The following is a 57,671-nucleotide window of genomic DNA, read 5'->3' as shown; positions in this document are numbered from 1 at the left end:
CATTAGGATTTGCAAAAGCATTTCCTATTCAGCATTTAGCTAATGTGGTTTCTGCTGTATTACTCGGTCCTGCTTATGCCGTATTACAAGCGTTCTTGACATCAACTATGCGAAATCTATTAGGAACAGGTAGTTTATTTGCTTATCCAGGAAGTATGATAGGGGCACTACTGGCAAGCATCCTTTATGCAAAAACGAAAAATCTGGAGCTGACGGCAACCGGAGAAGTGATCGGGACTGGGATTCTAGGAGCCATGGCAACTTATCCTATTGGTGTGTTATTTTTAGGGCAAGAGGCGAGTCTTTTCGGCTTAATTCCGGCCTTTGTCGCAAGTTCCTTTGTCGGTGCAATCCTTGCCTATGTCGTACTTAAAGTATTAGTTCGCAATAAAGCGATTGATCAAGTTTTAAACTAACAAAAATCCCACAGCTCTTTGTCTGGAGTTGTGGGATTAGAGTTTTATTCTTCTTCTTGGAAATAGATTTTGTAAAACTTACGATTGGTTGCTTCATCAAAACCAACTTCTATCAGTTCATCAACTTGCTCAATATCACGCACGTTAACTTGAATTTCGATATTGGAATCGAGTTTAATTTTACGTTTGTACGTTTTTTCCACTTTCTCAATAGCACTTTCTGAAATAACCGTTTCATAAGGCTTTACCGTGTTCACGATAATATCCTTTTGCACGGAATCGGCCTGATTAAATACAGAATCAATGTATTCATTTACTTGGAATTCTTCTTCCGTTCGAAAATAATCAAGGGTTTTGTTTAAATATCCTAGCTTCTCCGTATTTGAAAAGGTCTCTTCTTTTAAAATATATTTTTTTACCTCAGTTAACGCGAGATTCGTTTTATGATAATGTTCATCGGCAACACGGATTTTTAAGAAACGCTCTTGCCAGTAAATCACATCTTCTTTTCGCTTCGTTTTAATAAAGACTGCAGGGGGCTCATCTTGTCCCATATCCACAATGACGGCCATGTTATTAAGTTTTTTCACATTAATACCGTCGATGCCATTAACAATCATTTTATTTTGATCGTTTTTTACATCTAAAAATATTTCTTTCTCATCAATTTTGACGATGGCTAGCACTTTTTTAGGCGCATTATTAAGTAGGCAATTTTCAAATAACCCAATAAATAGTTCTCCAGCTTTAATGTTTGGATGCTGGGAGGCACTGTGTAAGTGAGTAGCGATATGTTTCGATTGCTCTAGGAAGTTACTTTCAGAGTCAAAGATTGATTTTACATATGTATAGATTTCATTTAAGCCAAGATTGGATTCGTGGAAAAATTCGTATTGTTGGTCCCACTCAATTTTGTGAAAGGCTAATTGAGTAAAGGCCGCTTCGAGCATCACTTCTGGTTGAGTAAATGCTTCTTCTCCTAGCACTAACTGATCACTAACATGATGAACGACATACTGAGCTAATTTACTATCGGTTACTTCTAGCATAATCTTCTCCTTTGAATCATTCGTTATAGATAATCTACCTTATCATAACCTTTATCTATTTTCATATAGTAATTATTGTATGACCATGAAATTTAAGAAGGAAATTTGATATTTTTGTAGAATTTTATTTGGGCATAACACAATTTAATGACAGAAAGAGGAAACTTCATGTCGGTTAGTTTTTCAGAAATTATTATGCTTCTAATCTTTGTTGGTGGACCAATTTTATATCCGCTGCTAAAGAAAAAATGGGCGTGGTGTCTTACAGTACTATTAGGATATGTCCTTTATGGGTTATGGGGGTTTTATCTTCACGCCACGTCAGATATTACGGAATATGGAACCGGATATGGGATGTTTATTATTCCATATATCATCGTCATTACGATAATCGGCAAGTTTTTACAAAGGGCAAGCGAAAAAACAGAAAAAAGCGAGAAGCAATAGTTTGCTTACTCGCTTTAAATTATTGTATAGGACCTTTTGTAATTTCGGATAGTTTCTCATTTATGGCAAACACTTTTCCGTTAACACCCGTAATACCAAAGCCAGCTAAACGTTCTGTATGCATTTTAATATAGTTTTCAGCAGCTTCCTTTGTTTGAAACAGATAAATTCCGCCTGCTTCCTTTGTTTCCACGTTCTCTGTACAAATTTTCCAAATGAACCCTTCTTCTTCATTAATGCTTTGCGCTAAATCTGAGAAAGCCTCGGTCATTTCATCTCCAAAAGGGCCATCCATTTTAAAATCAACTTGTAATAAGTATGCCATTGTTGTTCTCCCTCAATTTAGATTTTTGTAATATAAGATTCCCCGAGGAGTTCTTTTATATCATAGCTATTTTGTAAAAGTTCCTTTTCAATAAATGTGTTGATGCTAGATTGTTCAGTATCGTACATGACTTCAATTTCTTTTGAAAATAAAAATTTCTCTTGATCGAACAATTGGGAAAGGGCAGGTAGTTGTGTTGGTTGTAGTTCTTCCGTATTCAGAACTTGTTTAAGAGCATCGATATACGATTCTAACGGACGGCTTCCTACGATTTTAACGCCTTTATTTTCTTCATTAATCATGACAATGGAAGGAAAACCTCTAACACCAAGCTTTCTCATAAGACTAAAATCTTCTTCTAATAATTGTTGACTACTTTGTGTATCTGCTTCATTAACAATTGTACCACCATCAAGACCTAGTTTAGTAACGATATCGGTTAAAACAGCTTTGTCCGAAATGTTTTTATTAAATGCAAAAAGAGCTTCGCGTGCGCGGCGTAAAAATTCATACGCTAACTCTTCGTTATGATTTTTTTGAATCACTTTAAATACACGAGAAGGAGGGTAAGATGATTGAACAGGATTGTTAATCATAAGTGATCCATCAATTGGCATGCGAGAATATTCGCCAACTTCTCTCCAGTGCCCCGCAACATCAGCAGGACCAAAAATGCCGTTTGCAGGATCTACTGGCCCGTCACCCCATTTTTCTAATAAACCACCCATTACAACATGAACGTTAAAATAATGACCATACTGCACTTTGAATCGACGAAGTACAGGTTCAAGTGCCCAACAATGCGAGCAGATAGGATCCGTTACATAATAAAGTTCAATTGTTTTCTTTGGCTGATTAAAATCGATAATCTCCATTTCTTCTTCACCCGCAACACCACAAATACCCGTTTCTAAATCACACATCATATTATTTTTGTTTGTCATTGTTTTCCCTCCAATTGATATGTCTAAAAACCATCTATTTGCTTTACAATTAAATTTTAGAACATAATGAAAATTAGCAACACCAATAGATTTTTAGATTTGTTGTTTATCCAACACATGTGTGAAATTGTTGAAAAAGTAGGAGGGCCTTGTCATGACACAATCAAAAACGGATCCCCGAATTCTTCGTACGCGTAAATTAATTATGGATGCTTTTATTGAGCTTTCAGGTAAAAAGGAATTTAAAGAAATTACGGTAAAGGATATTACAACAGAAGCAACAGTTAATCGCGCGACATTCTATTATCATTTTGAAGATATATATGATCTATTAGAAAAGGTACTATCTGAAGTATTGATGATTAATTTGTCAGGAGATAATTTTGAAGATACTGATTTAAATGAAGAAACGCTGATTCGTATTTTTACGGCCATTACGAACTTTCAAATCTCTTTATCCAACCGATGCCATAGAGGGTACGAGGATACCATTGCGCGTATCATTCGCGAACAGCTTGAGGTGATCTTTTACAAATTATTAGTAAAACAAAAGGGAACGAAAGAGACGCAGGCATTAAAAATGACTGCCATCATTTTAAGTTGGGGCATGTATGGTGCCTCTGTAGAATGGCGTAGAAATGGGAAAGAAGTATCTCCAGAAGAATATATTAAATCTGCTATACCTTACTTATTGTCTGGGGTTATTTAAGAGCTGGGTATTTTAATAGTAAATAGGCTAAAGAAGGGGTGTATTCGTATGAGAATCGTAATAGCAGGGGGTACTGGTTTTATTGGTGAGAGGTTAACGGATGTACTTATTGAGAAGGGGCATGAGGTAATTATTTTAACGCGAAAGGAAAAGCAACCATCAGCAAACAAATCCTATGTTGTTTGGCTTCGAGAGGGGGCAACACCAGAAAAAGAATTGGGAAAGGTTGATCTCATCATTAATCTTGCAGGTGTATCCATAAATGATGGTAGATGGACCCCAAAACACCAGAAACAGATTTATGAAAGTCGAATGATTGCGACAGATGAGTTAGTAAGAATCGTTAAATCGCTAACTAATAAACCATCAGTGCTTATAAATGCAAGTGCAATTGGCATCTATCCAGCCTCTTTAACTGTGACCTATACGGAAAATTCACATGAAGTTGCAACGGATTTTTTAGCACGAACGGTTAAAAATTGGGAGGCAAAAGCACAACAAGTAGAACAATATGGTATTCGTACAGCGTTTATGAGGTTTGGTGTTGTCCTTGGAAATGAAGGTGGGGCATTACCTCTTATGGTGTTACCGTATAAACTTTTTGTAGGTGGAACGGTGGGCGCAGGAAATCAGTGGGTGTCGTGGGTTCACGTAACGGATGTCGTAAGGGCAATTGTTTTTGCGATTGAAAATCCTCATCTGAACGGTCCAGTGAATGTAACAGCACCTCATCCAGTAACGATGAAGGAATTTGGAAAAACAATTGGAACGGTATTAAAACGTCCACATTGGTTACCTGTCCCGTCTTTTGCGATGAAATTAGCATTAGGAGAAAAAAGCCAGCTTGTGTTAGAAGGGCAACAAGTTTTACCTAACAAATTACTAAGTGAAGGATTTGAATTTGCATATCCTGAACTTCGATTAGCGCTAGAAGATCTGTTAAAATAATTCAATTGTGGCTTTAAAATAAAGTTGCATCGTTTTGAAAAAGAGGAACTGTTGATTGATAATTTGCTGCTTTTTAAGACTTTTGAATATCCCCATATGAAAAAGACCTTCCTTGAACAGAATAGAATTTAGATTAATAGATTTAATTAGCAGGAGCGTGAAAGGTGTATGTCATTCTACTTTGATACCTGCTACTCCATTTGCTTTAAAGTATAAAATAGGACATCTTACAGAATGGTGATGCAAAAAATAAAAAAGGACGAGGAGGATTTAAATATGATAAGTAATACAGATTTGAAGCACTTGCGACGTTGTGTTGAATTAGCAAAAATTGCTCTAGAGAAAGGTGACGAGCCATTTGGTTCAGTACTTGTTTCAGCCGATGGAGAGGTGCTTTTTGAAGATCATAATCACGTGGCAGGCGGTGACCATACTCAACACCCGGAATTTGCTATAGCGCGATGGGCAGCTAATAACATGGTACCTGAAGAAAGAAGCAAGGCGACAGTATATACCTCTGGGGAACATTGCCCTATGTGTGCTGCGGCTCACGGTTGGGTTGGTTTAGGTCGGATCGTTTATGCAAGTTCATCTGAACAGTTGGTACAATGGTTAGTTGAATTGGGTGTTGCTCCGTCGCGTGTTCGGAATCTGTCTATTCAAGATGTTATTAGTGATACCACAGTAGATGGCCCTGTTCCTAAACTAGCGGAGGAAGTTGGTCAACTCCACCGTCAGTTTTACGCAAGATGACAAGACCATTTTGTATCAAAGATTTATAGTCGTTCCCATTCTGGGGTTGTTGGACTGATTTGCTGCATAAGGGGGAGAATAATATGGAAATAGTATATTTTGCTGGTGGATGTTTATGGGGAGTACAAGCTTTTATAAAAACTTTACCTGGAGTTACGTTTACAGAAGCAGGAAGAGCTAATGGAACAAGTCACACACTGGAGGGTGATTATGATGGTTACGCCGAATGTGTAAAAACAGGATTTGATCCAACGGTGGTAACGATCAGAGAATTAATGGGGTATTTTTTTGAAATAATTGATCCATACAGTTTGAATAAACAAGGACAGGATGTTGGTGAGAAATATAGAACAGGAGTATATAGTGAAAAGCAAGAACACTTAAAAGAAGCGAAGGCATTTATTAGTGAGAGAAATGATTATGACCTTATAGTTGTTGAAGTATTACCTCTTACAAACTATGTAAGAAGTGCAGAAGAGCATCAAGATAGGTTAGCTAGATGTCCAAATGATTATTGTCATATCCCAGAAGCAATATTAAATAGATATAAGTAATATTAAGCAAACAGACGCGTTTTCAGAAATTAAATATAGTTCAAACAAAAAAGGTGGTAATCGATAAAGATTATCACTTTTTTTGCCATATGGTTTTTCAAATAAGAAATATAGGAATATAATTAAAAATAGCTATAAAAATAGATGTAAAAAAATTACATAATGCTGTTGAAACTAGATTGAAACGGGGAAAGAAAAATGAGTCCAGTCACAAAGCAAAAAACGAGTATAGCTAAAATCACTTCCAAAGCTATTTTAATTATTCTTGGGGGATTAATCGCAGCCTATGGATTAGAAGCGGTCTTAATTCCAAACCAAGTATCGGATGGTGGGGTTACCGGTCTAAGTATCGTAGGTTCAAAATTATTTAGTTTACCACTAGGTGTTCTAATCGCCATCTTAAACATCCCTTTCATTTGGCTAGGTTATAAACAAATTGGTAAAAGCTTTGCAATTTTTTCAGTTCTAGGGATTGCTTCATTAGCAGTTGGAACTGTTATCATGCACCATATTCCAATTATTGTTGAAGGGGACACGTTATTAGTAACCGTTGTTGGTGGGATTATCCTAGGTTTTGGTATGGGGTTAGCTTTACGTAACGGTGGAGCATTAGACGGAATTGATATGTTAGCCGTCTTACTTTCGAAAAAACTACCATTTGGAACAAGTGATTTAATTTTATTTTTAAATTTATTTGTCTTCATCATTGTTTCTACTGTATTTGGTCTTCAAGGTGCCTTTCTTTCAGGAATTGCCTACTTCATTGCCTCTAAAGTAATTCATATCGTAGAAGAAGGTTTAAGTGGATCTAAAACCTTTAAAATTATCACAAAAGAATCTGATGTTATGATGGAAACAATTCGCGATCGCCTAGGTCGTACTTCTACATATAAAAATGCATATGGTGGTTACTCCAATGAAGAGTTTAAAGAAGTGACTTGTGTCATTAATCGTTTAGAAGAAAGTAAAATGAAAGAAATTATTTCTGAAATTGATCCACATGCCTTTATTACAGTTTATGATGTTGCAGAAGTGAAGGGTGGAAGTTTCAGAAAGAAAGATATTCACTAAGTTATACACATCTCTTGTTTATTTAAGCAAGAGATGTTTTTTATTTGAAAACACTCGAATAGAATTGAATTATTTCTAAGAAGCTAATACTGGAAAATTGTGTAACGTAAATGCTCCCGCTAAAAATACAGTGGGAGTTTATTGATGTTCATTCTAAGAAACTCTATTCCATGCATGAATCCTCGAACAGAAAGATATCATGAAGTATCGTGAGGTAAACATGTAGGATTGGAGTGGATGGCGTGCGAGTATTATGTGTACTGCTTATTCTGTTCATGCCCCTTCTCTTGGCTTCCTGTAATTCAAAAGAGAATAATACCGCAAATTTTAAAGAAGAAGATATAAAAATTCAATTAAAGCAGCAATTTAACAATGAGTATTTCGTAGGTTATGTAATCGAAGTGAAAAATAAATCTGAACGGACTATTTCTTATTTAAATATGTATGTTAATCTACCTATTTTGACGAAGGAAGGTTCAAAAGAAAATAGTTTTGTTCTCGTTGGCACGCCTCACAAGGAAGGGAATCATTTAGAAAGTGGCGGAAAACTTGAATATACCTTTGAAGGATTTGTTGAAGTATTGGATCTAAACAAAATTGATGTGAAATCCCCTATTGTGAAATTTACGGGCTATGTTGAAGGAGAAGTTCCATTTACACTATCACATAGGCTTGAAACAACTAAGGTAAAAAAGAAGTGAATATATAAATAGCTGTTTTAACTTTTAAATGATGGAAAGTTACAAAATATCACAAAAATAGATAAATGAAACACTTATATATTCCTAAATGATGAATAGGTAATATGCTCTACAATTCAATATCCTTTGTTTGTTCACAACTATTTACCTAATATTGAAGGAAATTTGGTAAAATTAATAATATCAAATAAAATGACATGATTATGAATGTACGTTAAGGAGTTAACGGTCATGAAAACGATGAAAAAAATGATTGATGAACTAAATATTGAAGAAATTAAAGACCAGTTAAAAGAACTTTTGGATATAGAATACGCATTAGATAAATCCTCTATTATCGGTATTACAGATCAAAGAGGGGTCATTACCTATGTAAATGATTTATTTTGTGAATTGTCTCAGTACTCACGAGAAGAGTTAATTGGTCAAAATCATAATCTTCTAAACTCCGGTTACCATTCAAAACAGTTTTTTAAAGACATGTGGAAGACAATCGGGAACGGGAGAATATGGAAAGGTGAAATTAAAAACAAACGAAAAGATGGCGTTGATTATTGGGTTCACGCCACGATCGTCCCTTTTTTGAATGAAAAGGGAAAACCTTACCAGTATATTTCGATTCGAACAGATATTACAAAAGAAAAAGAATTAGAGGAACAGGTCATTCGGAGCAATGAAAAATACCGTCTAATTGCTGAAAATACGGTTAATCTCATTGCCTTAATGAAGGAAGGTGGCTCCCTTGAGTACGCTTCGCCATCATTTGAAACTGTATTGAGCCATAATTTAATAGAATTAGAAAAAGGCAATTTATTTGATCTGATTCACCATGACGATATTCTTTTTTTAAAACATGACTTGGAATACTTTTTAGAACAAGGTGAACAAAGTTTTGATAGCGAATATCGTTTGCGTAACTCTAAAGGGGATTACATTTATGTTGAAGCAGTCTTTAGTAAGACAAAAAATCATATAGAAAATTCATCAAAAGAACTTATTTTAGTAGTAATGAAGGATATAACAGGTAAAAGAGAAATCGAGAAAAAAATCTTTCATTTAGCATATCATGATAGCTTAACAGGCTTCCCAAATCGTCGTTCATTTATGAGTCATCTTCGAAATGAAATGTTAGACCGGAAAAAATCAAAATATAACATGTCTATACTTTTTATGGACTTAGATAACTTTAAAAATGTGAATGATCAATTAGGACATGATGTAGGAGATATGGTTCTAAAAAAAGCGGCAGAAAATATTCAAAAAATCATTCGTCCAACAGACATTGCGGGTCGTATGGGTGGCGATGAATTTATTGTGATGTTACGTGACGTGAAATATGACAATGAGACAGAATATATCGTTAAACAAATATTGCAAAGCTTCCAATCACCGATTCAAGTGGAGGGCCAAGACTATTTTGTAACGTGTAGTATTGGTGTTGCGAATTTTCCTGAACATGGTGATTCACCTGAGGAGCTTATTAAAAATGCAGATAATGCACTAGCTCATGTGAAAAGTGGCATGAAAAACGATTATCTAATTTTTAATAAAACAATTGAAACGCAATCAATCGAGCGTCGACTTTTAGAAAGTGCGATGAGAACAGCGATTAAAGAGGATCAATTTTATATAGAATACCAACCTAAAATTAATATTGAAACGAAGCGGGTAATTGGAATGGAAGCTCTAGTCAGATGGAATCATCCAGATCTGGGGACAATTTCGCCTGGTAAGTTTATTCCACTAGCAGAAGAAACTGGTTTAATTATCCCATTAGGTGAGTGGATTCTAAAAGAAAGTTGTACTCAAACAAAAAAATGGCATGATGCTGGCTACAATCCTTTAACTGTATCGGTCAATGTATCTGTCCGTCAGTTAGAAGATCCATTTTTTATCGATAAAGTAAGAACAATTGTCCAGGAATCAGGCCTTGATCCTACATGGTTAGAAGTTGAAGTAACCGAAAGTATTTTTGCCGACGTAAAAAATACAGTAGCCATTTTAAATGAAATCCGCAATCTAGGTATTCAAATTTCTGTGGATGATTTTGGTACCGGCTATAGTTCGCTTAGTTATATTAAAAACTTGCCAATTGATATTTTAAAAGTAGACCAATCTTTTATAAAAGATATTCACCAAAATGAAGAAAGTAATGCAATTGTGCAGGCGATCTTAAAAATTGCTGATTCAATTGGTTTACAAGTAATTGCTGAAGGAATCGAACTACAAGAACATGTGGAGAAATTATCTATTAATGGTTGTAAATTTGGACAAGGGTATTTCTTTAGCCGTCCATTAAAGGTAAATGCATTTGAAGAATTCATGGAAAGCATGCTTGTCATTTCTTAATAATATTTGCTTATATTAAATTATTGTTTAATGATTATGGACAATTGGCAAAATAAATACGATGAAAAAGAAACGTTGGAGGTTCTATATGAAAAGTGCAGCTCCTTATATCTTTGTAGACAATTGTCTTGAAGTGATGTCCTTTTATCGTAATTTATTTGGCGGAGAAATGATGAATATACAAGAAAGTGAAGATGGCAAGTGTTTGCATGCTGAATTAACGGTTGGACAAAGTGTTATCCATTTTTCAGATACTTTTGGAGAAACGAAACTAGGTGACAATATACGAATTGCTTTAGAATGTGAAAGTGAAGAAGAAATTCAAAGAGTGTATACTTCGTTGATTGTGGATGGCAATATTATCTATGAATTGCACGATACATCATGGGGTGCTTTACATGCCAATGTGATTGATCAATTTGGAATTGGATGGCTACTTAGTTATCAAAGGTAAGCTGGGTGCTAAAAATCACAAGAAGAATTAAAAAAATATTAAAAGAAAAAGTATAATTGCACCTATATTGTACAAATTAATAATAGACAGAAAAACGCAACACTAATCCTCACAACCCTCTTTCAAAAACCGATTTCCTCGCCATAGGGAAGTCGGTTTTTACTATTTCTCCTTTCTTTTTGAAGCAATACTAAAAAATTATGATAACCTAGTAAAAAATGTATCTGTTAGAAAGGAGGGTTTCGTGTTGAAATTTAAATCGATGGGATTGGTTGCGCTTATTAGTTTTATAGGTGCATATATTTTTGAATTGTCCGGCATGCCAGTTCCATGGATGCTTGGCTCATTGTTTGCCGTCCTCATAAGTCAATTTTTTATCCACTATGAATTATATTGGTCCATGAAATTACGCAACTTTGGACTTGTTGTTGTTGGAATATCAATCGGGCTTTCATTTCAGTTTGATCTATTAGCAAAAATGGGATGGTTACTAGTTTTTATGTTTTTACTTAATGTTGTACTTGTCATCATTAGTATAGTGATGGCTTTCGGGGTTCAACGGATTGGAAATTTACCATTAAAAACAGCATTAACCTGTACAATTCCGGGTGGATTAGCTCAAATTGTTGTATTTGCAGAGGAAGAGAAAGATATTAATCTTGCCATTGTGACCTATTTTCATGTAGTTCGTGTCATTAGCATTGTCTTCCTTGTCCCATTTTTTCTTTCGGGTCATGTAATTCAAACACAAGGGGGCACCGCCTTTACGATTGAGGGGATACTGCCGCTTGCCTTGTTGATTACTGCCGCATTAGGTTCGGCTAAAATTGGAAAGATAATTAAGCTACCGGTTCCATTCTTTTTATCACCGGTCCTGTTTGTCATTATCCTTAAGCTATTTTCTATTGAAGTACCTGAATTACCAACGCCCCTACTTCATGCCGCGCAATTATGTATGGGTGCATATATTGGTCTTCTATTAAAACCAGATATGATTAAACTAGGAAAACGGGTATTGTTTTTAGGAATTGGGAGTGCATTATTATTACTTACCATCACGTTTGGGCAAGGGGTAGTGCTTACACAGTTTTTACATTATTCTTTATCAACAAGCTTTTTAAGCACAGCAGCGGGTGGTCTGGATCAAATGAGTCTACTTGCTACGGCGATTGGAGCAGATGTGTCGGTAGTTACGGTATTTCAAATATTCCGTTTGCTCTTTGTGTTTTTAATCATCCTACCATTGTTAAAAGTAGCGTGTTCCTATATTGATAGAAAGGGTACAGCAGTCAATGAAAATTCACATTAACTTTTTAGAGAAGTCAATTGTTGAGAAATCCTTTCAATGGTATGATAGTGTATAGTGTGTACCTTTTGGGTAGCCTAACAATGAGGAGAATAAGACATACTATGCAAAACTACATGGATTTATGGGCAAAAACGATCAAGACGGGAATCATTAAATCAAATTTGATACCAATGATTGCCGCACTGATGCTTGCTCTATATACGTATGAACTAAGCTTTGTTGAACATATACCACATATTCTATTTGCCTTTATTGGATCTGCTCTTATAATCGGAGCAGCAGGAACGTTCAATAACCTATACGATCGCGATATTGACGCAATAATGGCACGTACAAAGTCAAGACCAACAGTAACTGGCGAGTTAAATCCGCGTATGGTTTTCGGTGTAGGGATTGTAATGCTAGTTGTAGGGCTTGCGTTCTTATACTTAACTACAGGACTTGCAGCATTTCTAGGATTTCTAGGTGTTTTCTTCTATGTTGTTCCTTATACAATATGGACAAAGCGTAAAACAATTTGGAATACAGAAGTCGGGAGTATTTCGGGTGCGATGCCTCCATTAATTGGATGGGCTGCTGTTGCGCCTGATATTTGGTACCCGGCTGCTTGGGCGCTATTTATTATCATGGTCATTTGGCAAATGCCTCATTTTTATGCCATTGCTATTCGTAAACAAGATGATTATAGCGCAGCAAATATTCCGATGTTACCAGTTGTCAAAGGAATGCGTAGAACATATCTCCAAACGAATATTTACTTAATATTATTAATGTTTACTAGCTTTTTATTTGTCCCTCTAAGCTGGGGATTAACGTGTGCTTCCCTTATTTTGGGTGGCATTTGGTTATGGATAAGCTTTGTCGGGTATCGTCAAATGGATGAGAAAAAGTGGGCAAATAAAATGTTTGTATACTCCTTAATTTATATGACCGCGGTGTTCGCAACGGTAATTATTTATGCATCTGTTGGTATATTGTTTCAATAATGATTAGAAAACTAGTCCGTCTCCTAAGTGGGATGGGCTTTTTCTTATATTTAGAGTACATTTAAGAAAAATGACCTAAAATTTTTCGAAAATGTGAACGTGTTTGTGATAATAATGTGACATCTATCGTTAGGGGATACGCGACTATTTCAGTAGATGCTATACTTAAAATATCATAAAGGGGCGAATCTTTTATGCTCCTTTATGAATGATTATTTAAATTAATAAAGTGAAAGCTTATAGAACCTTTAAAAGCTTGTTCGACAAGATATATAACCTCCCCTATGTTTATATACAAAACGCTTGAAAAGGTCATATAGAAGGAGCCGTCCAAAAAGTGATTTTGGACGGCTCCTTTGCGACGAGGATAGTGACAATTTATTGTTACTACCGCAGGAGCACAGCTTTTTAGCGATATTTTATTATTAGAAGCGTAGATGTCCAGAAAGTGTAGTGCTTTCTGGACATCCCCTTTTTCAATGGGTTTCTTATAATCTAGTAGATAGCGGGGCACTTTCGCTTTTCTAGTAACAATTATCGTTTGATAAGAAGACAATCTGATTGCGCCCTTGCTTTTTGGCTATATAAAGCGCCTGGTCCGCTACTTTAAATAGTTGAGTAAATTTTTTAACGGATGGGACACTCTCGGTACTCACTACGCCCATACTTACTGTAACTTGGATAACATCTTGTAAATGGGGGACTTTTAAGTTTGACAGTGCTATAAACAATTCTCGTGCTTTTTGTAATACGCGAGGGGGAGAGATGTTTTTTAATATTGCGACAAATTCGTCTCCACCATAACGCCCAATTAAACTATTTTGCTTATTTTCACAGATTACATTTAAACAGGTTTCCCCAACTGCCTTTATTACTTCATCCCCAACTAAGTGACCATATGAATCATTTATTACTTTAAAATGGTCGATATCTAAAACGATACAACATACTTGTGAATCAGTATGGTTTCTATCTTTTAGCCACGTATTACAAGTAGTTTCTAAATAATAGCGGTTATATACACCTGTTAATGTATCGATATTTGCACGTTTCTCGATGGCAGCCACGCTATGTTTTATGTCCAGTTCCTTAATTTTTGAGGATAAACGTAAAGCAAATAGTTTCTCTGAATAGTCTATATACCGTTTCCACATATTACATGCATTTTCAAAATCAAATATTAATTCATAAATGGAGGCGCTTTCTTTAGAGATCGACTTTAGCATCACTTGATCATTATACGATTCAAAAATGAGATAGGCTTCGTTCAATTTTAGAAGAGCAGTGCTATACTTTCTGCTTTTTTTATACAATTTTCCTAGTGCATAGTAGTAATTGCCTGTTTCATGTATGTTGCTATTTATGTAAGGGTTCGATTGAAGTGAATCAAGAATCTCTTTTGCAACTTCGATCTGCTCAAGTCCGATATAGGCGGAGGCAATGTTTATATAGATTTGACATTGTAACAATACATTACTTGGATAATGGGACTTTGCAAAGTTCATCGCAATTTGTGCGTATTTCAAGGCCGCTTCAAAATTGTTTTCAATTATTAAATAGGAACTATACGTGTTATAGCTTTCACATAAAGAATGGTACATTTCAAATTCTAATGCCAAATCGATGCATTCAAGAATTGCAGCTTTTGCTTCTTCGTAATTTTCTTCAAATTCATAAATAATGGCACTTAAATTATATAAGTAGTATTTATCACGGTCATCGCCAAATTCATCACATAGTTGTTTATATTCCAGAACATTTTCGAAAGCACTTTCTATTTGGCCTAAAGAATAATAACAACCAGCTAAATTCATATAAGCATTCATCATTGATTTTTTATCTTCAGCTTTTCCCGCACTTTCTAATAATTTATTTGCAAGTTCAATGGCCTCATTATATTTGCCATCTGAATAAAGATTAACGATGCGTGTTTCAAGATTATTTAATCGGTGCAGTTTAACATTCAATGTTGTCACCTCTATTGTCTAATGAGTATAAAATACTTTCTAATATTATGTCGTATAGGTATTATTTCTTACCTATATTATACTATGTACTAGATATGGACCTATAGGTAGAAATTTACAATTATATGGCAATTTTACTTTACCTTTTAAATAGAAGTAAACAGTTATAAATCCCTAATTTTCCCATTGAAAAAACCGATGAAAACAACTATTGTATTCATCGGTTTAATAAAAATTTTGCTTTCTTATTAAATTAAACTGAACTTAGAATGCGAAAAAAGAATAGAACCCAAATAGAAAGGATATTACCGCCAATACATGGTAGAGAAGACTAGCATTTTTATTATTTCGATTGGACTCATAAAGACCCATAGCAATAAACAAAGGACCTGTCAACATAAATGCCCAAGGAAGTAGATTAGGACTTCCTGCTACAAATGTGTAAAGAGCTATTAAAACTAGTAATAAACCTACAATCGGTTGAATTAAAAATACGATACTCCATTTAGATTCCATTTAATCACTCTCCTAAATAAATCTAGATTAGTAGTTAATAAGTGTATCAATTTCAATTCTACAAATATTTAGAAAACTCCTCTTTATTCCTAAAAAGAAATAATCTTAATATAAAAATCCCCTTCAAAATAGAAGGGGATCGAATAGGTTAAATTTTTAATTCGGATACTTCATGTAAGTAATCACTAAGTACGCGAAGTCCTTTGTCAAAGTTTTCTAAATGGAAGTGCTCGTTTGGTGCATGGAAGTTTTCGCTATTTAATCCAAAGCCCATAAGCACAACAGGTAAAGATAGAATTTCATCAAATGAAGCAACAATTGGAATGGAACCGCCGCCTCGGATAAAAGCAGTAGGAACTTGGTAGATCTTTTCGTAGGAGCGACCTGCTGCTTGAATTAAAGGGTGATCAAAAGGTGTTAAGTAAGGTGCACCTTTATCGAATTCCGAAACAGTGATGGATACCCCTTTTGGTTTGTGCTTTTCAATATGTGCTTTCAGTAATTGAACAATTTCATCTGGATCTTGATCTGGTACTAATCGACATGTAATTTTTGCACCCGCTTCAGCAGGGAGTACCGTTTTTATACCTTCTCCTGAAAACCCTCCAAATACACCATTCACTTCTAATGTAGGACGAGCCCATGTTTGTTCAAGGTAAGAGTAACCTTGCTCACCGAATAACTCATTAACCCCAACTTCTTCTTTTAATGCCTCTTCATCGAAATTTAGGTCACGATAGGCTTGGCGTTCTTCTTCAGATAATGGGCGAACTTTATCATAAAAGCCATCCACTTGAATTGTGCCATGTTCATCTCGGAAAGAAGCTAAAATTTCAGCAAGGGCATGAATCGCATTTTGCACACCACCACCATAAAGGCCGGAATGTAGATCACCTTTTGCCCCGCGCACATCAATTTGCACACCAGTTAATCCACGTAAGCCATAGCATACTGCAGGTTTTCCTGGAGCATATAAGCCTGTATCAGAAATCAGGATCAGGTCAGCAGCTAATTTCTCTTTATTGGCTTCTACATAAGCAGGGAGGTTCGGACTGCCGATTTCTTCCTCTCCTTCATAAATGAATTTTACGTTTACAGGAAGAGTACCTTCCGTCGCAAATAGTGCTTCAATCATTTTTAGGTGCATATAGACTTGTCCTTTATCATCAGAAGCCCCACGAGCAAATAGCTTATTGTCGCGGATTACAGGGTTGAAAGGTTCAGATTCCCAAAGGTGAAGGGGATCTACAGGCTGTACATCATAGTGACCATAGAACAGAATGGTTGGTTTTCCAGGTGCATGAAGCCATTCGCCGTAAACAACCGGATGTCCTTCAGTTGGATCAACCGACACGTTGTCAATGTTTAGTTTTTTAAGTTTTTCAGCAAGCCAGTTCGCTGCAGTGAGCATATCTGGTTTGTGTTCAGAAAGAGAGCTAATGCTTGGAATGCGCAAAAATTCAAATAACTCCTGTAAATGCTCATCTCGATGTTCAGAGAAATACTGATCTAACTTTTGTAAATGACTCATGTCCATCCCTCTTTTCAAAATTTTGAAGTAGCAGAAATAGTATAGCACATAGCAGCATATCGTATTGATGGTGAGCTTTTGGAGGGTGCCTGGCACGGAAACAATTCAGAATAGTGTGGGTGCCAGGTACGCAAACAATTCTGAAAATTCCCGGTACGAGGGCGCAGTAAAATTACAAGTTAGGACACTTAGTCTTACATGAATGTAATGAAATTGAAAGCAAATACGATAGAGTGTAATGAGATTTTTTGGGAAAATGAAATCAGAAGTTAGATATTGGAGGAAAATTAAAATGACTAACTGTTTAGCTGAAATTTACGAAGAATATAATCGTTATATATATCACTTATGTTTAAAACTAACACGCAACATTGCAGAAGCAGAAGACCTAATGCAAGAAGTATGGGTAAAGGTCGTACGCAATGAAGAACAAGTCGCTCAAGTTGATCACGTAAAGGCTTGGCTCACAACAATTACGATGAATACATTCCGCGACCGCTATCGCAAAAATGTAAGAAGAAGCAAATATATGATGAGTCAACCTGAAACATTAGACGTACCGATTTTAGATTTGGTTCCCAATAATGAAATATCAACGGAAGAGCAAGTTGAAAAAGTTGCTGTTACAAAGATTGTGCAAGAGAAGATGCAACAACTGGATGGCATTTACCAAAAAACGTTATGGTATTTCTATGTCGATCAATATTCATTAGCTGAAATCTCTGGATTAATGAAAGTATCGATAGGAACAGTAAAATCACGTCTATTCCGTGCCAAAGCCCGTTTAAAAGAAATTTTATTAGCCGATTCATCATTACAAGATGTTGTAGCAACGGCATAAAGCAAGGACTTCCTACCAAAAAGGGAGTCCTTTTTTCATGTATAAAAAGAAGAACGCTTGAAGATAAAAGACATCTCCAAGCGATAGTAAACAACTTAACTAAAAATAAACATAAGAATAAAGGCAAACAGGTTAGCAATAAAATGTGAAAATGCGCTGAGCCAGACATTGTTTGTTTTGTAAAATACGATACCGTACAAAATGCTGTTAATAAAAATAAAGAAAATATCGTAAGTCACTATTACCGTGTTACCGAATGCAAAATGACCAATTGAAAACAAGATAGATGTCACAATGAGAGCAGGAACGATTGGTATCATCTTACTTAAATTGCGTTGAAAAAAACCTCGCCATGCAATTTCTTCACCAAATGCTAATAGGGCAAGTTGGAGAACGAGTAACAATACCTTATCTGCTGATAGTACAAACTGAGTTCTTTCAAAAGTGTGTTCTATAAATTCGGGCAAGAACAATGTTGCTAAAATAAAACAGACTAGATTCATCAATAAGGGGAAACCAATCCACAAACAAATTGATTTATCTTTAAGATTATTTCTAATATCCCTTAAATTAAGTACTTTAGAGGAAGGATCTTGTTTGTTCAAAGTTCGGTCGATAAAGAAAAATAAAATACCGATCAAAACAGACAATCCAGCAATTCCTAATCCAAAAAAATTTGAAAAGGAAATAATGGTCATTGCAATCATTGCAATGAAAGAAATACTTTTAATCGAAGACAAAATTATCCCTCTATCCTTAAAATTCTATTAATACGCTGTACCATTATATGAGTATACAATAATTCACATTTATGGATAGACTTTATTACTAAATAAAATCTTTATTTTTAATAATTGTAATGTCTTTCTACTGAAGTTTTCATTGAACTGGCGAATTACATAAAGCTTGAAAAATTATGAAATGCTACTAGCTTAGTGACATTTAGATACAACTTTTTTGGATATGCTTTTAATGAGCTTATTTGGAAAGAGTGGGGAGTATGTGTGGAAAATGCATTGTCCGATTTTCAAATTTCATTAAAAAATATCCAATTTATATCTCCAAAAATAAATAAGGGACTGCTTCTCGTTTTTGTTGTTAATGGTGAAATCACGATTGAAATTGATAGTCGATTTTACAAATTAAATGAACAGGATTTATTGGTTATTAATCGGAATCAACTATATCAAGTACAAGGCAATGAACATAATTACGTACTATTATTAAATATTTCGGATGCCTTTATGGATCACTATTATTCAGAATATCGAAACATTCGATTTGAATGCTTTTCTCAAGAAGTTGATATGGGAAGAGAAAAGATGCTGAACAATATAAAAAAAATGCTCATTGAATTAATGCTATCCAATAGTCGAAAAGGCGAAAGCTATCAAATTGAAATGCACAGTCACATATGCAAAATATTACTAATCTTAATTCGTAGCTTTAAACAAAAAGGTGGCGCTATTGAAAAATTAGATACAGATGATTTGCGATTGAAAAAAATAGTGGATTTTATGGAAAGGAATTATCAGCATGTCATTACTTTAGAGGATATGGCGAGTCTATCGTATCTTTCTACAGGTTATCTATCTCGTTATTTTAAACAAAAGATGGGAATGGGTTTTAGTCGATTTTTAAATAATATTCGATTAAAGCATAGTGTGAAGGATTTATTGTACACAAATGATACCATTTCACAAATCTCGATGAAAAATGGTTTTGCTAATTCGAAGTCCTTTACAAATTTATTTAAAGAAATGTATGGCGTTACACCCCAAATTTACCGTGAAAATAATTCAAAAGAGCAAATCGATTCATTTAAAAATTATCAGATAGAAGATGTTGAAACATTGATCAACTCACCTGAAATATTAACGAAATTAGGTGACTTGCTAAATCAGCATGATCAATCCTATAGAAATGCAGAGTCTCAATTTGAAGAATTGCGATTAGACCTTTCCCACTCATTGAATGCCAGTTTATTACGTCCACGGAATATATTAATTATTCGTGAATTAAAAGAATTGCTAAAGGAAGATGTAAGATCTCAATTGCTCATGGTGAAAGATGAAATGCGTCTTGATTATGTTGGGATCAGTAATTTATTAAAAGGGGAAACAATTACAGCGGATGTTGAAACAGATGAGATAATAGCGACGAGCTCTCCGTATTTTAAATCAGATATAGCTTTAAATTTTTTACAAAGAAATAGTCTTGCCCTATTTATAAAAATTGAATATCAAGAAATTACTGCTGATGAAGATAAAAACTTTCAAAAGCTTTATCAGTTTTTAAGACATTGTTTACAATTATATGGGGCATCCTATTTAACTTCGTGGCGTTTTCTGTTCTATGAGCCCTATCATACTGCTGTCGAAGCAAAAGAAATAAAACGTGTTTATCTAAAAATGCGTGAGTTACTAAAAAAACTTATCCCAAATAGTCAAGTGGGAGTATTTTTACCATTTTCCTATAAAGATGAAAAACTAAATAAACCTCATGATTGGATGTTAGTAGATGAGGAGATGATCGACTTTTTTGGATATGATTCCAATCAAAATGATATGGTGGATTTTCAAGAATTAAATGAAGATCAGTTTTACAGTGTAAAAGATTACTTAAAAGAAAGAACGATGAAAATTAAAGCCTTTTTAAAAAATCACGCAATCGAAAAACCACTCCATTTAATTACTTGGAATACACTTTCGGGAAATACACGTTTTACAAATGGTACATTCTTTCGAGCTGCTCTAGTATTAAAAAGTGTGCTAGATATTGTAGATGAAGTAGAGTCGATTGGCTTTTGGATTAACACTGCACTACATGAAGGTGAAAGTAACGGGCAGAGATTTCAAATTGAAGGGTTGGAATTATTTCACTACTTCAGTGGAAAACGTCCGGCTTATTTTGCTATGGTATTTGCCAAAAAGCTAAACGGAATAGTGATTGCAAAAGGGTCGGACTATGTCATGACAAAAAACGATCGAGGATATCAACTTGTACTAATGAATTGCAATACAATCAACCCTTACTTTTCAATCGAGGAAACGTTTCTACAGAAGTTAAATAAGGAAATATTAGTGAAAATAAAGGGATTAGAAGAAGGTGAATACCAAATACGTAAATATGTTTTTGATCGGGAACATGGAGCATTGTATACGAAATGGCTGAGTTTAAATAGCAAACATGGCTTAGATTTAGAAATTATTGATTATATTAATCGAACAAGTCATCCCAAATTAGAATTGTTTGATGAAACAATAACGGACACTTGGTCTTTTTATTCCTATTTGACGGTCAATGCCATCCATTTTTTCGATATGAGAAAAGCGATTCTTTAAATAGTAGCGAGCAGAACGCAAGAATGTTAATTTACGTTAGCATTCTTGCGCTTTTTATATTTGGATACGGTTCGAAGTAAAAAATTCACCGCTATTTTTTGATGTCCAAAATGATAAAGTCAAAAAAGTCATTCAGGGATAATTGTTTTCAGTAAAATAATGACTCTATTTTATGTAGTAATTTTTTTATAATTTACTTGTAAATAAGAACGAGGAGAGGTGAAGGAAAAAGAAAAGAATATGGAGATTAAAGTAATGAGAATAGCCATTATTTAACGATTTGATATTAGAATCATCCAGTAAAAATCGGGGATATTATTTGAAAGTATTTACATAAAAACATCAGGAGGTTTCATCATGGATACTGGTTATAAAGGTACAAATAAAATGATTATTGGAATTGTGTTTGGTGTTATTACATTCTGGTTATTTGCACAAGCAATGGTCAATGTAGTACCGGAAGTACAAAAAGATCTAGGTGTATCACTTGGAACATTAAACATTGCTATTAGTTTAGCTGCTTTATTCTCAGGGTTGTTTATTGTTGCTGCAGGTGGGCTAGCAGATAAAGTTGGGCGTAAAAAAATTGCTGTCATCGGTTTTATATTGAGTATTATCGGTTCCCTTTGTCTTGTATTCGCTCAAGGTGCAATATTGCTAATTATCGGTCGTATTATACAAGGGATTTCAGCTGCATTTATTATGCCATCAACAATTGCGTTAATTAAAGCTTATTTTGAAGGCGCAGATCGTCAACGTGCATTAAGTTTTTGGTCAATCGGTTCTTGGGGTGGTTCAGGTTTCGCTTCGTTCGCAGGTGGTGCAATTGCAACATCATTAGGCTGGAGATGGATCTTCATTTTCTCCATCATCTTTGCAGTAGTCGGTTTATTCTTACTAAAAGATACGCCAGAAAGTAAACAACAATCAACGGGTAAATTTAAATTTGACTATGCTGGTTTAGGTATCTTTATTGTAACAATGATCGCACTGAACTTATTTATTACTTACGGTGCGGATTGGGGATGGACAGGTGTTCCTACACTTATCGCATTAGCTGTTACAATCATCGGATTAATTGTGTTTGTTAAAGTTGAAAAAAGCAAAGAAGTTGTTTTGGTCGATTTTGCAGTATTTAAAAACAAAGCTTATTCTGGTGCAACAGTTTCAAACTTCTTACTGAATGCCATTGCGGGTGCACTTATCGTAACAAACACTTACGTACAAGTAGGTCGAGGTTTCAATTCTTTACAATCAGGTATGTTATCTCTAGGTTATTTAGTTGTAGTGTTAGCGATGATTCGTGTTGGTGAGAAAATCCTCCAAAGAGTTGGTGCGAAATCACCGATGATTTGGGGTGGTATCATTACAACAATTGGTGTAGCAATGATGGGCTTAACATTCTTACCAGGCTTAACATATACAGTTGTCGTATTTATTGGTTTTGCCTTATTTGGACTAGGTTTAGGTCTTTACGCAACACCTTCTACAGATACATCTGTTTCAAATGCACCTTCTGATAAAGTGGGAGAAGCTGCTGGAGTTTATAAAATGGCGAGCTCTTTAGGTGGGGCATTTGGTGTAGCGATATCAGCAACAGCTTATAGTGCGGTTGCAGCGGGCGGTAATTTAGAAGCAGCAGCTATGGTTGGAATTATTGTGAACGTTATATTCGGTGTACTTTCAATTGTATCTGTCATCTTCTTAGTACCAAAAAACGCAGGTAAAACTTCTACGACTAAGCCAGTAAAAAAAGTAACACGTAAGCCAGCTGGAAGTAACGCTTAAATACTCGCTGAAGAAATGCAGTAACAAATCTAATAAGGAAGTGGCAAAAATGAGAGCAAAATTAATGGAGATGTTAGAATCCCGTAAAGATGAAATGATTGAAATCCGTAGATACCTGCACCAAAATCCTGAAATTTCTTTTAAGGAAGAAAAAACGGCCCAATACATTATCGACTTTTATAAAGGAAAAGATGTAGAAGTTCAAACAAACGTAGGCAATGGATATGGGATTATTGTCACAATTAAAGGAGGAAAACCCGGAAAGAATATTGGATTACGTGCGGATTTTGATGCACTACCAATTGTAGAAGAAGCAGATGTGCCATTTAAATCAAAAAATGAAGGCGTGATGCATGCTTGTGGGCACGATGGACATACAGCGTACTTATTAGTGTTAGCTGACTGCTTAATTCAATTGAAAGATGAACTGCCAGGAACAATAAAAATCATTCATCAGCACGCAGAAGAAGTTCCACCAGGTGGGGCAAAAAGTATTGTAGAATCAGGAGTTCTTGACGATCTGGACAATGTATTCGGCATTCATCTTTTACCAATGGGGCCATCGGGAGTAGTTGGGTATCATGCGGGATACTCCTTTAATGGTAGAGCGTATTTAAAATTAAAAATTCAAGGAAGAGGGGGGCATGGGTCTTCACCTCATCTAGCAAATGATGCAATTGTTGCGGGTGCGCATTTTGTCACAGCTGCTCAAACAATCATTAGTCGTCGCTTAAGTCCCTTTGATATTGGAGTCATCACGATCGGTTCATTTGATGGGAAAGGTACATTTAATGTCATTAAAGATAGTGTGGAACTTGAAGGGGACATCCGTTATATGACGGTTGAAACAAAAGAAACAATCGAAAAAGAAGTAAGACGACTTGTAAAAGGTCTTGAAGAAGAATTTGGTGTTACATGCGAGCTCACTTATGAAAATGATTATCCACCATTGTACAATGACCCTGAATTAACAGAGAAAGTGGCGACGATCCTTAAAAATGCAAATGACCAAGACATTAAGGAAGTGAAGGAATTCCCAGCAATGTCACCATCAGAAGACTTTGCGTACTATGCTGAAAAGTTCCCATCTTGTTTCTTCTATATTGCCTGTACGCCAAAAGGAGTGGAAGAGCCATACTTCAACCATCATCCAAAATTCGAAATTGATGAAGATGCACTCCTTGTAGCAGCTAAGGCTGTTGGGCACGTAGTTTGTGGGTATTATGATATGAAGTAGGAGGGTTATAATGAATAAACGCAAGTTGCTCAATGTAGCAGCTTGCGTTTTATTTTGGAATTAAGTTAGTCATTCTGATTTTGTTGCCCATTTGCACTAACTAAGCATTTCTCAAATATCGTATGTAGCGTTTTAATTTCATCCGTTGTGAGCATGCCAAACATGGAGTTAACCATAGCTGTCACTTGGGCTTGAGATTGTGCTAACATTTTTTCGCCTTCAGAAGTTATGGCAATTTGAGCAGCACGACGATCCGCACTATTTTGGGTTTTCTCAATAAAGCCACATTTAATCAATTTTGTTGTTAAAACAGTCACGCCGCCAGTTGTTACTTTTAAGCGCTCTGCAATAGCAGAAGGACGTTTTGGCCCTTCTTTCGCCAACAAATCTAAAAGTAATATATGAGACTTTGAAAATCCTAAATGATTTTGTTGATTCCATTCATTTGCCCATTTTCGCTCTAATGAAGAAACCACTTCAAAAAGCGAAGATAGAGTATTATATCGTTGGTTGTCCATAATGTTTTCGCTCCACTTACAAAGTCTTTCGCATGTTCAGGAAGTAACGATTAACCTTGTGTTGCTAGCTGTTGCATTGCATTTAGTTCATAAGCACGTACTTTACGCGGAATAAAACGACGGATGTCCATTTCGTTATAGCCTACTTGAATACGTTTTTCATCAAGTAAAATAGGGCTACGTAACATACGTGGGTATTGCTGAATGATGTTGTACAAATCTTGAATAGATAATTGGTCAATGTCTAAATCAAGATTTTTAAAGTCATTTGAATTTGTTGCAATAATTTCATCTGTTCCGTCTTCTGTCATTCTTAATATATTTTTAAATTCTGCTAATGTTAAAGGTTGAGATGTTATACGTTTTTCTATAAAACTAATATTATTTTCTTTTAACCATTTGATGGCTTTTCGTGAAGAGGAACAGCTTGATTGTGTATAAATTGTAACTGTCATGAGAACTCCTCGCTTTCGTTTTTTAGAAGTAACTTATTTGTAAGATAATTTGTTGTTATAAATATCTTATCAGTAAGATATTTATAAGTCAATGAATTTGATAAGTGGGCTCACATACATTTATAACCGTTTTTCTATAAATATATACGTTTTTGGCTAGAAAAAGTTTCAAAATTTTGAGGGTTTGTGAGAATTAATGTGTATTGGAAAATTAATTTTGGTTTTCATATTTGGGGTGAATTTAGATTTTGAGAGTTTGGGTGATTTAGAGAGTTCCAATTAAAATACGGTGGAGGAGGTGAGCTCATGATAATGTTGGAACGCAAGGAACCCAGTACAATTGCGGTGCTTGAAGCTATTTTGAGAAGGTTGCCAAAGGAGGATGTGAATTACGGATACTACGAGGACAAATTGGCCCGCGAAAGATCCGGTTACTATGGGGAATTGCGTGTTGACCGAGAGTGGGAGGATTTTACGTTAGGGATTCCCTATATTTTATTAAATGGGTTGCATTTAGAAAATGACGCTGGTTTTTCCCATCAAATCGATTCTTTTTTTCTGTGTCCCTATTTTGTTTTCGTAATTGAAGCGAAAAATATTGCAGGCCGCATTGAGATAGATGAGGAAACGAACCAATGTATCAGAACACGCAATGATGGGATTGTAGAAGGGTTTACAAATCCTGTTGATCAAGTTAGAAGGCATGGGCGGTTTGTGAAGGGGATGTTGCAGAAGTTTGACATGCGGTTGCCGATCGAATGTGCCGTAATCTTTGCGAATTCAAATTCTGTCATTGGTAAAATTAATGCAAGAGATGTGTTAGTCTTCCAGGTGACTGGGCTGCGATATAAGTTGGACAATCTACTAAGGAAGCATCGCCAGCCACTGATTGTAGAGGATCAGATATATCAGCTGGGGAAAGATTTGAAATCTTTGCAAACAGTGCGAAAATGGGAGCCGAAAATCAATAGGGCAAAATTGAGGAAAGGGGTACTCTGTAAGGCTTGCATGTACCGTATGCCAATGCAATTTAAACATGGGAAATGGGTTTGTTTTCGGTGTGGAAATATCGATAATCTAGCATTTTTAGAGGCATTGAATGATTATCGGTTGCTTTGGAATGAGTGGATTAGTAATTGCGAGTTTCGGGAGTTTATGGGGATTTCATCTAAAGATACCGCAAGTCGAATTCTCCGATCATTGGGTATAGAGAGTGTAGGTACTTATAAGGATAGAAAGTATTTAATACCGGAGAAAATCAAAGTGCGAGTATTTACTAATAAACCGCGAGTATTTAGTTGAAAAGTGCGAGTATTTTTAATAAAACCGCGAGTATTTCAGTTAAAAACGCGAGTATTACAATAAATTTCCAGGTAAAAAGAAAAAATCTCTAAAACTGCCAAAATAGTTTTTTCGATATCCCCATAAAATATCAAAATTTTATCAAAAAACGGTTTGAACTCCTCATAAGGTGTTCAAACCGCTCTCACTTTTTATAAATCCGTCTTACCAGTAGTAAACCAATCCTGTACATTCCACACTTTTGTCGCTAGTCCTTCATAAAATTCCGGTTCGTGGGAAACTAAGACGATTGTACCTTTATATTGTTGCATGGCGCGTTTTAATTCTGCTTTTGCATCTACATCTAAGTGGTTTGTCGGTTCGTCAAATACTAACCAATTCGATTCTTCCATCATTAGTTTACATAAACGAACTTTCGCTTGCTCGCCACCTGATAATGAATTTAATGGGCGAGAAATATGTTCATTTTTTAAACCTGCACGAGCTAACGCAGCACGAACTTGATGTTGATCCATGCTCGGGAAAGCATTCCATACATCGTCAATCGGTGTAATATGGCCAGCTTTTACTTCTTGCTCGAAATAAGAAGGAATCAGGAAGTCGCCACGGCTCACTTTACCGTCAAGAGATGGAATTTTTCCAAGCATCGTTTTTAATAACGTTGATTTTCCGACACCGTTCATTCCGATTAAAGCGATTTTTTCCCCACGCTCAATTGTGAAAGAAAGCGGTGGAAGTAAAGGTTTTGCTGAATCATACCCAATTGATAAATTTTCTGCCTCTACAACAAAGCGACTAGATGCGCGGGCTTCTTTAAAGCCAAACTCTGGCTTTACTGCAGTTTCCGGGCGGTCAATTCGCTCTAATCGATCAAGTTGCTTTGCGCGGGATTTGGCACGACCCGTTGTAGAGTAGCGCGCTTTGTTTTTCGCAATAAATTCTTCTTGTTTTTTAATAAACTCTTGTTGTTTTTCATAAGCATCAATATGTTGGCGCTTATTGATTTCAGCTAACTCTAAAAATTTATCATAAGTTGCTGTATAGCGAGTCATCTTAGAGAACTCTAAATGGAAAATAACATCGACTACACCATTCATAAATTCCGTATCATGGGAAATTAGTAAGAAAGCATAAGGGTAATCTTTCAAATAATGTGAAAGCCATGTAATATGTTCTTCATCTAAATAGTTCGTCGGCTCATCTAGTAATAATACTTTTGGTTTTTCAAGTAAAAGTTTTGCTAGTAAAACTTTTGTACGTTGACCACCAGATAGGGCAGCTACATCGCGATCTAATCCAATGGCATCTAAACCAAGACCACGAGCAATTTCTTCAATTTTCATATCTAATGTATAAAAATCACCCGCATCTAGAGCATCTTGAACGTCGGCCATTTGTTCTAGTAGTGTTTCTAACTCTTCAGGTGTCGCATCAGCCATTTTCCCAGTAATTTCGTTTAACTCTTCTTCTTTTTTATAAAGAGGGAGGAAAGCGTCACGTAATACATCACGCATTGAGCGACCTGCATTTAAAACAGTATGCTGGTCTAAGTATCCATAGTGCGTACCAGGTAGCCATTCCACTTTACCAGTATCGTGAATTGTTTGACCTGTAATGATGCCCATTAATGTAGATTTCCCCACACCGTTCGCACCAACAAGACCGATATGATCGCCCTCTACTAGACGAAATGAAACGTCTTTAAAAAGGGTACGATCGCCAAAGGAATGCCCTAAGTTTTCAACAGTTAATATTGCCATAAAAATATGTTCCTCCGATAATAAAAATGATTTCAATGTTTCTTTTTGTAATTCAAAAGTGTAAACCGATGTCGGACTCCCGCACCAATCCACTTAGTTTTTAATCCAAAAAAAACGCGACAAATTATAATGCCGCGAGCTGCTTATTCAATTCAGCAAGTTGCTTTTCCATATTGGCAAGGCGTTCTTCTGCTTTCGTAACGGATTCGATATGCCCCGTATTTTCAAGCTTTTCAATATCACCTTGTAAATTAATGTAATCCATCTTAAGTTCTGCAATTTTCTGTTGAAGTTCTGATTTGGTTAACATGCAAGCTACTCCTTTATTTAATTGTTCGTCGTATATCAGGAACAAATGAGATCATCATTTGTGTGTTTCTCAAAATTACATCTAATGAACATTGTATCATAGGAGACTACGCTTTTTCATTAATAATAAGTTGCCTTTGGAAGGGGGGAGAGGGGGGATTAGAAAATTGTAGTTAATTTTCGGAATTGTTTGAGTGCCAGGCACCATAGTAAACCCCCTGCATCGAATACACTTCATACAGGGGGGGGAGATTATACTGTTTGAGTTCCAGTTGCAGATTCTACTGCAATATTAGATGGGTTGTCAGAAAGTACTACTTGGAATGCGCCTTTTGAAGTGTTTACTGTCACTTGGAAAAGATCACCTGAAACAGTAGCGCTTTCAAATACTTGTTGAGGTTTCATATCTAATTCTGTACCCCAGTTCGACATATTCACAAGGTAGATGCCGTTATGTAAGTTTAAGAATTCGCTAACAGCATCTTTTGCTAGAGCGTCAATTTCTGTTAATTCTTCTTCTGCATAAATAGAAGCTACATATAATAATGTTTCATCATTGATACTGATGCCTGTAAATAAAGGGGAAGTACCAACAACGTCTTGTTTAATTAACCAATTTCCTGGTGTAACATTATTAGTCTCTGAAACTTCTAGATATACTTGGTCATCGATGAAGCGGATCATGTTTTTCGCAAATAGAGATAAGTATTTTCCGTATTTAGCTGCTTTTTCTTCGTCATAGGCAACAAGGATTTTTTCAACTAATGTATCGACATTACCGTTCCGGATTGCTTCAAATTGTTCATCGGATAAACTGTTATCTTTTTTGTACTCATTAAGAGCAGCACCAAATTCGTCAATTGTCATATATCCGCGGTCTACAAGTGCTTGAGCTAAGTAAAGGTGGCTTTGCTTTTGGTGAGAGATTAGGGATTCAACTTGTTCTTCTGTTAAATAACCAAGCTCTACTGCAATTTCACCAAAACGTTTGTCCATTTGACGTTGTTTTTCATGTACTTCTTCTACTTGAGCAGTTGTCATAAAACCTTCATCTACTGCAATAACGCCAAATTTAACATGAACTGTTTTTTGAAACTCTAAAGAATCCGCTAACTGTTCGCGCGTAATTAAGCCGCGATTTAATAGATAATGACCGAAGTATTGACTAAACATTGGCACTTTCCTCCTTCAGAATTTTTTCGATTAGTAGAGTAACAGATTCGAATGAAACTGGTTTTTGGATAAAGTCATACGCACCGTTTGAAAGTGCTTCTTTTAAATGGTCGCTAGTCCCCGCAGAAGAAGCCATAACAATTTTTACATCTGTGTTAAATGTTTTAATTTCTTTTAGCGCCTCGATCCCATCTTTATCAGGCATAACGATATCCATAAAGATTAAGTCAGGATTAAGTTCTTTTGCTTGTTCAACAGCGATAGCACCGTTTTCTGCCTCGAAAATTTCTTCAATTTTACATTTCTCTAAAACAGATCTTAATTTTTTACGGATGAGGATTGAATCGTCACAAATTAATACTTTTAAATTCTTTTTCATATTTACAACTCCTTTTGCCTTAATCAGTAATACCTAAAGTAATCTAGTTCGACATTCCCAAGAATATTTCCTTTTAATTGTAATAGAAAAAATAAAATAGTTCTTATTATACACGTAAAGTGTAACAAAAAGTTTGAAAATTTACATTAAATTAAGTACTTTTTAATAATTTACTTGAAATATAAAACCAGCCCATTTAAGGACTGGCTAAACATCAACATAGAAGGTGAGTACCTTTGGACAGTGTCTCGCTTTCCGCATTTCTAATTAAAATGTCGCAATATTATGACGCTCGTACACGAAATCTAAAAGGAGGGACTTTAGTACTTCGTTGTTGTCAGAAATCTCTAGTTCAAATTGTTTGCGTACAGCCCGTTCTCGTCTAGCTTCATGTAGTAACAATTCCATCACGGCATTTTGAATATTGGATTGCTTCATTTTCCGACCTAAGCCGATATGAATAAAACCATGGTGTTCGCGTGGGAAAGCATTATTAAGCTCTCGTTCATTCTGTGCAGCAGTAATACAAGGTATTCCGACCGTCGCTACTTTATATGGCGTATAATTTGCATTACAAATGACGATATCTGCTTCAGGTAATAATTTTTCTAATGCTTGTTCCTCTTTTAATAGTTTAGTATTTCGACGGCTAAGAACCATCATTTGCAAATCTTCAACCGAGTGCTTATATTCTTTATCAATCGCAATGGTCACCTTTAATGGTATTTGTAGCTGTGTTAAATGACGTAATGTGCGGTATGTTAAATTATTTTCGTCCCCATCTTCATAGGCAACAACAATATGTGGTGGATTGGATAGTTCATTTGAAACGCGGGACTCTGCAACCGTTTTTAGTGAATCTTTAACTGCGAATGCATAAGTACCACCTAAAATATTTCGTGCAGTATTTTCTCGCACTTCTTCAAAAAGTGCATGGATATTGCAATCCGCTAACAGTCCACCTTCTCCAAAATCATCGAAATGAACTAGAGTTTTACAATGTGGTCTTAGTTGTTCAACGTGCTCAACTAAAGTATCTCGACCATCCTGTACAATTAAGTCGGGTTCAAGACTACGAATCTGCGTTTTTAATTCTGCATAACTATCAAATAGAATTGGAGAAAGTTGTAAATCAGTAAATATCTCAATTGACTCTTGTCCAGATTGCTTTAAAAAAATATATATATTTTCTTCTTCCTTTAATAGTTTTGCTAAAATAGCCGCTCTTTCAAGGGGATAAAACCCTTTTACTACACTATGTTCAACAATAAAGGCAATTTTCTTTTTTGAATTGTTCGTCACTAATTCATTTTGCATAATATCCCATCCTTTCCCAACTATTAATTAAATTATGGTGAAAAATTAGAAAGTATGTGTGAAAATTATCAATATGATAATTTCGATAAATAGTTATAGATTTTCAAGTGTATGCAATTGTTAACAAAAACATGAAAGGTTGTTGTATAAAAGTGGAAATGCGATCTGCAATTGTTGTAGGAGCTACAGGTCTTGTTGGTTCAGCTCTTATAAAACTACTCTGTGAAAGTGAAGAATATGTATCCATTACCGCTATTGCTCGTAGAAAACTAGATTATGAGCATCCGAAACTTACGGTAAAAATTCGTTCATTTGATGAATTAGGTGAACAAGATATCGATTATGCACAGGAACTTTATTGTTGCTTAGGAACAACGATGAAAAAAGCTGGTTCGAAAAGTGAATTTGAAAAAGTAGATTTTGAGTATCCTTTACATATTGCTTCATTGGCCAAAAAACGTGGAATTATGCACTTGATTGTCATTTCTGCCATGAGTGCAAATGACAACTCATCCATCTACTACAATCGAGTAAAAGGGAAGTTAGAGAAAGAATTAATCACATTGGATTTGCCGCAGCTGTCCATTGTTAGACCGTCATTATTAGTAGGAGATCGAAGCGAATTTCGATTAGGAGAAAAAATGGGGGAGTTGGTACTAAACGTTGTAAATCCTCTTCTTATTGGACCGGCGAAAAAATTACGTTCCATAGAAGCAAATCAAGTAGCGCTAGCAATGAAAGTAATTGCTTTGCATGGGAAAAAGGAACCAGTTTCCATTTATGAATCACAAGAACTTGCAAACATGGCAATGCCACAACCAGAAGAAGAAGAGGAAATTTCACGCGAGCAGCTTTTTAACTGGAGTAAATTAGAGCAAGAACAATTGCCACCTCTAGATGATGAAGTGATGTTTGACCATGCAAAATTACGGGAAAAAGAAGTGAAAAGAAATAATCGCAACATCGAGGATTAATTGAATGAAAGACCGCCCTCCGCAAATACTACAACAAGGTGGAGGGCTTTTCTCACCTTAAAAGAACTTCGCAGGCAACACGTTATATACAAGTATCTTCATAATTCCAAATCCGAAAAGGCAAATACACCAATTGATTCACAAATTACTTACAACTTTTCTATATTAATTACACGCTTATTTTTAAGAAAGGAGATGGCACAATGTTTGAAACAACTCTTTTCCAATTAACCGCCGTTATTGTACTCGGTATTTTGTCGCAATGGATTGCATGGCGTTTTCGATTACCCGCAATTGTTGTGATGTCACTAGCTGGTTTAATTGTGGGGCCATTTTTAAACCTTTTTAACCCGCAAGAAAGTTTTGGGGAAGTATTTAGCCCAATTATTTCCCTTGCTGTTGCCATAATCCTATTTGAAGGTAGTTTAAGTTTAGATTTTCGCGAAATTAAAGGTTTCCGACACTCGATTTATCGAATTTCGACACTTGGGGCTTTTATTGCATGGATATTAGGATCCCTCGCAGCCCATTATTTAGCTGGGTTATCTCTAGATGTCGCATTTGTTATCGGTGGACTCTTTATAGTAACAGGACCGACAGTTATTTTGCCCTTATTGCGTCAAGCTAAGTTAAAAGAACGACCTGCTACGATATTGAAATGGGAAGGTATTGTAGTTGACCCATTCGGAGCGCTTGTCGCATTATTTGCGCTACAAGTCGTATTTTGGGTAAACGACTTCATTACAGGAACATCCCTTCTATTATTTTTCGGTGCATCAATTCTCGCAGCCATTATTGGTGCCGGGGCCGGTTTTTTACTGGGCCGATTATTAGAACATGGTTATATTCCGGAGTTTTTAAAATCGCCTGTAGTATTAACAAGTGTACTTTTGGTATTTGTCGTATCGGATATGGTTATGCATGAAACAGGACTTCTTGCTGTAACGGCAATGGGAATTGTTATGGCCAACATGCATCTAACATCTATTCGCGACCTTCTGCATTTTAAAGAAAATATATCCGTATTATTGATTTCGAGCGTATTTATCATGCTGACCGCTTCTTTAACAGTAGATACGTTGCTAGACATATTAAATTGGAGAATGTTGCTCTTTGTATTAGCTATGATGTTTGTTGTAAGACCTATCTCCATTTGGCTTTCAACAATTGGCGTTGGGTTAACAAATCAAGAAAGAACATTAATTGGATGGATTGCACCAAGAGGGATTGTGGCACTAACGGTATCGGGTTATTTTGCAGATGTTTTAACAAATGCCGGTTTTTCAGATGGCAATATACTAACAGCCCTTACGCTAGCTCTTGTTTTTGCAACAGTATTAGCCCATGGATTTTCAATACGTTGGCTATCAAGAAAACTTGGTTTACAAGCAACCGAGGAAGCAGGAATAATGATTGTAGGGGGAAGTGCTTTTACAGCAGTTTTAGCTGAGGCCATTCAATCCTTTAATAAACCTGTTTTAGTAATGGACCGTTCTTGGGGGGCTTTATTTGAGTCTCGCCAATTAGGCATAAAAACTGAAGTGGGGGATATTTTAAGTGAACATACGGAATATCATGTTGATTTAACGCCATATGAGGTGTTAGTTGCAGCAACAGAAGATGATGCTTATAATGCATTGATTTGTCAGCGTTTTGTACCAGAACTCGGCAGGGAACATATATTTCAAACCCCAATTCATATTGGAGACCCAAGTGATTACAGTAAATCATTTGGTGGACGAAAAATGTTCGATCAAGAATATGATATTCATACATTAAATCGTTTTGTTGAAGAAGGATATATGATTCGAAAAACACAATTAACGTTAACCTATACAATGGACCATTTTCTACAGGATGATGCTCATAAAACAATTCCCTTATTTGCAGTAGATGAAGACAATCATTTATTCTTCGTAGCTGATGGGAAAAAGCGTGCTATAGAACCTGGAACAACCATTGTGAGTTTAACTTCACCAACTCGTAAAATGGAGAAAGCACTTGAGAAGATGAGTAATGTAGAAGTTCCGACAAAAGACTGAAATTTTTATATGACAAACACGTTCCCTATTCGACAATTGTCGCATCTGTTACAATAACGGATGGAGATTTAGAAAGGGTGGAGGAAAGACTGATGAAAATATTACTCGTAGACGGCACGGTGTTTGGCACAAAAACAGGCGAGTTATTACGACAAGTTCAACAATATATTAAAGAATATAATCATGAATTAGAACTTGAAATATTATACTTCTCGGACTTAAAGCATCAAATTTTAGATGGAAGTCCGTTAAATGAAGATATGCGCATGATGATTGATAAATTTGAAAATGCAGATGGCTATATTATTGCAACACCAATCTATCAAGCATCAATTCCAGGTGTTTTGAAAAATGCATTTGATATGCTTAATCCTAAAGCAATGCGCTATAAACCGGTGTCAATGATGGCGAATGGTGGTACGTACCAACACCATTTAGTAGTGGAAAATCAATTACGACCAATTCTAGATTATTTCCGCTGCCTCGTTACACCGAACTATGTTTATACACATTCTTCACACTTTGATGCAAACAATCGTATATCAGACGATGAAATTAAAGATCGACTTCGAGAACTTGCCCGTGTATTCGTTCAGTATTGCAAGCTTAGCCAATCAATTCCGAAAGAACCTGTGGATAAACATTAAGAAAATGGACTTCCTGATAAAAAAGGAGGTCTTTTTTGTTTGAAAATGGTTAATTATCGTGATACGGATTTTAATTGCATTCATCCTTATATAAAAAGAGCACCCATACGAGTACTCTTATTTTACATCTTCTTCTTCAGTTTTTGGTGATACTAAAGCAAAATGCTCCCATTTTCTACTTTTCCATCTAAATAGTACGATGATAGCACGTGTCCACTCATCTGCAGAAATGGCTAACCAAACACCAACTAAACCTAAATCCAATACAAATACAAGTAAATATCCTAATGGTAAACTCATACAGACCATTGAAAGGAAACCAATCTTCACAGGGAAGCGGGCATCCCCTGAAGCACGTAATGTATTAATGATAGTAATGTTAATCGTTCGGCCTGTTTCAAGTAAGAGACTTAAAAGTAAAACGGATGCACCAATTTTCACCACTTCAGCATTATCAGTGAAGAGACTGATTAAAGGATAACGGAAAAGAGTAACAACGAGTGCTAAAGTGACTGTAAATAGTAGAGCGGCTTTTACACTAAACCACAATTGCTTGTATGCCGTATCCTTTTCTCCAGCACCGACTAATCGACCGACGATAATCGACGTTCCAAGACCAATAGCAATGGCAAAAAGATATGTAAACATCGAGATATTGTTGGCATATTGTCTTGCAGCGAGAGCTTCCGATCCTAGATACGTAACATAATATAAGAAAACAATTTGGCAAAGCTGATACAAAATTTGCTCTAATGCACTAGGTAAGCCGATTGATAAAATTTTACGAATATACTCTTTAGAAAAAGTAAAATAATATTCAAGCTTCACTTTTACGTCTAGTGCTTGGTATAACAACCAGAAAAATACAAAAAGAGCGATTAAACGGCTAACTACTGAAGAAATAGCCGCACCTTGTACACCAAGTTCCGGAGCGCCAAAATTACCGAAAATTAACATGTAGTTTCCAATGACATGAATAACGTTCATACCAAGAGATACATACATCGTTTGCTTCGTCCATCCGTGAACACGAATGATAGCGGCCAAGGAATTGATAACGGCTTGAAGGAAGATCCCACCGCCTACAATGATTAAATAGCTTTGGGCATGCTCAAGAACTGCTCCTTGTAAATTCATCATGGACATTAAATGATTCGATGATAATACAAAGACGACCGACATAATCAGTCCGACACATAAATTTAGTGTAACGGCTAGCGCTGATATTTTGGCGGCTTCAAAATACCGTCGTGAACCAAGATATTGGGAAACGACAATCGCAGCCCCATTTCCCACAACTTCTAATATAAGAATGGCAATGTGGATAAACTGATTGGCAGTGCCCACACCGGAAACGGCATCATCTGATACGGCACTTAGCATAAACGTATCCGCGAGCCCCATTAACATAAATAAGAAAACTTCTAAAAAGATGGGCCAAGTTAAATGAAATAAACTAAGCTTCTCCGCGGGTTTTTTGATTGTTTCACTCATGATGTTCCTACTTTCTAACAAAGGCGATAAGAAAACATCTTACCATAAGTTTTAAGTGAATGGTGAAGTGTCCCATAAAAATAAATTTGTGTCCCATAAAATCAAAAAACTGTCCCATAGCGTCCGAAATTTGTCCCATAAGAAGATGCAAATTAGAAGTGTCCGTCTTCCTTAGTATGTTAAATTGAATGAATACAATAGAGTAAAAAGTATAATTCAATATATGAGGTAGAAAATAAAGTGAAATCAAACTATAGAGAAGAGGATTCGAATGGGAATTGGATGGAATTTTGATAATAGTTATGCAAGGCTTCCGAATTCTTTTTATGCAACTATTGAATTAAACCCTGTGCGCTCTCCACAATTAATCAAACTAAATAAACAACTTGCAAAAGAGCTTGGACTAGATAGTGAAGAGCTACAAAGTGAAAAAGGTATAGCAATTCTCGCCGGAAATACGGCTCCAGATGGCTCTCACCCTTTAGCACAAGCGTATGCGGGACATCAATTCGGGCATTTTACTATGTTAGGAGATGGACGCGCACTTTTATATGGGGAACAGATTACACCAAAAGAGGAGCGCTTTGATATACAACTAAAAGGCTCTGGCCGTACATCATTTTCCCGTGGTGGGGATGGGCGTGCAGCACTTGGCCCGATGTTACGAGAATACATTATTAGTGAGGCCATGCATGCATTGAAAATCCCTACAACTCGTAGTTTAGCCGTAGTATCAACAGGGGAAAGAATTATCCGAGAAACAGAACTACCGGGTGCTATTTTAACGCGAGTAGCGTCCAGCCATCTTCGCGTGGGAACGTTTCAATATGCCGCAAATATGGGCTCCTTTGAAGATTTAGAAACATTAGCCCATTATGCAATTATCCGGCATTATGAAGAGATCCCGAACAGTGAAACCCGTTATCTTCGTTTCCTTGAAGAAGTTATACGGCGCCAAGCAGCCTTGATCGCAAAATGGCAATTGGTTGGCTTTATCCATGGAGTAATGAATACGGACAATATGACGATAAGTGGTGAGACAATCGATTATGGGCCATGTGCATTTATGGATACGTATGACCCTGATACTGTCTTTAGCTCGATTGATCGCCATGGCCGCTATGCGTATAAAAATCAGCCGGTAATTGGTGGGTGGAATTTATCTCGCTTTGCTGAGTCACTCATCCCGTTAATTCACGAAGACCCGGAGCAAGGTGTAGAACTTGCGCAAAAAGAAATCTCAAAATATATGGATATTTATGATGAAAACTGGCTAGCGGGAATGCGGTCAAAACTAGGATTATTTAATGCGGAAGAACAAGATAAAGACTTGGCGGATGAATTACTAAGCCTCATGCATACACATCGCGCGGATTATACGAATACATTCCGTGGATTAACGATGGAGGATATGAAGGATACACCACTTCACGACAAGGATGACTTCAAAGCATGGTCTGAAAAGTGGCAAGCAAGACGCGCTAGACAAGAACAATCGAAGGATGAATCTGCACAACTTATGAAAGAGCATAACCCGGTTGTCATTCCTCGGAATCACCGTGTAGAAGAAGCACTTGAAGCAGCAGTGAATGATGGCGATTTTAGTGTGATGGAGCGTTTGTTAAAGGTGCTTTCGAATCCATTTGATTACGATTCAGAACAAGCAAAAGAATATTGCTCATTACCAGCACCATCGAATTTACCGTACCGTACATTTTGCGGGACATGATCAGTTATTAATTGAAATTGTTAATCTTTAGCAATACAATGAATGCTTACTAAGTTATTTAAAAGGAGACGGTGTTATGGAAAAGATTGAAGTTGGCGAAGTATTTACAATTACAGATGAAAACGATGAGGAGCTTGAAGTTGAAGTTCTTGCGGGTATCAACATTGAGGGAATCGAATACGTAGCTGTTAGTTTTGTAGAGGATCTTCAAGAGGAAACAGAAGAAGATATCGATATTTTCTTTTTAAAGCTAGATGAAGATGGCGATTTTAGTGCAATCGATAGTGATGAAGAATTCGATAAAGTATCTGCTGCTTTTGATGAAATCATGGAAGAAGAATAGGGAAGTCCTCTTGTAGGAATTTCCTGTTCAATGTCGGAAGCACCCGACTTCGTAACAAATTTTTGCTTGAATTGTAAGAATCTATTGCAACATGAAAAATTCATATTAAAATTACTCTATTAAGTAGGAGAGAAGGATTTTAATGTGGATTGTGGCTGCAATGGTAACGATGTTTTGCTTTGGCATTAATAATATGATCTTCAAGATTACTTCAGGTAAAGGGCTTTCCAAAGTTCATATGCAATTTTTCTTTTACTTGATTGCATTGCTATTAATGCTTGGCTATGGAATGGTAATTGGGCTAGCGTCGTTTAATCTTTTAACGATTGTACTCGGAGCAATCGTTGGCATATTGAATACAAATGGAAACATTCAAATGTCTAAAGCGTTTGAAAAAGGTCCAGCGAGTATAACGTCACCGCTCATTAGTACCAATACGGTAATCCCAATACTAAGTGCGGCACTCATTTTCCATGAGCACATTACGCTACTTCAGTGGGTTGGTATTATCGTCATGCTTGCGTCTGCAGCAGTAATCCAATATGTACCGAATAGTGATGTGCTAATCGATTATAAACCGTGGATGTACCGAGTATTGCTAGCGATTGTTTCATTGGGTGTACTCGGTGTACTGATGAAGGTATCTTCCAACTTACATATCAATTCTGTTAATATGCTTATTTGTATGTACGCTGGTGGAGCGGTTTATTTAATGATTAATAGCATTCTTTTGAAGGAAAAATGGCAAAGGAAAGAACTGCGATTAGGCGCCATCATTGGATGCTTTAGTGTTGTAGGGTATAGTAGTTACTTTTTTGCGCTCGATACAGGGGTAGCCAGTATTGTGTTCCCTATCGTTAGTTTAAGCTGTTTAGTTGTTGTTCTTGGAAGCTGTTGGTTTTATAAAGAAAAGCTTAAAATGTATCAAGTCGTTGGGGTGATCTCAGCTCTTGTTGGGATTGTATTAACGAAGATTTAACAAAGAGTGGATAAAAATTGCACCTAACGAAAGCGAAGTCGCACGTAAATAGAGAAAAATCGCTCGTAAGCAGTCGAAAGTCGCACGTAAACAATGCAAACTCGCTCGTAAAATAACAACAACACAACGAAAAAGCGTCTCCAACATCATGGAAGACGCTTTTTTTATCCTAAAGCCACATCTAAAATCATCATAATCGTAAATCCGACCATTAAACTCATAACGGCTAAGTCTTTATTACCTTCTTCTTGGGAGCTTGGAATAACCTCTTCCGCCACAACAAAGATCATAGCACCGGCTGCAAATGCAAGGGCAAAGGGTAATAGTGGCTCGATATATGCGACAGCGAGGAAACCAATAATTGCTGAAACCGGCTCCACCATTCCTGAAAACTGTCCAAATAAGAAACTTTTTTTACGTGAAAATCCATCTCTTAAAAGCGGCATTGAAACGGCTGCTCCTTCTGGAATGTTTTGAATGCCAATCCCAATCGCTAAAGCAAGTGCACCTGCTAATGAAGCAGAAGGTGAACCGATTGCAACAGCGCCAAATGAAACCCCAATGGCAAGTCCTTCAGGTATATTATGTAACGTAATTGCTAACACCAATAAAGTACTTCGTTTTCTCTTTTTAGGTCGAATTCCTTCAGCAGATTTCATAGGTGCATTTGGATGCAGATGTGGAAGCAATTTATCAATGGCAAATAGAAATTCACCACCTAGCAAAAAACCAATCGCAACTGGGACCCATGCTGGAAAACGCCCACCTTCAGCCATCTCAAGTGCGGGAGACAGTAAGGACCAAAAACTTGCCGCAATCATAACCCCGCCAGCAAACCCTAACATCGCGTCTAAAAACTTTTGGTTAAAGGTCCTCGTTGTGAAAACTAATGCTGCACCTAGCGCGGTCATGCCCCATGTAAATAATGTCACCATGATGACTTGTACAATAGGTTCTTGCTCTATGATAAAATCAAACATCCTATTCACCCCCTTAATATCAATGTATTTGTTCTTTTCAAAAAATATAATTCTTACAAGAATAGAAGTCAAAATAATATTCGTTACAACTTCTTAAAGTTTTTGCTCATACTACATAAAGAAGGGGGATCATACGGATGAATCAAAGTACACCAAAGATCTTCATCTATTCCTTCGTAGGGATATTCATGTTGGAAATCGTCTTCATGGTTTATTTACATCGTCAAATGGTGAATCAAAAAATCCTAAACGAGTTCGAAAGTTTAATGGCTAGTGGCGCAGAGCATCGAGATGCACTGATTGAAAAGTATTCACCAATAAAAATCCATCAGTTAATTGCAGAGAATAAGGAACAAGAAATATTTATTACAAATCTTAATGGATATGTATTAAACAATGCTGAAAATATAAAAGTACTTAATAATAATCTACCTTTAGTTCAAGGTCTTGATACGAAAAAAGATCAACTTGTTATCGATAATTGGAAAGACGTACCTTATATTGCAAGTGCGCATTATTTTGAAAATGGTCAGATTTCAGGGTTTGTGGTCATGTTTCAAAGTACAGGTCCTATTCACGAAATGATACAGTTTATGAATATCTGTTCCATCATTGCGATCGCTACAAGTTTGATCTTCCTTGCAATGGTTTATAGCATATTAATTAAAATTCAGTCATTGCAAAAACGGTCTGAGACAATAACATTCCAATGCTTAAATTCTAATAATTTGTGACGGGTAAAAGTTATAAATAGACTTTCCTCTCTATAATGCTAATCCCGAAGTAAGCACATTTTATGGTAAACAAACTTCGGGATTTTTTTATTTTCTTTTTTAGTTGACATACCATATGGGGGTACCATATACTAAGTATGAAGAATGGAGGTCGAGTAAACTGGATAACATGAATGAAGAAGTACAAAATTCAGAGCATTGCAGAAAAAGTCACCATCCAGAACATGTAAAGAAGGATTTAACGAATCGACTCAATCGTATCGAAGGTCAAATTCGCGGCATTAAAGGAATGGTGGAACGTGATGAGTATTGTGATGATATTATTACCCAACTTGCTGCAACTCAATCTGCTTTAAATAGTGTGGCCAAAGTTTTACTTCAAGGACACTTAAGGGGTTGTGTAGTAGATCGACTTGCAGAAGGTGATGAGGAAGTACTTGACGAACTACTTGTTACGATTCAAAAATTAATGAGGAAATAAACGTATATTTTTTTCAAAAGAGTATACCCCTATATCGTATAAAACTAAACATTAAAGGAGAAATGAATGGTGGAAAACGTAACGTTAAACGTAAAAGGTATGTCTTGTGGGCATTGTGTAAAAGCAGTAGAAGGTAGTGTTGGTGCATTAGCAGGCGTTGAACAAGTGAAAGTGAATTTAGAAGCTGGTCAAGTAGACGTTGTATTCGATCAAGACAAAGTAACAGTGGACCAAATTAAAGAAGCAATTGATGACCAAGGTTATGATGTAGAGTAATTATTGTCGGGATTTTCCATATCCACTTATATTATCGAACTGGGTGCTAGTATTAGCACTCTCTTTCATATCTAAAATATACCCCGTGAAGGTATATAAACGAGAGGTGAGTTACATGAGTAGTGAAATAAAAGAAACTAGTCTTCAAATTTCAGGAATGACTTGTGCTGCATGTTCGAATCGAATTGAAAAGGGATTAAACAAAATGGAGGGTGTAGAAGAGGCGAATGTTAACCTTGCCTTAGAAAAATCGACTATTAAATTCGATCCACAAAAAGTGACGGTACAAGATTTTGAAAAGAAAATTGAAGCCCTTGGTTACGGTGTTGTCAAAGAGAAGAAGGAATTTACGATTACTGGAATGACCTGTGCAGCTTGTGCTACTCGAATCGAAAAAGGCCTAAACAAAATGGAAGGCGTAACGTTGGCAAATGTAAATTTAGCCCTGGAAAATGCAACCGTTGAATATAATCCATCTCAAGTTTCGGTAGCAGACATTATCAGTCGTGTTGAGAAGCTAGGGTATGGGGCACATATTAAAGAAGACAATCAAAAGGCTACGGATCACCGTGAGCTAGCGATAAAAAAACAATTCCGTAAGTTTATTATTTCCGCTATTTTTGCATTACCTCTTTTATGGACGATGGTCGGGCACTTCTCATTTACATCCTTCTTGTATGTGCCGGATCTGTTAATGAATCCATGGGTGCAAATGACTTTAGCGACACCGGTTCAATTTATTATTGGTTGGTCATTTTACGTCAGTGCATTTAAAGCAATACGCAATAAAAGCGCGAATATGGACGTTCTTGTTGTGTTAGGGACATCAGCAGCATACTTCTACAGTGTTTACCAAGCCATTATTACAAATGGTCAACAGCATCATATGCCAGAACTTTACTTTGAAACAAGCGCGGTTTTGATCACACTTATTTTATTAGGCAAATTTTTCGAAGCAAAAGCAAAAGGACGTTCTTCTGAGGCGATTAAGAAGTTAATGGGTCTTCAAGCAAAAACGGCTTTAGTAGTTCGTGATGGAGTAGAAAAAGAAATTCCTCTAGAAGAAGTTGTGATGGGCGATGTGATTTTAGTAAAACCTGGTGAGAAAATTCCCGTTGATGGTGAAGTGCTAGAAGGTAATTCAGCAGTCGATGAATCTATGTTAACAGGCGAAAGCATTCCTGTGGATAAAGTACCTGGTACCGAAGTCTTTGGGTCAACAATGAATAAAAATGGTTTTATTAAAATGAAAGCAACGAAAGTCGGTCGAGACACGGCTTTAGCTCAAATCATTAAAGTGGTAGAAGATGCACAAGGTTCCAAAGCTCCAATTCAACGTCTGGCCGATAAAATATCAGGAATCTTTGTACCAATTGTTATTGGAATTGCATTATTAACGTTTATTGTATGGATTGTCATTGTGAAACCAGGTGAGTTCGCCCCTGCCCTAGAAGCGTTAATTGCAGTTCTCGTTATTGCTTGTCCTTGTGCGCTAGGCCTTGCTACACCAACTTCAATAATGGCAGGTTCAGGTCGTGCAGCTGAAATGGGGATATTATTTAAAGGTGGAGAGCATCTCGAGCAAACACACCACATTAATACAGTCGTTGTCGATAAAACAGGAACAGTTACAAATGGTAAGCCAGTATTAACAGATGTGATCGTTGTAGATCGCGTTAATGAAAACGAGTTTTTATCACTCATTGGTGCTGCTGAGAAACAATCCGAACATCCTCTTGCACAAAGCATCGTTCTAGGAATTAATGAGCAGGCAATTGAACTTGGGACTGTTGAAACATTTGAAGCAATTCCCGGCTACGGTGTCAAAGCCATTGTAAACGGGAAAGAAATTTTAGTTGGTACCCGTAAATTAATGAATAAATATCAAATTGAAATTACAAATGTTTTATCCATTATGGAGCAACTAGAGGCAAACGGAAAAACAGCGATGCTTGCTAGTATAGATGGTAACTACGCGGGCTTAGTAGCAGTTGCAGATACAATAAAAGAAACATCAAAACAGGCAATCGCGCGCCTTCAAGGAATGGGCATCGAAGTAATTATGATGACCGGAGATAATGAACGTACAGCGAAAGCAATTGGAGAACAAGTAGGAATCCAACATGTCATTGCAGAAGTGTTGCCAGAAGGAAAGGCAGAAGAAGTAAAAAAACTACAAGCTGCTGGCAAAAAAGTGGCAATGGTTGGAGACGGTATTAATGATGCGCCTGCATTAGCCGTTGCCGATATCGGGATGGCAATCGGTACAGGGACAGATGTTGCAATGGAAGCAGCGGACATTACGTTAATACGCGGTGATTTAAATAGTATTGCAGACGCTATTATAATGAGTCACAAAACAATGAAAAATATTAAACAAAACCTATTTTGGGCATTTGGCTACAATACGTTAGGCATTCCAATTGCGGCAGCAGGTTTCCTTGCTCCTTGGTTAGCAGGAGCTGCAATGGCTTTTAGTTCGGTTTCGGTTGTATTAAATGCTTTACGACTACAACGCGTGAAATTGAAATAAGATATTTTGGAAAGTACTTTCTCTTTTAATTAATATGTGCAAAAAAATGAATAGAAAGTTACCTTAAGTTGAATCCTTACAATATACAACATGTTCAAACACATCTAGGAGGATGACAATGGGTAACAAATTGTTTTTAATGGCAATGTCAGTAGTTTTGGCTGCTATGCTTGCGGCGTGTTCTTCAAATGACACAACAACAGATGGTGATTCAGCTGAGAAGGGTAATGACGTAACAAACAATACGCAAGAGACAGATGAACAAATGACTGAGGAAGATGAAGGTGAGGAACACGCTAGTCACTCTTCCGAAATGGAACTACCTGAGGGACTAAAAGAAGCGGAAAATCCGAAATTCCCAGTAGGTAGTAAAGCAACGGTCAACGCAAGTCACACAGATGGGATGGAAGGGGCAGAGGCAACAATTGTAGCAGCCTATGACACAACAGTTTATTCTGTTTCCTACGTTCCAACAAATGGTGATCCTTTAGAAGAAAATCATAAATGGTTTGTTGAAGGGGAAATCCAAGGAGTAGATGATGCAACCCTTGACCAAGGAACAGAAGTAATCGTCGAGGCAGATCATTTGCCAGGAATGAAAGGTGCTTCAGGTACAATTGATACTGTAGAAGAGACAACGGTATACATTGTCGATTACACAAATTCACTAGGTGAAACAGTAAAAAATCACTTATGGTTAAAAGAAAGTGAGTTAGCAACAAAATAATTATAAGAATGTCCAATTAGTCCTTCTTGCTAGTTGGATATTTTTATTTTTTTGCACATATTTCCCTAATTTTTTTGATACTATAAAGTCGTATAAATTCACTTTGGAGGAATAAAATGAAAAAATTATTAATGGGATTTCTAACTGTCTTTGCGGCTATGTCCTTGGCTGCTTGCGCGGAAGAGTCAAAGGAAGTTGTCCAAACTGAGGAACACACAGGCCATGCTGAGGAAACTACGGATCACTCAGCACATTCTGGTATGGATCATTCTGGGTCAGGAGAGCTTCCAGAAGGATTAAAGAATGCCGAAAACCCAACATTTCCAGTAGGTACGAAAGCGATGATGCATGCAGACCATATGGAAGGAATGGATGGAGCAGAAGCAACAATTGTTGGCGCTTTTTCCACTACGGTTTATGCGGTTTCCTACACACCGGTTAATGGGGGAGATCCTGTAACAAATCATAAATGGGTAATTCATGAAGAAATTGACCAAGCAGGAACAGAACCATTTGAAAAAGGCGCAGAAGTAGTATTAAATGCGGATCATATGGATGGAATGAAGGGTGCCACTGCTACAATCGACTCCGCTGAAGAAACAACGGTTTATATGGTGGACTATACATCAACAACTGGAGAAGTCGTAACCAATCATAAGTGGGTAACAGAAAATGAATTAACTACTGAATAAATACCACTCTTTTGGTGTTTTAATAAATTTTTTTCTTAATCACAAAAGTTTAGAAGAATAATAGCAAAAGCGTGATAGATAAGTTGCTTTAAGAGAAATTATACGACCATTACAAAATCGTCTCTCTTTATTTTCTCCTATTAAATTAAAAATCTCTTTGAAATTTTTTAAATTATCTGATAAAATCGTGTAACACTGATTTCGATTGACTATATCGATTCAGCAACTATGCGAAAAAGAGGGAAAATGTAATGAAGTATTCTGACAAAATTTTAAACACTCCATCATCATTCATTCGAAATATTTTAAAGGTGACAGATGCACCGGATGTCATTTCGTTTGCTGGAGGTTTACCAAATCCAATTTCTTTCCCGATTGATGAAATGCAAAAATCGATTAATCACGCAATTGAAGAAAATGGTGCAAAATTATTCCAATATTCTACGACAGAAGGGTATTTACCTTTACGCCAATATATCGCAGCAAAATATAACAAAAGCTATGGACTAGATATTGCCCCAGAAGATATTTTAATTACAACAGGTTCTCAACAAGCCCTTGAAATTATTTCAAAGGTTCTTTTAGACAAAGGGGATGGTGTTGTGATGGAAGAGCCAGGTTATTTAGGCGCCATCCAAGCATTCACGATGTCTGAACCAAATTTCTATACCGTGCCATTAGAAGAGGACGGCTTAAATGTTGAACAATTAAAAAATACATTACAATCAAATCCAAACATTAAATTTATTTACGTCGTTCCAAACTTCCATAATCCAACGGGCATTACGTATTCAAAGGAAAAACGTGAAGCCATTTATGACGTTGTAAAAGATTATGATGTAGTATTAATTGAAGATGATCCATACGGCGATTTACGTTGGAACGGAGAATTATTACCATATATCGGTGCAGGACGTCTAGAAAATTCAGTGGTACTAGGCTCGTTTTCTAAAATAGTTACACCTGGTATGCGTCTAGGGTTTATTATTACGAAAAACAAAGAATTATTGCATCATATTAATACGGCAAAACAAGCAACCGATTTACACACAAATATCTTTTCACAAATTGTTGTGCATGATTATCTTGTAAATAACGATTTAGACGCCCATGTGTCAAAAATCATCGCGTTATATCAAGAGCAAGCAAATACGATGTTAGAAGCGATGGCAAAATATTTCCCTTCGACGATCAAGTATACAAAACCTGATGGCGGGATGTTCATTTGGGTAACGTTAGAAGAAGGAACATCAGCACTGGAATTTTTCGAAAAAGCAATGGAAGTAAAAGTAGCCTTCGTACCTGGTGACCCATTCTATACAAGTAAAACAAATGTAAATACATTACGATTAAATTATACAAACTCTTCACCAGAAATCATTGAAGAAGGAATTAAACGCTTAGGCGAAATTCTTCATACGATTTCTTCTGAAAAACAACTAGTTTAATCAATAAAGCAGGCATCGTCGAAATAAGACTTTGCCTGTTTTTTTGTAACTATTGAAAAGTGTTAACCGTCTAATTGATAAAGTGAAACTTCAATCAGTGGGGGTTTTCCTCATCCCTCACTGATTGTTAGTTGAACCAATCGGGCTTTTACGTGCCGTTAATCTCCCGCCTATCCTTTTCATCTTACTTAAGTCTTGAGGCGGGAGTCTTACGGCGCGTTAATGCAGGATAAAAGGGGATGGTAAACGTGAAAATCAAATTATTGCTCTTAATCTGTTTATTGCTTTTGGTTGTAGGGTGTACAGAAAAAGAAACATCCATTGTCCTATCTGAAGACGTCCCGGAATTTGTTAAAGAAAGTGATTTTACTTCTATTGATTGGGAGCAGAAAGCAGTTGAGTTCGAAAATTCCAATATGGTCGGAAACGAAAATAAGTCAGGAATCATTGGTGCCAATATGCCAAGTCTTAATGGGCAGAAGTGGATGTGGCATCTGTGGGGTGTTGAAGCGCTAGGGTCATTAACGGTAGTAGGGCTCCATAGAGAAACAAACGAGGTACACCAAATATTAACGACTGGTTGGAGCCTTCAATTGGGAGGGAAAAACAATGGCGCCGATGCACATGCCCCATCATCTGTAAAAATACCGAAAGAAGGGGAATGGGCAATTTTACTTTATGTGGATAAACACTTATTTGACACATTGGTAATCGAAATCGATGAATAAAACAAGAGAGTATACCATTCCAAAGCCGTGGGAATATCGGTCGAAAAGGTCTTCATAATTCGAAATTGATTTAGTTAAGTCAAGTTCGTTTGTTATTGGAAATAAGTTCCTCTATGATGGTATAAAATACATTCTGCGGGGGATGGTTTGTATGCGTTACTGGAGGCTATTGCTATTTATTAGTGTAGCTGAGTTATTTGCGATGAGCTTATGGTTCAGTGCATCGGCAGTGATTGAAAGCTTAGTACGATATTGGGACCTAACTGTTTGGCAAAGCTCTAGTATGACAGTTGCTGTTCAAATCGGCTTTATTATTGGGGCATTCGGTAGTTCATTATTGGGTTTACAAGATAGGTACAGTAGTAGAAAAATCTTTATATGGGCAGGTCTTTTTGGTGCGGGGATGAATGTATTATTAATCATTACCTCTAGTGCGAACATTGCAATCTTATTGAGGTTACTTACAGGTATCGCTTTAGCAGGAATTTATCCAACAGCAGTTAAACTGATTTCTACCGCCTATGAGAAGCAACGGGGATTTGCGATTGGTGTTTCGATTGCAGCATTAACAGTAGGATCTGCGATGCCGCATTTAATTCGATTTTTCTTTCAACAAATTGAATGGCAAATCGTTATCATATCTAGTTCAATCCTTGCACTATTTGCTAGTTTAATTATGTTATTCTTTGTTTCGGAACCAAGAAAGATAGCGCACACTACAGAGGTTTCTTTCAAGATATTTAAAGAGGTAATTTCCAATAAACCCGTAATGCTAGCCAACTACGGTTATTTCGGACATATGTGGGAGTTATATGCGATGTGGACATGGATGCCACTATTTTTAGGTGTGGCGATCACTAAAAGCCATTCTTCTATGTCATTAGCAATGAGTAGTATTTTAGCGTTTTTCATTATTGGGATTGCAGGGGGAGTAGGTTCAATTATTGGGGGATATGTTGCTGAGCGAATTGGCAAAACAAAATTGACCATTTATGCAATGGCGATTAGTGCAACTTGCGCGATCTTAATTGGTTTAACATTGCAGCGTTCTATTTGGCTAACTGTACTATTAGCTCTGATTTGGGGAGCATCTGTTATTGCGGATTCAGGGCAGTTTTCTGCTATTATAACGGAATTTGCGCAAGATCATACCGTTGGGACAGCTTTAGCATTTCAAATGGCAGTTGGTTATGTAATTACGATCATTTCGATTAATTTAATTACCGAGCTAGAAAAACTGATTGGATGGCAATTTGTCTTTACCAGCCTAGCAATAGGTCCAATTCTCGGGATGATCGCTATGGTACGTCTTCAAAAATATTAGACTTGATAAAATTAAATCCCCCAAATCAACAATTTGGGGGATGGTAATGCTAAGTGTTCATTTATATCAGTCTCACATATTACATTGCAGTCAATCCACCATCAATTACAAACTCAGAGCCTGTTGAATAGCTGGATTCATCTGAAGCTAGGAAAAGGACAAGATTAGATACTTCCTCGGATTGAGCAACTCTTCTAAGAGGGATATGCTTTGCGAATTCTTTAATCATCTCCACAGCATCACCTTCTGTTACCATTGGCGTTTCGATTACACCCGGGTGTACGGAATTAACACGAATTCCTAAATGTGCTAATTGAAGTGCAGCTGCTTTTGTCATTCCACGTACAGCGAATTTTGTATCTGTATAACCAACTGCACCGCCAACTAAACCGTTTATTGAGGAAATGTTGACAATGGAACCATTTCCAGTTTTTCGCATAGATGGAGCAACGGCTTTCATCCCAAGGAATACAGATACTTGGTTAATGTCTACGATTTTACGGTATTCTTCTTCTGACATTTCAAGAAATGGTTTACTCATACTGATCCCAGCATTATTAACCAATATGTTGACCGGACCAAACTTGCTTTCTGTTTCAGTAATAACAGTATCCCAATCAGCAGCGTTTGTAACATCGTGTTTAATAAAGACTGCGTTCTCACCTAATTCTTGTGCTAAAGCTCGTCCACCTTCTTCGTTTAAGTCAGTGAATACGACTTTTGCACCTTCTTCAACGAATTTTCTTACATGGGCCGCCCCCATGCCGCGAGCTCCACCAGTGATGACAGCAACTTTACCTTCTAATCTACTCATTGTTAATCCTCCCTCAAAAGCTATATGAATACGCTTTCATTGTAACTAAACCGATAAAATGAAATCAAATTCCTACTCCAATAAAGTGAAACTTCAATCAGTGGGGTTTTCCTCATTCCCCACTGATTGTTAGTTGAACCAATCGGGCTTTTACGTGCCGTTAATCTCACGCCTATCCTTTTCATCTTACTTAAGTCTTGAGGCGGGAGTCTTACGGCGCGTTAATGCGGGATAAATAGCAAAAAGAGCAAACAATCTACAAAGAGAATGTTTGCTCACAGGATTAACATTAGGTACTATTTCTCGAATTTCAAACCTTTTAAAGCCTCAGCTAGTGCGTTATTTATTGGTTCATCAGTATTGTGCTCCTGCGCTATAGCGGTTGCTCGTCGCAAAATAAAAAGTAACCTAATCGAATTTGAGTCCTTTTAAAGCATCAGCTAGAGCATTGTTAATTGGTTCATCTTCTTTATTTTGTTGTTTAAGATATTTTTGCACACTGCGTTTATCGACTTTTCCGCCGCCATCTTTTTTGCGTCGAGCTTCGAAGGCGGAGAGTTTTTCGCGATAGCCACATTTACATACGAAGATTTGACCATCACCTTCACCACGTAACTCAAGTTTTTTATGGCATTGTGGGCAACGGGCGTTGGTTACACGAGAGACATTTTTTCGATGGCCACATTCGCGGTCTTGGCAAACGAGCATTTTTCCTTTTTTGCCGTTCACTTCAAGCATCGGTTTTCCACAGTCAGGACAAGACTTTGTGGAGATGTTGTCGTGTTTATATTTTTTATTACTAGACTTGATTTCTGAAACAATTTCTTTCGTATAGTTTTTCATTTCAGAAATGAACACTTCTTTTTTCAGTTTCCCTTTTGCAATTTGCTCAAGCTTCATTTCCCACTCGGCAGTAAGGGTAGGGGATTTTAATTCTTCTGGTACTAAATCTAATAATTGACGCCCTTTTGACGTAATATAGATTTCTTTACCACCGCGTTTTTCAATTAAGAATGAATTAAACAATTTATCGATAATATCTGCGCGAGTTGCAACAGTTCCTAGACCACCTGTAGATTTTAATGTTTCCGCAAGTTGTTTGTTTTGCGTCTCCATATATTTCACAGGGTTTTCCATTGCAGAAAGTAACGTTGCTTCCGTAAAGCGTGCGGGCGGTTTTGTTTGACCAGAAGTTTGTGCGATTAGCTTCACATTTAATGTTTGCCCTTTTTCGATGCGCGGTAAAATTTGTTCTTTCAAATCATCGCCTGCATCTTCATCGTCATATCGATGTTCATATACTTCTTTCCAGCCACTTACTAAAATCGTCTTTCCGCGAGCGACAAATTGCTCATCGCCAATTTTCGCGCGTAATGTTAGTTGCTCATACTCGAAGGCAGGGAACAGCACAGCTAAGAATCGTTTTACAACTAAATCGTAAATTTTCCGTTCTTTATCATTAAAAGCAGAGAAGTTCACATAGCCTTCAGTTGGAATGATGGCGTGATGATCACTTACCTTGCTATCATCGACAAAGGATTTATTCGCCTTGATTGGTTTTGTTAATACTTTGTTTGCCAATTGACGATATTCACCAATGCCACAAGCTTTCAATCGTTCTGGTAATGTGGCAACGATATCACTGGAAAGAAAACGTGAATCTGTTCGAGGATACGTTAATACTTTATGTTGCTCGTACAATTTTTGCATAATGTTTAACGTTTCTTTCGCAGAATAGCCAAACAGCTTATTCGCATCACGTTGCAGTTCAGTTAAATCGTAAAGACCAGGTGCAAACGATTTTTTTGCTTTCCGTTCGATTTCTGTTACAACCGCATTGGTAACTCCCAATTTTTTTACAATAGTATCAATTTTATCCTTATTAAAGCTATGCGAATTTCCTTGTGCATCTTGCCAAGTAAGTTTTAGATTATCAGCAGTTTGTGCTTCAATTCCGTAATAAGTTTGAGCTTTGAAGTTTTTAATTTCATCTTCACGCCCGGCAATAATCGCCACAGTTGGTGTTTGCACACGACCACAGTTTAACTGTGCATTAAAACGAGTAGTAAGTGCGCGGGTTGCATTTAAGCCGATATACCAGTCTGCCTCCGATCGAGCAACGGCAGAAGCGTATAAGTTTTCATATGCTTTTCCAGGCTTTAAATTTTTGAAGCCATCTTTAATCGCTTTGTCGGTTACTGATGAAATCCATAATCGTTTAATCGGTTTCTTTACTTTTGCTTTTTCAATGATCCAACGAGCAACAAGTTCACCTTCACGACCAGCATCCGTTGCGATAATAATATCTGAAACGTCCCCACGTAAAATTTGAGACTTCACAGCATTGAATTGTTTTCCAGATTGTTTAATAACAGTAAGTTTTAATCTTTCTGGTAACATGGGTAAATCTTCAAGGCTCCATGTTTTATATTTCACATCATAACTTTCGGGGTCTGCTAATGTCACTAGATGACCTAATGCCCAAGTGACAATATACTGATCTCCTTCAAGAAAACCATTTCCTTTTTTATTACATTTCAAAACATTTGCAATATCTCGTGCTACAGATGGCTTTTCAGCGAGCACTAAGCTTTTTGCCATAATAAACATCCTTTCTATTTCCATAACAATAAATATAGCATAGGTAGAAGGCAGTTACAGTTTATAAAGCTAAGTAAATAAGTTAGAGTTATTTTACTTTTGTAAGGGCATACTTTTTATATGAAATAATAGAGGAATGCTCTTAATAAAAAGTCTTGAAACTTTTAATTATATAGCTTCATTATTATTGCAATATCAAATTAATGAACAAATTATTAATCAATTGTAAAGGTTTTGTAAATATTATATTTCAATTTTGTAATGATATTTACTTTCTTTGTTGAATTATGAATAATAGTGTCGAAGTTATCGAAAGGATGGAATATCAATTATGGATTGGCAGACGATGCTATTCGAGTTTTTAGGTGGTTTAGGTTTATTCCTTTTTGCCATTAAATTTATGGGGGACGGTCTGCAAAAAGCGGCAGGTGACCGACTTCGTGAGATTTTAGATAGATTTACGACCAATCCATTGATGGGTGTATTAGTCGGGATTGTCGTAACCGTATTAATCCAGTCAAGTTCTGGGACTACCGTTATTACTGTGGGACTTGTAAGTGCAGGCTTCATGAATTTACGCCAAGCAATCGGTGTAATCATGGGTGCGAATATTGGGACGACTGTAACAGCCTTTATTATTGGGTTTGATGTAGGTGCTTATTCATATCCAATTATGGCGCTTGGTGCAGTACTGTTATTCTTCTTTAAAAAGAACTCGATTCAAAACATCGGTCAAATTTTATTCGGGTTTGCAGGGTTATTCATCGGGTTAGAAATGATGGGCGATGGAATGAAACCATTGCGCGATTGGGAAGCATTTATTGATCTAACAGTAGGCTTCAGTGACCATCCAATACTTGGTGTAATCGCCGGGACATTATTTACATTAGTTGTACAATCTTCATCCGCAACAGTCGGGATTCTACAGGGATTATATTCAGAAGGATTGATTCCGTTAGGCGGAGCTTTACCAGTATTATTTGGTGATAATATAGGAACAACGATTACTGCTATTTTAGCATCATTAGGGGCATCGATTGCAGCTCGACGTGCAGCTGCTTCTCACGTGTTGTTTAACGTTATTGGGACAGTTATCTTTTTGTTAATTCTTCCACTATTTACAAACTATGTAGAGTGGATAAGTGGTGTATTAGGGTTAGAAGAAAAAATGCAAATAGCCTTTGCACACGGAACGTTTAATGTAATCAATACATTAATTCAGCTTCCTTTTGTTGGATTATTAGCATACATTGTAACAAAAATTGTACCGGGTGAAGATCGTATCATTGAATACGGACCAAAACATTTAGATAAAACATTAATTGAGCAATCACCTTCTATTGCGCTCGGACAAGCAAAACAAGAAGTTGTTCGAATGGGTGAATTCGCTGTAAATGGTCTTCAAGAATCAATGGAATTTTTACTTACAGGTAATACTAAGCATGTAGGCATTACAGAACAATTAGAAGAAGCAATTAATAATCTAGACCGTGTAACGACAGAATATTTAGTTGAGTTATCAAAAGAGTCACTATCTGGCAACGATTCAAAAGTTCATCATTCACTTTTAGAAAATATACGTGATATCGAACGAGTGGGAGATCACTTTGAAAATTTAGTCGAGTTAATTCAATCGCGTGAAGCAAATCGAGTGAAATTTAGTGATGAAGCAATGAATGAACTAAAGGAAATGTATGATTTAGTTCTAGATGCAGTAAGTGTGGCGATTATGGCTTTAGATAAACAAAGTAAAGACTTTGCAAAAGACGTAGTAACGAAAGAAAACCGAATCGATGAATTGGAACGTGTATTACGAAAACGTCATATTTATCGTTTAAATAAAGGGGAATGTTCAGGATCAGCAGGAATTATTTATGCGGACATCATTAGTAACCTTGAACGTATTGGTGACCATGCCGTAAATATTGCTGAAACGATTTTAGACGATAACCGTTATAATTCTTAAAAAATGGAAAAACTGTGCAAAAGGCGAATAGCTTTGCACAGTTTTTTGTTTTTTAAAATTAAATAGTTGTAAAAATTATTCGAAAATTTTACGATATATGTAAATTTATTTGCGTAAATTGAAGTGGGGGTGATTTGGTTGAGAATGATAAGTCTATTAAATGAAAGTAATGTTAATTTTGAAGAACGAAAACGTGCCATGCTACGAAGAGAAATGAACGACGCCTACAAAAAGCACGCTACGTTTACTCAAAAGAAAAACCCTATGCTTGAAGTGTTGGAAAATTTATTAAATGGAAAATCAGAGAAAGACTTAAACGAAGAAAATCTTTTAACCCTACTAGATGATGAGTTACAAGCTATAACACTGTCTGAACAAGATTACAATGATAATATACAGAATAGTCCAAACTTCCTTCCACACCCAGTATTCAATAACATTGGGCATGACCATACGACACTTCAGGATTTTCACCATGTTGAAAGTGGTGCGCATCAAATTCAAGAAGCCAAATCACAAATTGCTAGCAGTGAAGAGGACGAGCTGTTTGGAAATGAACGCTTTGATTTTGAAATACCTGAACGATTTTTAAAAAGCTTCAATCGCGATTTAAAAGATAGCAAGTCCTTTGAAGCAGATTTGGAAGGCCTTCTTGCAAAGAAAGCATTCCAGAAAGCCGTATCCACATACAGTTATCACATGCAAATGGCGCAGAACGGATTCCAATTAAATCAATCGCAATTTTCACTTATTGCCTAACAACTCTTAGCATATTGCTAGGAGTTTTATTATGTTCTTCATTAAAATCTGCTATGATGACTATACAATGATATGAAATGTATAAGGTTGTGATCAAATTGGCGAAACAAAAATTACCAAAAACAAATGCAGTTCGATTGCTAGATCAACACCGAGTTGAATATAAGTTGATGGAATATGATGTACAGGATAATCAAATTGATGGGGTGACAGTGGCTGCAAAAGTAGGTTATCCCGTAACGCATGTCTTTAAAACGCTAGTAACAACAGCTGGAACAGGAAAGTTTTTTGTGTTTGTCATTCCGGTTGCTGGAGAATTAAATTTAAAGGCTGGTGCAAAAGCGGTCGGTGAAAAGAAAATCGAAATGCTACCTGTGAAAGATTTATTAGCAACGACTGGCTATATCCGGGGAGGGTGTTCTCCTGTTGGAATGAAAAAGCTCTTTCCAACATTTATTGATGAATCTGCAAGTAACCTCGACTATATGGTAGTAAGTGCAGGGAAAATAGGGATGCAAATGAAACTTAGCCCGAACGAATTAATACGTGTTACAAAAGGGAGATTTTCTAAATTAACAGATTGATAGAGGATATAGAGAAAGAAGGCTTTTAAATTGAGTAGAACATTAAAGTGGAAATGGCTATTTTTCTTCGTAGGATTGGCAATTATGTCATTAGGTATTTCTATGATCATTGAAGGAAAATCAATGGGAGTAAGTCCCTGGGATGTACTGCATATCGGGTTATTCAAACAGCTTGGATTAACAATTGGTTCATGGACGATTATTACAGGTTTATTCATTATTATTACAACTTCACTCTATTTAAAGGAATGGCCGAAAATGGCAACATGGTTCAATATGCTCCTTTGCGGGACATTTATTGATTTCTTTACGTGGCTATTACCAAATTCTAAATTACTAGTTTTTGATATTCTTTATTTTTTAATGGGTGTTGTGGTTATGGGAATTGGTTGCGCAATGTATATTGCACCAAAGTTAGGAGCAGGTCCGCGTGACACAATTATGATGATCATTGTTGAAAAGTTCGGCGGCTCGATTCGTCTAGCACGCTTTTTAATGGAGACATTTGCTGCGGTAATAGGATGGATACTTGGTGGTCCAATCGGTTTCGGAACGGTGATCATCGCATTATTTTCTGGTTACATCATACAACCGGCTCTTCCGTTTTTCGAAAGACAACTGTCGAAACGCATTGCAGAACCTATAATAGAAGAAGGTGCAATAGATAACGCACCACAACGAGAGCGCGATCTGTCTATAAGATAGTAACCACTTAGTTATGTAATCTAATAATCTATAAGTGATAATTAAGAAAACAGGGATTACTTTATATGAAGTAATGTCTGTTTTTTTATTTTTTCTACATAATAATAGTTAGGAAACAAATATAATTTATTTTAGTGTTGACGTATTAAGATAATATTGTTATTATTACGTAGTTGTCGAAAAAACATTATGCATTAATTAAGGCTACTAACTAGAACTTATTAATGTAGTTGACAAACGGAAATATATCTTGATATAATAAAACTCCTGTCACTTTGATAGGTTGAAATAATATATCGAAAAAAGGTGTTGACAGAAATGATGACAATCTGATAAGATATAAAAAGTCGCTTAAAACAAGCAAAAATGAACTTTGAAAACTGAACAACAAAACGTTAATGAAATAAAGTTTCTCATTAAGTTGAGAAACACAATTTGGACATCATAATTGATGCCAGCAAGAAATTTGAGCTAATCAAATTTTCTCTTTTATGGAGAGTTTGATCCTGGCTCAGGACGAACGCTGGCGGCGTGCCTAATACATGCAAGTCGAGCGGACCTTAAGGAGCTTGCTCCTTAAGGTTAGCGGCGGACGGGTGAGTAACACGTGGGCAACCTGCCCTGTAGTTGGGGATAACTCCGGGAAACCGGAGCTAATA

At 36.5% G+C, this 57,671-nt stretch carries 54 protein-coding genes and 1 rRNA gene (1 of these 55 running past the window's edge); 37 read left to right on the top strand and 18 right to left on the bottom strand.

The genetic code is table 11. The features are described 5' to 3' along the window. Positions 1-416 carry the 3' portion of an energy coupling factor transporter S component ThiW gene (gene thiW, locus EK386_RS13690; RefSeq protein ID WP_126659737.1) on the top strand. Its footprint begins 79 nt before the window's first position, so the window shows 416 of its 495 coding nt (coding positions 80-495); the start codon falls outside the window, past its left edge; its stop codon occupies positions 414-416. 44 nt (positions 417-460) lie between these two features. On the opposite strand, the gene EK386_RS13685 is transcribed toward thiW, so the two are convergent. Then, on the bottom strand, positions 461-1,465 hold the full coding sequence (locus EK386_RS13685; RefSeq protein WP_126659736.1) for a nucleoid-associated protein: 1,005 nt from the start codon (positions 1,463-1,465) through the stop codon (positions 461-463). Positions 1,466-1,633: 168 nt separating this feature from the next. Between EK386_RS13685 and EK386_RS13680 the strand changes: the two genes are divergently transcribed. Further along, on the top strand, positions 1,634-1,912 hold the full coding sequence (locus EK386_RS13680) for a hypothetical protein (RefSeq protein WP_126659735.1): 279 nt from the start codon (positions 1,634-1,636) through the stop codon (positions 1,910-1,912). 19 nt (positions 1,913-1,931) lie between these two features. On the opposite strand, the gene EK386_RS13675 is transcribed toward EK386_RS13680, so the two are convergent. Both EK386_RS13675 and EK386_RS13670 read right to left on the bottom strand, forming a co-directional pair. Further along, positions 1,932-2,237 carry a monooxygenase gene (locus tag EK386_RS13675; protein ID WP_126659734.1) on the bottom strand — a complete coding sequence of 102 codons (306 nt, stop codon included), beginning with the start codon at positions 2,235-2,237 and terminating at the stop codon, positions 1,932-1,934. Positions 2,238-2,254: 17 nt separating this feature from the next. Next, positions 2,255-3,181, bottom strand: coding sequence for a DsbA family protein (locus EK386_RS13670; protein WP_246027672.1), 927 nt, complete (start codon positions 3,179-3,181; stop codon positions 2,255-2,257). Between the two features lie 154 nt (positions 3,182-3,335). Here EK386_RS13670 and EK386_RS13665 point away from each other — a divergent pair, with 154 nt between their 5' ends. The 10 genes from EK386_RS13665 (at position 3,336) to cyoE (ending at position 13,015) form a co-directional block, all read left to right on the top strand. Continuing rightward, on the top strand, positions 3,336-3,890 hold the full coding sequence (locus EK386_RS13665) for a TetR/AcrR family transcriptional regulator (RefSeq protein ID WP_126659733.1): 555 nt from the start codon (positions 3,336-3,338) through the stop codon (positions 3,888-3,890). Between the two features lie 48 nt (positions 3,891-3,938). Further along, positions 3,939-4,838: a TIGR01777 family oxidoreductase gene (locus tag EK386_RS13660; RefSeq protein ID WP_126659732.1), complete on the top strand. Its 900-nt coding sequence runs from the start codon at positions 3,939-3,941 to the stop codon at positions 4,836-4,838. Between the two features lie 276 nt (positions 4,839-5,114). After that, positions 5,115-5,591 carry a nucleoside deaminase gene (locus tag EK386_RS13655; protein WP_126659760.1) on the top strand — a complete coding sequence of 159 codons (477 nt, stop codon included), beginning with the start codon at positions 5,115-5,117 and terminating at the stop codon, positions 5,589-5,591. 83 nt (positions 5,592-5,674) lie between these two features. Next, positions 5,675-6,145, top strand: a complete 471-nt coding sequence (locus EK386_RS13650) for a peptide-methionine (S)-S-oxide reductase (protein ID WP_126659731.1) — start codon at positions 5,675-5,677, stop codon at positions 6,143-6,145. A 198-nt stretch (positions 6,146-6,343) separates the two neighbouring features. After that, positions 6,344-7,216, top strand: coding sequence for a YitT family protein (locus EK386_RS13645; protein WP_126659730.1), 873 nt, complete (start codon positions 6,344-6,346; stop codon positions 7,214-7,216). 242 nt (positions 7,217-7,458) lie between these two features. Continuing rightward, entirely contained in the window at positions 7,459-7,917 is a 459-nt protein-coding gene (locus EK386_RS13640; RefSeq protein ID WP_126659729.1) for a hypothetical protein, read from the top strand. Between the two features lie 231 nt (positions 7,918-8,148). Continuing rightward, positions 8,149-10,266, top strand: a complete 2,118-nt coding sequence (locus EK386_RS13635; protein WP_246027671.1) for a sensor domain-containing protein — start codon at positions 8,149-8,151, stop codon at positions 10,264-10,266. Positions 10,267-10,354: 88 nt separating this feature from the next. Then, on the top strand, positions 10,355-10,720 hold the full coding sequence (locus EK386_RS13630) for a VOC family protein (RefSeq protein WP_126659727.1): 366 nt from the start codon (positions 10,355-10,357) through the stop codon (positions 10,718-10,720). A 247-nt stretch (positions 10,721-10,967) separates the two neighbouring features. Next, positions 10,968-12,029 (top strand): AbrB family transcriptional regulator, encoded by a 1,062-nt coding sequence (locus EK386_RS13625; RefSeq protein ID WP_246027670.1) that lies wholly within the window; start codon positions 10,968-10,970, stop codon positions 12,027-12,029. 101 nt (positions 12,030-12,130) lie between these two features. Continuing rightward, a complete protein-coding gene (cyoE, locus tag EK386_RS13620; RefSeq protein WP_126659726.1) occupies positions 12,131-13,015 on the top strand; it encodes a heme o synthase in 885 nt (294 codons plus the stop codon). Positions 13,016-13,539: 524 nt separating this feature from the next. Here the strand turns inward: cyoE and EK386_RS13615 are convergent. The 3 genes from EK386_RS13615 to EK386_RS13605 form a co-directional block, all read right to left on the bottom strand. Next, positions 13,540-14,982 carry a tetratricopeptide repeat-containing diguanylate cyclase gene (locus EK386_RS13615; RefSeq protein WP_126659725.1) on the bottom strand — a complete coding sequence of 481 codons (1,443 nt, stop codon included), beginning with the start codon at positions 14,980-14,982 and terminating at the stop codon, positions 13,540-13,542. A gap of 264 nt (positions 14,983-15,246) precedes the next feature. Then, positions 15,247-15,498: a hypothetical protein gene (locus tag EK386_RS13610; RefSeq protein ID WP_126659724.1), complete on the bottom strand. Its 252-nt coding sequence runs from the start codon at positions 15,496-15,498 to the stop codon at positions 15,247-15,249. Positions 15,499-15,646: 148 nt separating this feature from the next. Continuing rightward, the gene (locus tag EK386_RS13605) at positions 15,647-17,029 is read right to left on the bottom strand and encodes a dipeptidase (protein WP_126659723.1); all 1,383 of its coding nucleotides are present in this window, start codon (positions 17,027-17,029) and stop codon (positions 15,647-15,649) included. Between the two features lie 292 nt (positions 17,030-17,321). Between EK386_RS13605 and EK386_RS13600 the strand changes: the two genes are divergently transcribed. After that, on the top strand, positions 17,322-17,870 hold the full coding sequence (locus EK386_RS13600; protein ID WP_126659722.1) for an RNA polymerase sigma factor: 549 nt from the start codon (positions 17,322-17,324) through the stop codon (positions 17,868-17,870). Positions 17,871-17,965: 95 nt separating this feature from the next. On the opposite strand, the gene EK386_RS13595 is transcribed toward EK386_RS13600, so the two are convergent. Next, complete coding sequence (locus EK386_RS13595) at positions 17,966-18,610, bottom strand: CPBP family intramembrane glutamic endopeptidase (RefSeq protein ID WP_126659721.1); 645 nt, start codon at positions 18,608-18,610, stop codon at positions 17,966-17,968. Positions 18,611-18,874: 264 nt separating this feature from the next. On the opposite strand from EK386_RS13595, the gene EK386_RS13590 reads away from it, so the two are divergent. From EK386_RS13590 to EK386_RS13580, 3 genes are all read left to right on the top strand, one after another. Beyond that, positions 18,875-21,214, top strand: a complete 2,340-nt coding sequence (locus tag EK386_RS13590) for a helix-turn-helix domain-containing protein (protein WP_126659720.1) — start codon at positions 18,875-18,877, stop codon at positions 21,212-21,214. Positions 21,215-21,571: 357 nt separating this feature from the next. Beyond that, positions 21,572-23,002, top strand: coding sequence for an MFS transporter (locus EK386_RS13585; protein ID WP_126659719.1), 1,431 nt, complete (start codon positions 21,572-21,574; stop codon positions 23,000-23,002). A gap of 49 nt (positions 23,003-23,051) precedes the next feature. Beyond that, positions 23,052-24,239, top strand: coding sequence for an amidohydrolase (locus EK386_RS13580; protein ID WP_126659718.1), 1,188 nt, complete (start codon positions 23,052-23,054; stop codon positions 24,237-24,239). A 65-nt stretch (positions 24,240-24,304) separates the two neighbouring features. On the opposite strand, the gene EK386_RS13575 is transcribed toward EK386_RS13580, so the two are convergent. Together EK386_RS13575 and spx are read right to left on the bottom strand one after the other, a co-directional pair. Beyond that, the gene (locus EK386_RS13575; RefSeq protein ID WP_126659717.1) at positions 24,305-24,757 is read right to left on the bottom strand and encodes a MarR family winged helix-turn-helix transcriptional regulator; all 453 of its coding nucleotides are present in this window, start codon (positions 24,755-24,757) and stop codon (positions 24,305-24,307) included. A gap of 50 nt (positions 24,758-24,807) precedes the next feature. After that, positions 24,808-25,212, bottom strand: a complete 405-nt coding sequence (gene spx, locus EK386_RS13570) for a transcriptional regulator Spx (protein ID WP_126659716.1) — start codon at positions 25,210-25,212, stop codon at positions 24,808-24,810. Between the two features lie 306 nt (positions 25,213-25,518). Here spx and EK386_RS13565 point away from each other — a divergent pair, with 306 nt between their 5' ends. Then, positions 25,519-26,514: a nuclease-related domain-containing protein gene (locus EK386_RS13565; protein WP_126659715.1), complete on the top strand. Its 996-nt coding sequence runs from the start codon at positions 25,519-25,521 to the stop codon at positions 26,512-26,514. A gap of 191 nt (positions 26,515-26,705) precedes the next feature. Here EK386_RS13565 and EK386_RS13560 read toward each other — a convergent pair whose 3' ends face one another. The 5 genes from EK386_RS13560 to EK386_RS13540 form a co-directional block, all read right to left on the bottom strand. After that, complete coding sequence (locus tag EK386_RS13560; RefSeq protein ID WP_126659714.1) at positions 26,706-28,274, bottom strand: ABC-F family ATP-binding cassette domain-containing protein; 1,569 nt, start codon at positions 28,272-28,274, stop codon at positions 26,706-26,708. A gap of 124 nt (positions 28,275-28,398) precedes the next feature. Beyond that, on the bottom strand, positions 28,399-28,584 hold the full coding sequence (locus tag EK386_RS13555; protein ID WP_126659713.1) for an SE1832 family protein: 186 nt from the start codon (positions 28,582-28,584) through the stop codon (positions 28,399-28,401). Between the two features lie 251 nt (positions 28,585-28,835). Beyond that, the gene (locus EK386_RS13550) at positions 28,836-29,756 is read right to left on the bottom strand and encodes a cyclic di-GMP-binding domain-containing protein, MshE-related (protein WP_126659712.1); all 921 of its coding nucleotides are present in this window, start codon (positions 29,754-29,756) and stop codon (positions 28,836-28,838) included. Further along, on the bottom strand, positions 29,749-30,135 hold the full coding sequence (locus EK386_RS13545) for a response regulator (RefSeq protein WP_126659711.1): 387 nt from the start codon (positions 30,133-30,135) through the stop codon (positions 29,749-29,751). The genes EK386_RS13550 and EK386_RS13545 overlap by 8 nt, the downstream gene beginning before the upstream one ends. A gap of 267 nt (positions 30,136-30,402) precedes the next feature. Then, on the bottom strand, positions 30,403-31,452 hold the full coding sequence (locus EK386_RS13540) for a PseG/SpsG family protein (protein WP_126659710.1): 1,050 nt from the start codon (positions 31,450-31,452) through the stop codon (positions 30,403-30,405). 158 nt (positions 31,453-31,610) lie between these two features. On the opposite strand from EK386_RS13540, the gene EK386_RS13535 reads away from it, so the two are divergent. From EK386_RS13535 to EK386_RS13525, 3 genes are all read left to right on the top strand, one after another. Next, positions 31,611-32,426: an NAD-dependent epimerase/dehydratase family protein gene (locus tag EK386_RS13535; protein WP_126659758.1), complete on the top strand. Its 816-nt coding sequence runs from the start codon at positions 31,611-31,613 to the stop codon at positions 32,424-32,426. Positions 32,427-32,629: 203 nt separating this feature from the next. Continuing rightward, entirely contained in the window at positions 32,630-34,468 is a 1,839-nt protein-coding gene (locus EK386_RS13530; RefSeq protein ID WP_126659709.1) for a cation:proton antiporter, read from the top strand. A 92-nt stretch (positions 34,469-34,560) separates the two neighbouring features. After that, positions 34,561-35,115: an NADPH-dependent FMN reductase gene (locus EK386_RS13525; protein ID WP_126659708.1), complete on the top strand. Its 555-nt coding sequence runs from the start codon at positions 34,561-34,563 to the stop codon at positions 35,113-35,115. Between the two features lie 117 nt (positions 35,116-35,232). Here EK386_RS13525 and EK386_RS13520 read toward each other — a convergent pair whose 3' ends face one another. After that, entirely contained in the window at positions 35,233-36,609 is a 1,377-nt protein-coding gene (locus EK386_RS13520; RefSeq protein WP_126659707.1) for an MATE family efflux transporter, read from the bottom strand. Positions 36,610-36,880: 271 nt separating this feature from the next. On the opposite strand from EK386_RS13520, the gene EK386_RS13515 reads away from it, so the two are divergent. The 3 genes from EK386_RS13515 (at position 36,881) to EK386_RS13505 (ending at position 39,660) form a co-directional block, all read left to right on the top strand. After that, entirely contained in the window at positions 36,881-38,338 is a 1,458-nt protein-coding gene (locus EK386_RS13515; RefSeq protein WP_126659706.1) for a protein adenylyltransferase SelO, read from the top strand. A gap of 76 nt (positions 38,339-38,414) precedes the next feature. Next, a complete protein-coding gene (locus tag EK386_RS13510) occupies positions 38,415-38,681 on the top strand; it encodes a DUF1292 domain-containing protein (RefSeq protein WP_126659705.1) in 267 nt (88 codons plus the stop codon). A 142-nt stretch (positions 38,682-38,823) separates the two neighbouring features. Further along, entirely contained in the window at positions 38,824-39,660 is an 837-nt protein-coding gene (locus EK386_RS13505) for a DMT family transporter (RefSeq protein ID WP_126659704.1), read from the top strand. Between the two features lie 164 nt (positions 39,661-39,824). Here the strand turns inward: EK386_RS13505 and EK386_RS13500 are convergent, their stop codons facing one another. Then, a complete protein-coding gene (locus tag EK386_RS13500; RefSeq protein WP_126659703.1) occupies positions 39,825-40,640 on the bottom strand; it encodes a ZIP family metal transporter in 816 nt (271 codons plus the stop codon). 137 nt (positions 40,641-40,777) lie between these two features. Here EK386_RS13500 and EK386_RS13495 point away from each other — a divergent pair, with 137 nt between their 5' ends. The 9 genes from EK386_RS13495 (at position 40,778) to EK386_RS13455 (ending at position 49,583) form a co-directional block, all read left to right on the top strand. Further along, positions 40,778-41,374 (top strand): hypothetical protein, encoded by a 597-nt coding sequence (locus EK386_RS13495; protein ID WP_126659702.1) that lies wholly within the window; start codon positions 40,778-40,780, stop codon positions 41,372-41,374. A 169-nt stretch (positions 41,375-41,543) separates the two neighbouring features. Beyond that, positions 41,544-41,855: a metal-sensitive transcriptional regulator gene (locus EK386_RS13490; RefSeq protein WP_126659757.1), complete on the top strand. Its 312-nt coding sequence runs from the start codon at positions 41,544-41,546 to the stop codon at positions 41,853-41,855. Positions 41,856-41,924: 69 nt separating this feature from the next. Then, the gene (gene copZ / locus EK386_RS13485; RefSeq protein WP_126659756.1) at positions 41,925-42,131 is read left to right on the top strand and encodes a copper chaperone CopZ; all 207 of its coding nucleotides are present in this window, start codon (positions 41,925-41,927) and stop codon (positions 42,129-42,131) included. A gap of 115 nt (positions 42,132-42,246) precedes the next feature. Beyond that, complete coding sequence (locus tag EK386_RS13480; protein WP_126659701.1) at positions 42,247-44,664, top strand: heavy metal translocating P-type ATPase; 2,418 nt, start codon at positions 42,247-42,249, stop codon at positions 44,662-44,664. Positions 44,665-44,782: 118 nt separating this feature from the next. Continuing rightward, a complete protein-coding gene (locus EK386_RS13475) occupies positions 44,783-45,391 on the top strand; it encodes a YdhK family protein (RefSeq protein ID WP_126659700.1) in 609 nt (202 codons plus the stop codon). A gap of 116 nt (positions 45,392-45,507) precedes the next feature. Then, positions 45,508-46,083 (top strand): YdhK family protein, encoded by a 576-nt coding sequence (locus tag EK386_RS13470; RefSeq protein ID WP_126659699.1) that lies wholly within the window; start codon positions 45,508-45,510, stop codon positions 46,081-46,083. Positions 46,084-46,334: 251 nt separating this feature from the next. Continuing rightward, positions 46,335-47,531: an aminotransferase-like domain-containing protein gene (locus EK386_RS13465; protein WP_126659698.1), complete on the top strand. Its 1,197-nt coding sequence runs from the start codon at positions 46,335-46,337 to the stop codon at positions 47,529-47,531. A gap of 239 nt (positions 47,532-47,770) precedes the next feature. Next, positions 47,771-48,259: a DUF4871 domain-containing protein gene (locus tag EK386_RS13460; RefSeq protein WP_179966041.1), complete on the top strand. Its 489-nt coding sequence runs from the start codon at positions 47,771-47,773 to the stop codon at positions 48,257-48,259. A gap of 151 nt (positions 48,260-48,410) precedes the next feature. Beyond that, positions 48,411-49,583, top strand: coding sequence for an MFS transporter (locus EK386_RS13455; protein WP_126659697.1), 1,173 nt, complete (start codon positions 48,411-48,413; stop codon positions 49,581-49,583). A gap of 79 nt (positions 49,584-49,662) precedes the next feature. Here EK386_RS13455 and EK386_RS13450 read toward each other — a convergent pair whose 3' ends face one another. Both EK386_RS13450 and EK386_RS13445 read right to left on the bottom strand, forming a co-directional pair. Beyond that, the gene (locus EK386_RS13450) at positions 49,663-50,397 is read right to left on the bottom strand and encodes a glucose 1-dehydrogenase (RefSeq protein ID WP_126659696.1); all 735 of its coding nucleotides are present in this window, start codon (positions 50,395-50,397) and stop codon (positions 49,663-49,665) included. 408 nt (positions 50,398-50,805) lie between these two features. Continuing rightward, on the bottom strand, positions 50,806-52,998 hold the full coding sequence (locus EK386_RS13445; protein ID WP_126659695.1) for a DNA topoisomerase III: 2,193 nt from the start codon (positions 52,996-52,998) through the stop codon (positions 50,806-50,808). Positions 52,999-53,329: 331 nt separating this feature from the next. On the opposite strand from EK386_RS13445, the gene EK386_RS13440 reads away from it, so the two are divergent. The 5 genes from EK386_RS13440 to EK386_RS13420 form a co-directional block, all read left to right on the top strand. Further along, positions 53,330-54,964, top strand: a complete 1,635-nt coding sequence (locus EK386_RS13440; RefSeq protein WP_246027669.1) for a Na/Pi cotransporter family protein — start codon at positions 53,330-53,332, stop codon at positions 54,962-54,964. A gap of 138 nt (positions 54,965-55,102) precedes the next feature. Further along, entirely contained in the window at positions 55,103-55,723 is a 621-nt protein-coding gene (locus EK386_RS13435; RefSeq protein WP_126659694.1) for a hypothetical protein, read from the top strand. A 98-nt stretch (positions 55,724-55,821) separates the two neighbouring features. Continuing rightward, complete coding sequence (gene ybaK, locus EK386_RS13430; RefSeq protein ID WP_126659693.1) at positions 55,822-56,307, top strand: Cys-tRNA(Pro) deacylase; 486 nt, start codon at positions 55,822-55,824, stop codon at positions 56,305-56,307. A 30-nt stretch (positions 56,308-56,337) separates the two neighbouring features. Continuing rightward, positions 56,338-57,012 carry a YczE/YyaS/YitT family protein gene (locus EK386_RS13425; protein WP_126659692.1) on the top strand — a complete coding sequence of 225 codons (675 nt, stop codon included), beginning with the start codon at positions 56,338-56,340 and terminating at the stop codon, positions 57,010-57,012. Between the two features lie 488 nt (positions 57,013-57,500). Continuing rightward, a 16S ribosomal RNA gene (locus EK386_RS13420) occupies positions 57,501-57,671 on the top strand; the annotation flags it as partial.

Source organism: Lysinibacillus antri, assembly GCF_003977595.1.
Taxonomy (GTDB): Bacteria; Bacillota; Bacilli; order Bacillales_A; family Planococcaceae; genus Ureibacillus; species Ureibacillus antri.
The sequence above is the reverse complement of the archived record's forward strand: the minus strand, read 5'-3'. Positions and strand labels throughout refer to the sequence as shown.

What these genes read in the sequence shown, in the direction of transcription:
- EK386_RS13685 (WP_126659736.1), bottom strand. Translation starts at nt 1,465, where the DNA reads ATGCTAGAAGTAACCGATAGTAAATTAGCTCAGTATGTCGTTCATCAT.
- EK386_RS13680 (WP_126659735.1), top strand. Translation starts at nt 1,634, where the DNA reads ATGTCGGTTAGTTTTTCAGAAATTATTATGCTTCTAATCTTTGTTGGT.
- EK386_RS13675 (WP_126659734.1), bottom strand. Translation starts at nt 2,237, where the DNA reads ATGGCATACTTATTACAAGTTGATTTTAAAATGGATGGCCCTTTTGGA.
- EK386_RS13670 (WP_246027672.1), bottom strand. Translation starts at nt 3,181, where the DNA reads ATGACAAACAAAAATAATATGATGTGTGATTTAGAAACGGGTATTTGT.
- EK386_RS13665 (WP_126659733.1), top strand. Translation starts at nt 3,336, where the DNA reads ATGACACAATCAAAAACGGATCCCCGAATTCTTCGTACGCGTAAATTA.
- EK386_RS13660 (WP_126659732.1), top strand. Translation starts at nt 3,939, where the DNA reads ATGAGAATCGTAATAGCAGGGGGTACTGGTTTTATTGGTGAGAGGTTA.
- EK386_RS13655 (WP_126659760.1), top strand. Translation starts at nt 5,115, where the DNA reads ATGATAAGTAATACAGATTTGAAGCACTTGCGACGTTGTGTTGAATTA.
- EK386_RS13650 (WP_126659731.1), top strand. Translation starts at nt 5,675, where the DNA reads ATGGAAATAGTATATTTTGCTGGTGGATGTTTATGGGGAGTACAAGCT.
- EK386_RS13645 (WP_126659730.1), top strand. Translation starts at nt 6,344, where the DNA reads ATGAGTCCAGTCACAAAGCAAAAAACGAGTATAGCTAAAATCACTTCC.
- EK386_RS13635 (WP_246027671.1), top strand. Translation starts at nt 8,149, where the DNA reads ATGAAAACGATGAAAAAAATGATTGATGAACTAAATATTGAAGAAATT.
- EK386_RS13630 (WP_126659727.1), top strand. Translation starts at nt 10,355, where the DNA reads ATGAAAAGTGCAGCTCCTTATATCTTTGTAGACAATTGTCTTGAAGTG.
- cyoE (WP_126659726.1), top strand. Translation starts at nt 12,131, where the DNA reads ATGCAAAACTACATGGATTTATGGGCAAAAACGATCAAGACGGGAATC.
- EK386_RS13610 (WP_126659724.1), bottom strand. Translation starts at nt 15,498, where the DNA reads ATGGAATCTAAATGGAGTATCGTATTTTTAATTCAACCGATTGTAGGT.
- EK386_RS13605 (WP_126659723.1), bottom strand. Translation starts at nt 17,029, where the DNA reads ATGAGTCATTTACAAAAGTTAGATCAGTATTTCTCTGAACATCGAGAT.
- EK386_RS13600 (WP_126659722.1), top strand. Translation starts at nt 17,322, where the DNA reads ATGACTAACTGTTTAGCTGAAATTTACGAAGAATATAATCGTTATATA.
- EK386_RS13585 (WP_126659719.1), top strand. Translation starts at nt 21,572, where the DNA reads ATGGATACTGGTTATAAAGGTACAAATAAAATGATTATTGGAATTGTG.
- EK386_RS13580 (WP_126659718.1), top strand. Translation starts at nt 23,052, where the DNA reads ATGAGAGCAAAATTAATGGAGATGTTAGAATCCCGTAAAGATGAAATG.
- EK386_RS13575 (WP_126659717.1), bottom strand. Translation starts at nt 24,757, where the DNA reads ATGGACAACCAACGATATAATACTCTATCTTCGCTTTTTGAAGTGGTT.
- spx (WP_126659716.1), bottom strand. Translation starts at nt 25,212, where the DNA reads ATGACAGTTACAATTTATACACAATCAAGCTGTTCCTCTTCACGAAAA.
- EK386_RS13565 (WP_126659715.1), top strand. Translation starts at nt 25,519, where the DNA reads ATGATAATGTTGGAACGCAAGGAACCCAGTACAATTGCGGTGCTTGAA.
- EK386_RS13560 (WP_126659714.1), bottom strand. Translation starts at nt 28,274, where the DNA reads ATGGCAATATTAACTGTTGAAAACTTAGGGCATTCCTTTGGCGATCGT.
- EK386_RS13555 (WP_126659713.1), bottom strand. Translation starts at nt 28,584, where the DNA reads ATGTTAACCAAATCAGAACTTCAACAGAAAATTGCAGAACTTAAGATG.
- EK386_RS13550 (WP_126659712.1), bottom strand. Translation starts at nt 29,756, where the DNA reads ATGTTTAGTCAATACTTCGGTCATTATCTATTAAATCGCGGCTTAATT.
- EK386_RS13545 (WP_126659711.1), bottom strand. Translation starts at nt 30,135, where the DNA reads ATGAAAAAGAATTTAAAAGTATTAATTTGTGACGATTCAATCCTCATC.
- EK386_RS13540 (WP_126659710.1), bottom strand. Translation starts at nt 31,452, where the DNA reads ATGCAAAATGAATTAGTGACGAACAATTCAAAAAAGAAAATTGCCTTT.
- EK386_RS13535 (WP_126659758.1), top strand. Translation starts at nt 31,611, where the DNA reads ATGCGATCTGCAATTGTTGTAGGAGCTACAGGTCTTGTTGGTTCAGCT.
- EK386_RS13530 (WP_126659709.1), top strand. Translation starts at nt 32,630, where the DNA reads ATGTTTGAAACAACTCTTTTCCAATTAACCGCCGTTATTGTACTCGGT.
- EK386_RS13525 (WP_126659708.1), top strand. Translation starts at nt 34,561, where the DNA reads ATGAAAATATTACTCGTAGACGGCACGGTGTTTGGCACAAAAACAGGC.
- EK386_RS13520 (WP_126659707.1), bottom strand. Translation starts at nt 36,609, where the DNA reads ATGAGTGAAACAATCAAAAAACCCGCGGAGAAGCTTAGTTTATTTCAT.
- EK386_RS13515 (WP_126659706.1), top strand. Translation starts at nt 36,881, where the DNA reads ATGGGAATTGGATGGAATTTTGATAATAGTTATGCAAGGCTTCCGAAT.
- EK386_RS13510 (WP_126659705.1), top strand. Translation starts at nt 38,415, where the DNA reads ATGGAAAAGATTGAAGTTGGCGAAGTATTTACAATTACAGATGAAAAC.
- EK386_RS13505 (WP_126659704.1), top strand. Translation starts at nt 38,824, where the DNA reads ATGTGGATTGTGGCTGCAATGGTAACGATGTTTTGCTTTGGCATTAAT.
- EK386_RS13500 (WP_126659703.1), bottom strand. Translation starts at nt 40,640, where the DNA reads ATGTTTGATTTTATCATAGAGCAAGAACCTATTGTACAAGTCATCATG.
- EK386_RS13495 (WP_126659702.1), top strand. Translation starts at nt 40,778, where the DNA reads ATGAATCAAAGTACACCAAAGATCTTCATCTATTCCTTCGTAGGGATA.
- EK386_RS13490 (WP_126659757.1), top strand. Translation starts at nt 41,544, where the DNA reads ATGAATGAAGAAGTACAAAATTCAGAGCATTGCAGAAAAAGTCACCAT.
- EK386_RS13480 (WP_126659701.1), top strand. Translation starts at nt 42,247, where the DNA reads ATGAGTAGTGAAATAAAAGAAACTAGTCTTCAAATTTCAGGAATGACT.
- EK386_RS13475 (WP_126659700.1), top strand. Translation starts at nt 44,783, where the DNA reads ATGGGTAACAAATTGTTTTTAATGGCAATGTCAGTAGTTTTGGCTGCT.
- EK386_RS13470 (WP_126659699.1), top strand. Translation starts at nt 45,508, where the DNA reads ATGAAAAAATTATTAATGGGATTTCTAACTGTCTTTGCGGCTATGTCC.
- EK386_RS13465 (WP_126659698.1), top strand. Translation starts at nt 46,335, where the DNA reads ATGAAGTATTCTGACAAAATTTTAAACACTCCATCATCATTCATTCGA.
- EK386_RS13460 (WP_179966041.1), top strand. Translation starts at nt 47,771, where the DNA reads ATGGTAAACGTGAAAATCAAATTATTGCTCTTAATCTGTTTATTGCTT.
- EK386_RS13455 (WP_126659697.1), top strand. Translation starts at nt 48,411, where the DNA reads ATGCGTTACTGGAGGCTATTGCTATTTATTAGTGTAGCTGAGTTATTT.
- EK386_RS13450 (WP_126659696.1), bottom strand. Translation starts at nt 50,397, where the DNA reads ATGAGTAGATTAGAAGGTAAAGTTGCTGTCATCACTGGTGGAGCTCGC.
- EK386_RS13445 (WP_126659695.1), bottom strand. Translation starts at nt 52,998, where the DNA reads ATGGCAAAAAGCTTAGTGCTCGCTGAAAAGCCATCTGTAGCACGAGAT.
- EK386_RS13440 (WP_246027669.1), top strand. Translation starts at nt 53,330, where the DNA reads ATGGATTGGCAGACGATGCTATTCGAGTTTTTAGGTGGTTTAGGTTTA.